Below are 56,347 nucleotides of genomic sequence, written 5' to 3'. Positions count from 1 at the left end.
CTGGCCTGTGTCGCTACGGATTTGCTGAGCCTGTTGTTGCTGACCCCGCCGGGTGAACTGGGCGCCGATGTGGTGTTCGGCTCGTCCCAGCGATTTGGCGTGCCCATGGGCTACGGCGGGCCCCATGCGGCATTTTTTGCCAGCCGGGATGAATACAAGCGAGCGATTCCCGGGCGGATCATCGGTGTTTCGAAAGATGCGCGGGGCAACACCGCCCTGCGTATGGCCCTGCAAACCCGCGAGCAACATATCCGCCGGGAGAAAGCCAACTCCAACATCTGTACGGCCCAGGTGCTGCTGGCCAATATCGCCAGTTTCTATGCGGTCTACCATGGCCCGGAAGGGCTCAAGCGGATTGCCCAGCGGGTTCATCGGCTGACCTGCATCCTTGCCGCCGGGCTCGAGCGCAACGGTATCACCCGGGTCAACCGGCACTTCTTCGACACCCTGACGCTGGAGGTGGGCGGAACCCAGACCGCCATCATCGAAAGTGCCCGGGCCGCGCAGATCAACCTGCGCATTCTCGGTCGCGGCCAACTGGGCTTGAGCCTCGACGAGACCTGCGATGAAGGCACCGTGGCGAAGCTGTTCGACGTGTTTCTGGGGGCCGATCACGGACTCAGCATCGAGGACCTGGATGCCGAAGTCTTGCCTGGCGGAATTCCCGACGGGTTGGCGCGAACTTCGCCTTATCTGCGCCACCCCGTGTTCAGCGCCCATCACAGCGAAACCGAGATGTTGCGTTACCTCAAGCAACTGGAAAACAAGGACCTGGCGCTCAATCAATCGATGATCCCGCTGGGCTCCTGCACCATGAAGCTCAACGCCACCAGCGAGATGATCCCGATCACCTGGCCCCAGTTCGCCAACCTGCATCCGTTCGTGCCGAAAGAGCAGGCCGCCGGGTATGGGCTGATGATCGAAGAACTGGAGCGCTGGTTGTGCGCAATCACCGGTTTCGATGCAATCTGCATGCAGCCCAACTCCGGTGCCCAGGGCGAATACGCCGGGCTGCTGGCGATCCGCAAGTACCATGAGAGCCGTCATCAGGGCGGCCGCGATATTTGCCTGATTCCTTCCTCGGCCCACGGCACCAATCCCGCGTCGGCGCAAATGGCCGGGATGCGCGTGGTGATCGTCGAGTGTGACGACGCAGGCAACGTCGACCTGGATGACCTCAAGGAAAAAGCCGAGCAGGCCGCCGACAAACTCGCCTGCCTGATGGCGACCTATCCTTCGACCCATGGCGTGTATGAGGAAGGTATCAGCGAAATCTGTGAAGTGATCCACCAGCATGGCGGTCAGGTGTACATGGATGGCGCCAACCTCAACGCGCAGGTCGGGCTGGCGCGGCCGGCCGACATTGGCGCCGACGTCTCGCACATGAACCTGCACAAGACCTTCTGTATTCCCCATGGTGGCGGTGGGCCGGGCATGGGGCCGATTGGCGTCCGGGCGCATCTGGCACCGTTCGTGGCCAATCATCCTGTGGTGCCGATCGACGGGCCGCACCCGCAAAATGGTGCCGTCAGCGCAGCGCCCTGGGGCAGCGCAAGCATTCTGCCGATCAGCTGGATGTACATCGCCATGATGGGGCCGCAACTGGCGGATGCCAGCGAAGTGGCGATCCTGGCCGCGAATTACCTGGCGCGGCATTTGTCGGGCGCGTTCCCGGTGCTGTACACCGGGCGCAACGAACGAGTGGCTCACGAATGCATCCTTGACCTGCGACCGCTCAAGGCATTGACCGGTATCACCGAAGAGGACGTCGCCAAGCGCCTGATGGATTACGGCTTCCATGCCCCGACCATGTCATTTCCGGTGCCAGGGACGCTGATGGTCGAACCGACCGAAAGTGAATCGAAGGCGGAGCTGGACCGGTTTATCGGAGCAATGCTGAGCATCCGGGCGGAAATCAACGAGGTGCAAAATGGCAACTGGCCGGCTGAAGAAAACCCGTTGAAAGGTGCGCCGCACACATTGGCCGATATCACCGGAGTGTGGGAGCGGCCATACAGCATCGAGCAAGCGGTCACGCCGGACGAGCACACCAAGGCTCACAAATACTGGCCGGTGGTGAACCGGGTGGACAACGTGTACGGGGACCGGAACCTGTTTTGTGCGTGTGTGCCGGTGGACGATTACCGCTGATCTCCCAGGCAACACATAACCCCCTGTAGGAGCGAGCTCGCTCGCGATGGTCGTTAACGATGCCGTGTGTTTACTGACTAAACGCAGCGTTCTTGAGTCCATCGCGAGCGAGCTCGCTCCTACAGGGGGTATCAGTGAACCTGGGACAGGTGTACGCAGGGCAAAAAAATGCCGCTCAATTGAGCGGCATTTTTCATCCGTAACGCTTATTCCGAAGCCACGGCATTCTTCGCCAGGATCGCGTTCGCCAGTTCCATGTCCGTGGCTTGCAGGCCCGGGTTGTCGGCGCGGACTTTCTGCATGGCCGCTTCCAAGTACGGACCGCGGATGCCGCCGTCGCTGGCGACGAAGCTGCTGGCGTCGTCCTGTGCCGCGACGATCAGCTTGTTATCCCTGGACGTCAGATAGCTCGAACCGGTGGTTGCGCCGGATGTAAGAACGTTACGCCAAAAAGTATCGGCCATCGCCGAACCGACAGGCAAAGACAACAGGGCGACGGTAGCGACAGCAAGTTTGAAACGCATGAAAGGGTGACTCCACTGGGTTAACTACGCCCTTGGATTGCCAACCCCCAATCGAGTTCCATAGCCACCTATTCCGCCGCTTCGACCAGCAGGACTGCGCCTTGCTGGCCGACCACCCGCACTCGGCTGCCAATGGCCGTGTCCGGCCCGCGGGCCATCCACACGCCGTCGGCCACCTTGATTTTTCCGCGGCCGTCGACGATCGCTTCATGCACTACGAAGGTTTTGCCGATCAGTTCCTGGCCGCGCAGATTCAGGTGCGGCTGATCGCTCGGGCGGCTTGCAGTGCGCTGACGCCGCCACCAGTACAACGCGGTGGCGATCGACAGCAGGCCGAACAACAGGAACTGCCATTCCCAGGACAGGCCCGGCAGGAGGAAGGTCAAGACGCCCACGGCTGGCGCCGCCATGCCGATCCACAACAGGTAGCCGCCAGCGCCGAACACTTCAAGAATCAACAGCACCGTGCCCAGCGCCAACCAGTCCCAGAACGAAAGGTGCTGCAAAAATGCCCACATGGTGCGCCTCAGGCTTTCTTGTTATCGAAAGTGGCCTTGACGATTTCGCCAATGCCGCCCACCGCACCGATCATCGAACTGGCCTCCAGCGGCATCAGGATCACTTTGCTGTTGTTGGCCGAAGACAACTTGCCCAGCGCATCGATGTACTTCTGCGCCACGAAGTAATTGACCGCTTGCACGTTGCCGCTGGCGATGGCCTCGGACACCACTTTGGTGGCCTGGGCTTCTGCCTGGGCTTGTCGCTCGCGGGCTTCGGCCTCCAGGAAGGCGGCTTGACGGCTGCCTTCGGCTTCGAGGATCTGTGCTTGCTTCTTGCCTTCGGCGGTCAGGATCGCTGCGGCACGCAGGCCTTCGGCTTCCAGAATCTGCGCACGCTTGATCCGTTCGGCTTTCATCTGCCCCGACATTGCCGCCATCAGGTCGGCGGGCGGGCTGATGTCCTTGATTTCGATCCGGGTGATCTTGATACCCCAAGGTGCGGTCGCTTCATCGACGGTGCGCAGCAGCTTTTCGTTAATGGCGTCACGCTGGCTGAGCATGGCGTCGAGTTCCATCGAGCCGAGCACCGTACGGATGTTGGTTTGCAGCAGGTTGCGGATGGCGTGCTCGAGGTTGTTGACCTCGTAGGCGGCCTGGGCCGAGTTGACCACCTGGAAGAAACACACGGCGTCGATCTGCACCGTGGCGTTGTCGGCGGTGATGACTTCCTGTGGCGGAATATCCAGCACGCTTTCCATCACGTTCATCTTGCGTCCGATGCGGTCCATGACCGGAATGATGATGTTCAGCCCCGGCTTGAGCGTGTTGGTGTAGCGCCCGAAACGCTCGACAGTCCATTCAAAGCCCTGGGGCACGACCTTGAAACCCATGAACAGAATGGCGACCACCAGGCCGACAAAAAGCAAAAGCACACTACCGGTCTGCATAACGATTCCTTGTTGATGTGTGGATCTGTGAAGTTGCACTCGCTGGAGTGTAGCGGGGCCCTGCCGGATAAGAACAGCCGGGCTCAGTTCTGCTCGCTTTGGGGTGTCACCCGCAGAACTTCCTCGATGGTCGTCAACCCGGCGGCGACTTTTTGCGCCCCTGACAGGCGCAGGCTGCGCATGCCTTCCTTGAATGCCTGCCGCCGCACGGCCAGTAGATCGGTATCGGGACTTATCAGCGCTTTGATGCCGTCACTCAGTTGCATGATTTCGTAGACCCCGGCGCGACCGTGATAACCGGTGTCGCGGCATTCCAGGCAACCGACGGCACGCTGGGCATTGCCCGGCAATGGTGCCTGCCAGGGACGGGTCAGGGTTTGCCAGTCGTCTTCGCCCAGTGTCAGTGGCGCCTTGCAGTGCGGGCACAGGGTTCGCACCAACCGCTGGGCCATGACGCCAAGCACCGTGGCCTTGATCAGGTAATGCGGCACGCCGAGTTCCAGCAGGCGGCTGATGGCACCGGGTGCATCGTTGGTGTGCAGGGTCGACAGCACCAGGTGCCCGGTGAGCGCAGCCTGGATCGCCATTTCCGCGGTTTCAAGGTCGCGGATCTCGCCGATCATGATGATGTCCGGGTCTTGCCGCATCAGCGCGCGCACGCCGGCGGCGAAGGTCAGGTCGATGTTGTGCTGGACCTGCATCTGGTTGAACGCCGGCTCGACCATTTCAATCGGGTCTTCGATGGTGCAGAGGTTGACCTCCGGCGTCGCCAGTTTTTTCAGGGTGGTGTAGAGGGTAGTGGTCTTGCCCGAACCCGTCGGCCCGGTGACGAGGATGATGCCGTGGGGCTGGCGGGTCATGTCCTGCCAGCGGCGCAGGTCGTCGACAGAAAACCCGAGCTGGTCGAAGTCCTTGAGCAGGACCTCCGGGTCGAAGATCCGCATGACCATTTTTTCGCCGAAGGCTGTAGGCAGGGTCGACAAGCGCAACTCGACTTCACCCCCGTCCGGGGTCTTGGTTTTCACCCGGCCGTCCTGGGGTTTGCGTTTCTCCGCGACGTTCATGCGCCCCAGGGTTTTCAGGCGACTGACGATGGCCATGGTGACCTGGGGCGGGAATTGATAGACGTTGTGCAGCACGCCGTCGATGCGAAAGCGCACCGTGCCTTGTTCGCGCCGGGGTTCGATGTGGATGTCGCTGGCGCGTTGCTGGAACGCGTACTGGAACAGCCAGTCGACGATATTGACGATGTGTGCGTCGTTGGCGTCCGGCTCCTGGTCGCTGGCGCCGAGGTTGAGCAGCTGTTCGAAATTGCCGAGGGTATTGACTTGCGGGTCGGCGCTGTTCGCCCCGGTGACCGATTTGGCCAGGCGGAAGAATTCGACGCTCAAGCGCTGGATCTCCACCGGGTTGGCCACCACGCGCTTGATCGGCAACTTGAGCACGTGGGTCAGGTCAGCCTCCCAGCCGCTGACATAAGGCTGGGCGCTGGCCACGGTCACCGCATCGCGGTCGATCGCTACCGCGAGGATCCTGTGGCGCTGGGCAAAGGCATAGGACATCAGCGGGGTCACGGCGGCGACGTTGATTTTCAACGGATCGATGCGCAGGTAAGGCTGGCCGGCCTGCCGGGACAACCACAGGGTCAGGCTTTCGAGGTCCAGCGGTTTGCCGGGACGGCTGAGGTCGTCCAGCTGTTGGCTGGCGATGAACTCCAGCGGATGCATCTGGCCATGGGTGGCGTTGCGGCGGCGGGCGTTGAGTGCGTGTTCGGCCGAATCCTGGCTGATAAAGCCCTGGGCGACCAGTTCGCGCAGCACATCATTGAGATCCAGCCAGCGGTCCTGAAAGGCGAGTTGTACGGACATGCGGGCTCCTTTTGAACGAAAGTCCGCAAAGGATAGCTGTGGCCCGACTGACCGCTGGGCCACTACCCGCCGAAGCCGTTTCGGCGTTTTTCAGCCCGCCGCTTGAACCGCTTCGGCCCATGGGCAATCAGCTTCTTGCAGCTCCACCGAACAGACGCTGATCAGGTTACGAAGTTTTTCCGCAATCACTTGCGCACGGTGCCAGCTCAAACCGTCGATGACGATCTCGATGTTCAGCCAGTCGTCCTGGCGCTGCACCTTGACCTGCTCCGGTGTGAGCAATTGCAAGGCGAACAGGTTGAGGGCGCGACACAGCAGGTCCGGCTCTGCCTCGGCCAGCATTTGATAGCGAGCACGGCAATGGGCGTTGCCAACGTTCCACACATCGGCGCGGGCAGGTGGGGTGTTCACGGCTTCGAGATACGGCATGGTCAGGCTCCAAAATCATTGGAGAAATGTTTACATCCTGTGCCGGGTATTTCTTCTCTATGATTGGCTGTATTGCACAAAAGAAGAATCAATCAATTCACTTGTTAGTCGGTTAAGGGTTTTTTTATGCAAAGCGAACTGGACAGCTACGACCGCAAGATCCTCGCCTTGCTGCAAGAGGATGCTTCGCTTTCCAGCGCGCAGATCGCCGAGCAGGTGGGGCTCTCGCAATCGCCGTGCTGGCGGCGGATTCAGCGGATGAAAGAGGAGGGCATCATTCGCGGCCAGGTGACCTTGCTCGACCGCAAGAAAATCGGCCTGAACACGCAGATCTTCGCGGAGGTGAAACTCAATGCCCACGGGCGTTCGAACTTCACCGAATTCACCGAGGCGATTCGCGGCTTTCCGGAAGTGCTGGAGTGTTACGTGTTGATGGGGGCGGTGGATTTCCTGCTGCGGATTGTCACGGCGGACATCGAGGCGTATGAGCGCTTCTTCTTTGAGAAGCTGTCGATGGTGCCGGGGATTCAGGAGGTCAACTCAATCGTGGCGTTGTCGGAGATCAAGTCGACCACCAGTTTGCCGGTCTGACGCTTTGCGGTGAATGTACTGGCCTCATCGCTGGCAAGCCAGCTCCTACAGGGCATCACCGAAACCCTGTAGGAGCTGGCTTGCCAGCGAAGGCGGTATTACAGACGCAACAGCATTTTCCACGCGCGGTTCTGATACACCGCAATCGCCTGCTGCTTGCGCGCATCCAGGACTTCGTCGGTGATCGATTCATTGGCCAGTTGTGCCAGCTTGTTCAGCTCACCGTACAGACGATCCATTTCCGGGATCTCCAGCACGCTACGCGCATGGTGCAGCCAGACCTGGATGCGTTCGATGCGCGGCAGTTGCTCGGCCAGGTCTTCCGGCTGTTGCTGGTAGCGCTGCAATTGCAGCGAGTTGGCTTCTTCGCCCAGCAGGCGCGGCAACCAGCTGCCCAGTTGCGCAGCGCCCTGGCGATTGCCACGGGTGTTGCGGTCGGCGGCCCAGGTGCGGGCCAGCAACCAGCGCGAGGTGGTCAGGGAGAACAGGCCCCAGCGCGGGTCTTCGAGTTCTTCGAGGAACTGCTCGGGGGCGGCCTTGCGCACGTCCTCATCGTCCAGCCCGGCCTGGACCAGCGGGCGCCAGTCCTCCAGCAAGGCATCGAGGGCGATACGCAGGTCGTGGGTCGACTGACGCGGAGCGGCCTGGCCCAGGCTGCTGATCAGCGCGCGCATTTCCGCGAGGTTTTCGACCCAGTCCTGCAGCAGGCGCCAGTGGCCGTTGAAGCGATACTGCTCGGCCAGACGCTGGCTGCTGCCGAGCAAATGCCAGCTCAGCGCGGCGAACGCGTCGTCCAGCGGCGTTTCAGCGGTGATCTGCGGCGCCGGCAGGCTCAACGAATAACTGTGGGCGTCGTACAAGCGATAACCGCGCTCGGCCTTGCTGATGTCGCACGGCATCAGGGCCAGTTTCTCGGCCAGTTCGGCGGCCAGTTCCAGCAGGGCTGCCGGCTCGCCTTCACGCAGTTCCAGTTCCAGCTCGCAGATTTCTTCTTTCTGCTTGCCGACCACGACGTGACCCAGGTCCAGTGCGGCTTCGATGACCACTTTGGTCTTGCCGCGGCCCCAGGCGATTTCCGCGCGTTCGCGGACGAAGTCGGTGGTGAAGATCGGCTTCAGGGTTTTCTTGTCCAATTCGGCCAGTTCCTCGGGCCAGCATTCGCCGTCGAGTTTCTTCAGGTCGAGCTTGGCTTTGGGCAGGCTCCAGTCGTACTCGTTACGCACCGACAGACCGGCGACGCTCTGGCCGCGGGTCTTGAGGGTCTGAATCACTTCATCGCCATCCTTGCGCAGGCGCAGGGCGACCTTGGCCTGGGCCAGGTCACGCTCGGGCGTGTCGAAGTACTGGTTCATCAACTCACGGCGTTCCCAGCCACTTTTGTTGCGTTTTTTCAGTAATGGGTGCTCGCGCAGGGCGGCGAGGGTTTCGCGGCTGACGCGGAGTTTGATTTCGGTTTCTTTCTGCATGGCCGGAAAATCCAGGATCGGGAGCGCAGCCGGGGGAATGTGTGGCTGCCAAGGTCGTGCAGTGTACAGGACTCAAGGTTAGTACGCGCCGCGACGGTTTATTCCTGTCATCGGTTGGCTCTATGATGGACTTCAATTCGGGAGCCGGGAGTCAGCGATGCCATTGCCGTCGATGAAAGAACAATTCGCTGCGCTGATCGCCACACCGTCCGTCAGTTGCACCCAACCCAGTCTCGATCAGACCAACCGCCCGGTCATCGATCTGCTGGCGACGTGGCTCGGTGAGCTGGGTTTCACCTGTGAGATCCAGCAGGTCAGCCCCGGCAAGTTCAACCTGCTGGCCAGTTTCGGTTCCGGTCCCGGCGGCCTGGTGCTGGCCGGGCACAGCGACACCGTGCCGTTCGACGCTGCGCTGTGGCAAACCGACCCGCTGAAGCTGACTGAAGTCGACGGTCGCTGGATCGGCCTGGGCAGTTGCGACATGAAGGGCTTTTTTGCTCTGGCGATCGAGGCAGTCATACCGCTGCTCGATCAGCCGTTCAAACAGCCGTTGCTGATTCTCGCCACCTGCGATGAAGAAAGCTCGATGTCCGGCGCTCGCGCGCTGGCCGAAGCGGGGCGACCGCTGGGGCGGGCGGCGGTGATCGGCGAGCCGACCGGGCTCAAGCCGATCCGCATGCACAAAGGCATCATGATGGAGCGCATCGACATCCTCGGTCAGAGCGGTCATTCCTCCGACCCGCGCCTGGGCCACAGCGCCCTGGAAGCCATGCACGATGCCATTGGTGAGCTGCGTGGCCTGCGCTTGTTATGGCAGCGCGAATTCCGCAACCCACAATTTGGCGTGCCGACGCCCACGATGAATTTCGGCTGCATCCATGGCGGCGACAACCCCAATCGCATCTGCGGCCAGTGTTCGCTGGAATTCGATCTGCGGCCGTTGCCCGGCATGGACCCCAAGGTCCTGCGCGCCGAGATCCTGCAGAAGCTCAAGCCGGTTGCCGAGCGGCATCAGGTCAAGATCGATTACGCGCCATTGTTCCCCGAAGTGCCGCCATTCGAGCAGGCCGAGGACGCAGAGCTGGTGCGCCTTGCCGAAAAACTTACCGGCCACAGCGCCGAAGCAGTGGCGTTCGGCACCGAAGCACCTTATCTTCAGCGCCTTGGCTGTGAAACGCTGGTGCTTGGCCCGGGTGATATCGCCTGCGCCCACCAGCCGGGGGAATACCTCGAAATGTCACGTTTGCAGCCTACGGTGCATCTACTACGACAGTTGATTGAGCATTACTGCCTGACACCCTTGTAGGAGCGAGCTTGCTCCGGGCGGCGTTCCGACGATGGACGTTAACGATGACGAGGGCGGCCTGAATGAACGCGGCGACCTCAAATTCATCGCGAGCAAGCTCGCTCCTACAAGGTTTCGCGGTTAAATTGCCGGTACCCAAACCCGTATTCATGAGGAGAGCGCGCGTGTCGCCAAGCCTGTTCCGACGATAACCATCAGCCCGCTGTGCGTTTTCAGTTTCGCCCTTTTTTCGGCTGCTATTTATTACAGGCCCAGGTTCATGCCCGAATACGTCAATTGGCTTCGTCACGCTTCGCCTTACATCAACGCCCACCGCGATTGCACCTTTGTCGTCATGCTGCCCGGCGACGGCGTTGAACACCCGAACTTCGGCAATATCGTCCACGACCTGGTGCTGTTGCACAGCCTGGGAGTGCGTCTGGTGCTGGTTCACGGTTCCCGGCCGCAAATCGAAGCGCGCCTCGCCGCCCGTGGCCTGACCCCGCATTACCACCACGGCATGCGCATCACCGATGCCGCGACCCTGGAGTGCGTGATCGACGCGGTTGGCCAGTTGCGCATTGCCATCGAGGCTCGCCTGTCGATGGACATGGCTTCGTCTCCGATGCAGGGCTCGCGCCTGCGGGTGGCCAGCGGCAACCTGGTGACGGCACGGCCGATCGGCGTGCTTGAAGGCGTCGACTATCACCACACCGGCGAAGTGCGCCGGGTCGACCGCAAGGGCATCAACCGTCTGCTGGACGAGCGCTCCATCGTGCTGCTGTCGCCGCTGGGCTATTCGCCGACCGGCGAGATTTTCAACCTGGCCTGCGAAGACGTCGCCACCCGCGCGGCCATCGACCTGGGCGCGGACAAGCTGCTGCTGTTCGGCGCCGACCTCGGCCTGATCGACGAACACGGGCGCCTGGTGCGCGAACTGCGTCCGCAGCAAGTGCCGGCGCATCTGCAACGGCTGGGCAGTAACTATCAGGCAGAATTGCTGGACGCCGCTGCCGAAGCTTGCCGTGGCGGCGTGGCCCGCAGCCATATCGTCAGTTATGCCGAAGACGGTGCACTGTTGACCGAACTGTTCACCCGCGACGGTGGCGGTACGCTGGTGGCCCAGGAACAGTTCGAAGTGGTGCGCGAAGCGGCCATTGAAGACGTCGGTGGTTTGCTGGACTTGATCAGTCCGCTGGAAGAGCAGGGCATCCTGGTGCGCCGTTCCCGCGAGGTGCTGGAACGCGAGATCGAGCAATTCAGTGTGGTTGAACGCGAAGGCATGATCATCGCCTGTGCGGCGCTGTACCAGATCGCCGACTCGGACGCGGGTGAGTTGGCCTGCCTGGCGGTGAATCCGGAGTACCGCCATGGCGGTCGCGGCGATGAACTGCTGGAACGTATCGAGACCCGCGCGCGGGCGCAGGGGTTGAAAACCTTGTTCGTGCTCACCACCCGCACTGCGCACTGGTTCCGCGAGCGTGGTTTCGAACCGAGCAGCGTCGACCGACTGCCGTCGGCGCGGGCGTCGCTGTACAACTATCAGCGTAATTCGAAGATCTTCGAAAAAGCCCTTTGACCGAATAGCCCCATCGCTGGCAAGCCAGCTCCTACATGATTTGCGCAGACTGTAGGAGCTGGCTTGTCAGCGATCGGTCGCGAAGCAACCGCAACAATCACTCGGTTACAAACTTCGCACTGACATACGGGGAATAATCCGCCAGCACCGTTTCAACCTTCCCTTGTTCCTTCAAGAATTTCGCCGTCTCGCCAATGGCCTTGGCCGTGCCGCCGTCCAGCAGCGCGGTGCTCTGTTGCGTCTTGGCATCCGGGAAGGCGGAACCGGCCAATAGCTCCGGAACATCGGCGGCGTTGGCACCGGTCAGTTTGGCAATTTTCTGGACGGGCACCGAATCAACGGTCCATTGGTCCTTATGGGCGGCATAGTCGGCGAACGAATCCAGGGTGACTCTGGCGAACGTTGCCACGACCTCCGGATGTTTTTCGGCGTAATCCTTGCGCGCCACCCAGACCTCAAAGGTGGGTGCGCCCCATTGGCCTACCTGCGCAGCATCGGTCAGGGTCTTGCCAGTCTTGCGGATTTCCCCCAGGGCGGGCGACCAGACAAACGCACCATCAATATCGCCACGCTTCCAGGCTGCCGCGATTTCCGCCGGCTGCAGGTTAACCACTTTGACTTTCGAGCTGTCCAGGCCCCAGTGCTTCAGCGCACCGAGCAGGCTGTAGTGGGAGGTTGAAACGAAAGGCGTGGCGATGGTCTTTCCGATCAGATCTTGTGGTTTTTCGATGCCGCTGCCGTTGCGTACCACCAGCGCTTCGGCAGCATTGATTTGGGCCGAGACGATGAACGCGACGATCGGCAGGTTGCGCGAGGCAGCAGCGGCCAGCGGACTGGAGCCGAGATTGCCGATTTGCACATCGCCCGAGGCAATCGCCGTGACCACTTCCGGACCGCTGTTGAAGCGCCGCCAGTCGATGGGCTGGCCGATGGTTTTTTCATAAAGGCCATCGGCCTGGGGGACTTTGCTCGGGTCGATGCCGGTTTGGTAGCCGACGGTGAGGTTCGCTGCCTGTGCCGTGAAAGAAAATGCCAGCGATACACAAACTGTAACAATTGATCCGGATAGTGCGCGTTTGGTCGTCATGGGATCGCCTTTCGGTAAAGGATTTGTTGCCGAATTGCGTCAGAAACTAATCGATCTAAAAAATAGAAAATAAATACCGTTTAGTAATTAGCTTATGAGCCGAACCGTCTAATCTGGGGTAATCGTGTAGTGGGGAGCTAAATTCCTAAACGGTATTAGAAAAGAATCGGTAGTTCTTTTCAGGTTTATGACGAAATCATGACCCTGCAGGGACCAAAAAATCGGGGGTTAGACTATGGTCGTAGACACATATGGTTACGATTGACTTATGGGTCACGGTCTGGCGCTAATCGCGCATCTTAGGATTTCGGGCGTCGACTCGAGACCAGGAATACAAGAATTAGAATCGAGAGGAGCTAAACAATGAACAAGTCCAACTTGGCACTGGCCGTGGCCGTGGGGGTTTTGGCGCAGCAGGCAGGCGCCGCGGGTTTCCTGGAAGACAGCAAGGCTTCCATCAGCTCTCGCACCATGTACTACGACGCCGATATGCGTGAAGGGGCGAGTACTCCTGCCAACCGTCAGCGCGAAACCGCTGAGGGTCTGAAGTTCGATTACCTGTCCGGTTTCACCCAGGGTACCGTAGGTTTTGGTATCGACGCCCAGGCTTTGGTGGGTATCCACCTGGATGGCGGCAAGGGGCATCACCCGACCGGTAACGCCAACTCATTCTTCCCTAGCGATGGCAAGGAGGCGGCCGACGAGTGGAGCCGTCTGGATGGCAACGTCAAGGCGCGCTTCTCGAAGACCGAAGCCCACCTGGGGGGCGCTCTGGCACCTAACCTGCCGATCCTGATCGCAAACGACAGCCGTTTGCTGCCACAAACCTTTGAAGGTGGCACCATCACCTCCAAGGAAATCGACAACGTGACCTTCAACTTTGGTCAGTTGGAGCACGCGTCGGGTCGCGCCTCCTCGAACTCCACTGGCCTGTCTGTGGCCGGCGCTACTCAGGACAGCAACAAATTCCTCTACGGCGGTGCTGACTGGAAGGTCACCAAAGACCTCATGCTGCAGTACTACTATGCGAACCTGGAAGACTTCTACAAGCAGAACTTCCTCGGCTTGGTGCACGTCTACCCGATCGCGGCCAATCAGTCGTTCAAGACCGATATCCGTTATTTCGACAGCAGCTCCGACGGCAAGAACGGCGACCCCGGCTTCCAGTTCAACAACAACAATGGCTTTGCCAAAGAAAAGGGCGTGGTTGATAACAAGACCTGGAGCGCCATGTTCACCTATACCCTGGGTGGCCACGCGTTCCTGCTCGGGCATCAACGTGTCAGCGATGACGGCGGCTTTGTATTCCTGAACCAGGGCAGCCTTATCGATGACAAAGGTCGCCAGGAAGGTGCCGGCGGCGCCAGCTTCTACTCGTTTACCGATGCCACGGTTGGCAGCTTTATCCGTGCCGGTGAAAACACCACGTTCGGTCAGTACTCCTATGACTTCGCCTCCCTGGGTGTACCAGGCCTGAAAGCCTCCATTGGTTACCTCAATGGCCAGGACATCAAGGCTACCAATGGTGTTGGTAAAGACCTGAGTGAGCACGAGACCGACGCGCGTGTGGACTACGTGATTCAAACGGGCATGCTGAAAGGGTTTGGTACGACGTTGCGTCACGGTACCTACCGTGGCAACACCAGCACCCTTGATCAAGACCAGACCCGTCTGATCTTCAACTACACCTACAGCTTCATGTAATAGCCATAAGAAAAAGCCCCGTCCATTGGCGGGGCTTTTTTTCGTACAGAGCTTTATATTCCATAAACAAAGATGCTACTTCTTTTTTATTCTTTTTAGTTTTTTTATCCGCGCACTAAAGTGCGCCTGTCCGATACTCATCCCTGAGCTCGGATTTGGCAATTTCGTCCCTCGACAATTGATCAGGTTCAGGAATCGGCCTTGGCGCCGATACCTCGGTTCTGCCGTGGGAAGTCATATTCCATAACAATATAAAAAATACTCGATAAATACTATTTAGCTTTAATGCCATGTATCCTGCGGCCCGCCAAACGACCGGCTCAGACGGTTTGCCGCGAAATTATGCATTCAGGATCCCGGGCAATCGATTCGGGACCAGGAACATCAGAATTAGAAACGAGAGGAGCGAAACATGAACAAGTCCACCCTGGCCATGGCTGTGGCCGTCGGGGTATTGGCCCAGCAGGCTAACGCCGCGGGTTTTATCGAAGACAGCAAGGCAACATTGGGGCTGCGTAATTTCTACATCAATACCGACAACCGTGACGGTGCCGGTGCCAACAAAAACGAAGAATGGGGCCAAGGCTTCGATCTGCGTTTCATCTCTGGCTACACCCAGGGCACCGTCGGCTTCGGTATCGATGCGATTGGCCTGTTGGGCGTCAAGCTGGATTCGGGCGGCGGCACCAACGGCGCCACGGCGACCTCTTACGGCGGCACGGTTTTTCCGAGCAAATCCAACGGCAAGGCGGTAGATAATTTCTCCAGCCTGGGCCTGACCGCCAAAGCCAAGGTTTCCCAGACCGAACTGAAGCTGGGCACCCTGCAGCCGAAAAACCCGGTGATCGTGACCAACGATGGCCGCCTGCTGCCGCAAACCTGGCAGGGTGGCCAGATCACGTCCGGCGACATCAAGGATCTGACGCTGGTCGGTGGCCAGATCGAAGCCGTTAAAGGCCGTAACTCCAGCAACAATGAGCAGATGTCGATTTCGGGCGCGAACACTCGCGGCACCAAATTCCGCGACAGCAACAAGTTCGTCTATGCCGGTGGCGACTACAAGATCACCAAGGACCTGACTGCCCAGTACTACTACGGGAACCTGGAAGAGTTCTACAAGCAACACTTCCTGGGTCTGGTCCACAACTGGGCTATCGGCCCTGGCGTGTTGAAGTCGGACTTCCGTTACTTCAACAGCTCCGACGACGGAGCCAACGGTCACGACCCTCTGTTCTTCACCACTGGCAACTACAGCGGTGCAGCCAACGGTAAAGGCAAGGTCGACAACAACCTGTACAGCGGCCTGTTCCTGTACAGCGTTGCCGGTCACACTTTCGGTGGCGGATACCAGGTCAGCAACGGCAACAGCGACTTCCCTTGGCTGAACCAGGGCGACGGTTCGTCGAACTACACCATCACTGACTCGCAAATCCAGAAGTTCGGCCGTGCCGGCGAGAAAACCTGGCAAGCACGCTACTCGTTCGACTTCGCCAAGGTCGGCGTACCGGGCCTGACTGCGGGTCTGGTGTACCTGCATGGCGACAACATCGATACCGTCAACGCCAAGGGTGGCGAGTTGGCCAATGGTGCTTCCGAGTGGGAGCGCGATTTGAGCGTGGCTTACGTCGTTCAGGAAGGTCCGCTGAAGAACCTGGGTCTGGCGTGGAAAAACGCTACCTGGCGCACCGACCTGCCGAACACCCGTTCGCAGGACGAAAACCGCCTGATCGTCAGCTACTCGATCCCGCTGTTGTAATAGCGCTCGCGTAAGCGAAACAAAAAAAGCCCCGCCCGGTATTGCACCGGGCGGGGCTTTTACATTTTCAAGACGGGTTCACCCCCGTAATCCCGCCTTGAAGTTCCCTCTTTGCAGCAACTCAAGGCCTTCTCGAACCTTGTGGCCGATGTTCGGCGGGTTGTGCGTGTACGTCTAGTGAACAGATCTTTAATATTTCTTTATGATCTAAATAAATCGATATTTATTCTTTTTAATAGATAAAAAACACAGGCACAGTTGAACCCGACAAGCACTCACAAGGAGCAGCACCATGGGTCTCAGACTTGGCGATATCGCCCCCGATTTCGAACAGAACTCCAGCGCCGGCATCATCCGACTCCATCAGTGGCTGGGTGATAGCTGGGGCGTGCTGTTTTCCCATCCGGCGGATTTCACGCCAGTGTGCACCACCGAACTGGGTTTCACCGCCAGGCTCAAGGATGAATTCGCGGCGCGCGGCGTCAAGGCTATCGCGCTGTCCGTGGACCCTGTCGAGTCGCACCACAAGTGGATCGAGGACATCAACGAAACCCAGGACACCGTGGTCAACTTTCCGATCCTCGATGATGCCGACCGCAAGGTCTCGGACCTCTACGACCTGATCCATCCCAATGCCAACGACACCCTGACCGTGCGTTCTCTGTTCGTGATCGACCCGAGCAAAAAGGTCCGGCTGACGATTACCTACCCGGCGAGCACCGGCCGCAACTTCAATGAAATCCTGCGGGTGATCGACTCGCTGCAACTCACCGACAACTTCAAGGTGGCCACACCGGCCAACTGGCAAGACGGTGACGAGGTGGTGATCGTGCCATCGCTCAAGGATGAGGATGAAATCAGACAGCGTTTTCCCAAGGGCTACCGAGCGGTTAAGCCTTACTTGCGCCTGACGCCGCAGCCGAACCGGTGAGTTATCAATATTTACGGTGTGGCTGATGCCGTCTTCGCGAGCAGGCTCGCTCCTACAGTTGATCGCGTACTCCCTGTAGGAGCGAGCTTGCTCGCGATAGCGGCGGATCAGGCGCAACAGAATTCAAACTTTGCACCCACAAAGCAGGGGATTTCAGGCCGTTTCGACGGCCTGTTTTTTTGCCTGGAAGAAGTGAAATTTAATATCTCTTAAATGCATAACCAAATGAATAAATATGATTTATGGATATATAAATCAGCTGTTAAGGTCACTCCATCGAAGCGAGATCGCAAACCGCGAATCGCCAGCACCGCACAAGGAATCGTCTGAATGTTGGTTGTTTCACTCGGTGGCAGTCCCAGTCAGCGCTCTCGTTCCGGAGTGCTGCTGGATCGCTCCCGGAAATGGTTACAGGAGCAGGGCGTGGAAGTGGTGAGTTACCAGGTGCGGGACTTCCCGGCCGAGGACTTGCTGCACGCACGCTTCGACAGCCCCAAGGTCATCGACTTGCTGCAACAGATTGAAAACGCCGATGGCCTGCTGATCGCCACACCGGTTTACAAGGCATCGTTTTCCGGAGCCCTGAAAGTCTTGCTGGACCTGTTGCCCGAACGCGCCCTGAGCCACAAGGTTGTTTTGCCAATGGCCACTGGCGGCAGCATCGCCCACATGCTGGTGGTGGACTACGCGCTCAAGCCGGTGCTGTCGGCTTTGAAGGCCCAGGAAATGCTGCAGGGGATTTTCGCCGTCGACAGCCAGATCGCTTATGGCGAAGGCAGCACCCTGGCGCAATTGGCGCCGGAGCTGGAGCAACGTTTACATGAAGCGCTGGAGCAGTTTTCCAGCGCCATGGCGCGACGGCCCAAGCCGCTCGATCCGAACCTGTTGAATGATCGTTTGTTGAGTGCTCGCTGGAGCATTTAAGCCTCACCGAAAATTGAAGTACTGGCCTTACTCGCCCGCCAACGGGCAAGCAGGTGCAGCCAAAACCCAACTGCAAAAAGGAGAGCGCCATGCGCCCTGTCATTTTGCGTCGTGGTCTGGTCGCTCTGTTTGCTGCGGCTGTCACCTTCGGCGCCATTACTCAAGCTCAAGCTCAAGCCGAGACGTTACGAATCGGCTATCAGAAATACGGCACCCTGGTGCTGCTCAAAGCCAAGGGCACCCTGGAAAAACGCCTCGCCGCCCAAGGCGTGGACGTGCAATGGACTGAATTCCCCGGTGGCCCGCAACTGCTTGAAGGCTTGAACGTCGGCTCCATCGACTTCGGCGTCACCGGTGAAACTCCGCCAGTGTTCGCCCAGGCGGCCGGTGCTGATTTGCTCTACGTCGCCTACGAACCGCCAGCGCCGCACAGTGAGGCGATCCTGGTGCCGAAGGACTCGGCAATCAAATCGGTGGCAGAGCTCAAGGGCAAGAAAGTCGTGCTCAACAAAGGCTCCAACGTGCACTACCTGCTGGTGCGTGCGCTGGAGGACGCCGGCCTCAAATACACCGACGTCCAGACCGTATTCCTGCCGCCGGCCGATGCCCGCGCAGCGTTCGAACGTGGCAGCGTCGACGCCTGGGTCATCTGGGACCCGTACCAGGCAGCCGCCGAGCAACAGCTGCAAGCACGCACCCTGCGTGATGGCCAGGGCATCGTCGACAACCATCAGTTCTACCTGGCGACCAAACCTTACGCGCAAAAAAATCCCGAGGTGATCAAGACCCTGGTGGAAGAAGTGCGGGCGGTGGGCGAGTGGTCCAGGGCCAATCCCCAGGACGTGACCCAGCAGGTGTCGCCACTGCTCGGGCTGCCGGCGGACATCACCCTGACTTCGGTGAAACGCCAGGGTTACGGCGCGCTGTTCCTCACCCCGGAAGTGGTCGCCGCACAGCAGAAAATCGCCGACAGCTTTTACCAGCTCAAGCTGATTCCAAAGCCGCTCAGTATCAAAGACGTGATCTGGACGCCGCCGGCTGCCGTTGCCAAAGCCCAATAATTCGATTCCCCAAGGAGACCACTCCATGAGCCTCAATATCTTCTGGTTCCTGCCTACCCACGGTGACGGCCATTACCTTGGCACCGCCGAAGGCGCCCGCGCCGTTGACCACGGTTACCTGCAACAAGTCGCGCAAGCGGCGGATCGCCTGGGTTTCGGTGGGGTGCTGATTCCCACCGGCCGCTCCTGCGAAGACTCGTGGTTGGTGGCGGCGTCGCTGATCCCGGTGACCCAGCGTCTGAAGTTCCTTGTCGCCCTGCGCCCCGGGATCATTTCCCCGACGGTGGCGGCGCGTCAGGCCGCGACCCTGGATCGTCTGTCTGGCGGGCGGGCGCTGTTCAACCTGGTGACGGGCGGTGATCCGGAAGAGTTGGCGGGCGATGGTCTGTTCCTTAGTCACGAAGAGCGCTACCAGGCCTCTGTGGAGTTCACCCGCATCTGGCGCCGCGTGCTGGAAGGTGAAACTGTCGATTACGACGGCCAGCACATCAGCGTGAAGGGGGCGAAGTTGCTCTATCCGCCAATCCAGCAGCCGCGTCCAGCGCTGTACTTCGGCGGCTCGTCGGAAGCCGCGCAAGACCTGGCCGCCGAACAGGTGGAAATGGTCCTGACCTGGGGCGAGCCACCGGCTGCCGTGGCCGAGAAGATCGAGCAGGTCCGCGCCAAAGCCGCCAAGCTTGGCCGCACCGTGCGCTTCGGCATCCGTTTGCATGTGATCGTACGCGAAACCAATGCCGAAGCCTGGCAAGCGGCGGATCGACTGATCTCGCATCTGGACGACGACACTATCGCTCGTGCCCAGGCTTCGCTGGCGCGTTTTGATTCGGTCGGTCAGCAACGCATGGCCGCATTGCATGGTGGCAACCGCGAAAACCTGGAGGTCAGCCCCAACCTGTGGGCCGGTGTTGGTCTGGTGCGCGGCGGTGCCGGCACGGCGCTGGTGGGCGATGGCCCGACCGTGGCTGCCCGCGTGAAGGAGTACGCGGACCTGGGTATCGACACCTTTATTTTTTCCGGATACCCACACCTGGAGGAGTCGTATCGAGTGGCGGAGTTGTTGTTCCCGCACCTAGATGTCGAGCGCCCTGAACTGCCGAAAAGTGCCGGCTACGTCAGCCCGTTCGGCGAGATGGTCGCCAACGACATTCTGCCCAAAGCCGCGTCCCAGAGCTGAGGCGCAGTCATGAAGAAAATCATCCACAGCCTGGCGCCCTGGGCGTTACCGGTGTTGCTGCTGGCGGTGTGGCAGTTGAGTGTGTCGGCGGGCTGGTTGTCGACACGGATCCTGCCGGCACCGATCGCCGTGATCGAAGCCGGCGTGAGCCTAGTGCGCAGCGGCGAAATCTGGACGCACCTGGCCATCAGTGGCTGGCGTGCCGCGCTGGGTTTCACCATCGGTGGCGGTATCGGTCTGACCTTGGGCTTTATCACCGGCCTGTCGAAGTGGGGCGAGCGCCTGCTCGACAGTTCGGTGCAGATGATCCGCAACGTGCCGCACTTGGCGCTGATTCCGCTGGTGATTCTATGGTTCGGCATCGACGAGTCGGCGAAGATTTTCCTGGTGGCGCTGGGCACGTTGTTCCCGATTTACCTCAACACCTATCACGGCATCCGTAATGTCGACCCGGCGCTGGTGGAGATGTCGCGTAGCTATGGCCTGACCGGTTTCAGTCTGTTCTGGCAGGTGATTCTGCCAGGGGCGCTGCCTTCGATTCTGGTCGGCGTGCGTTTCGCCCTGGGCTTCATGTGGTTGACGTTGATCGTCGCGGAAACCATTTCCGCGAATTCCGGCATCGGCTACCTGGCCATGAATGCCCGGGAGTTTTTGCAGACTGACGTGGTGGTGCTGGCGATTCTGTTGTACGCGGTGCTCGGCAAGCTGGCCGACCTGGCGGCCCGTGGACTTGAGCGTGTTTGGCTGCGCTGGCACCCGGCGTATCAGGTTGCCAAGGGAGGTGCGGCATGATCGAAGAGCAACCTCCACGCCTGCTGCGCGGGATTCCGCTGGCGGTGCGCAAGCTGCAAAAAACCTTTGGTGCGCGGCAGGTGCTGCGTGAGATCGACCTGCACATTCCGGCCGGCCAGTTTGTCGCCGTGGTGGGCCGCAGTGGTTGCGGCAAAAGTACCTTGTTGCGCTTGCTCGCCGGTCTCGACCAGCCAACGGGCGGTGAATTGCTGGCCGGTGCCGCGCCACTGAGTGAGGCGCGGGAGGACACGCGGCTGATGTTCCAGGAAGCGCGTCTGCTGCCGTGGAAAAAGATCATCGACAACGTCGGTCTTGGCCTCAAGGGCAACTGGAAGCCGCAAGCGTTGCAAGCTCTGGAAGCAGTGGGTCTGGCCGATCGCGCCCACGAGTGGCCGGCAGCACTGTCCGGTGGACAGAAGCAACGCGTGGCGTTGGCCCGTGCATTGATTCACCAGCCGCGCCTGCTGTTGCTCGACGAACCCTTGGGCGCGCTGGATGCCCTGACCCGAATTGAAATGCAGCAACTGATCGAACGGCTCTGGCAACAGCATGGCTTCACCGTGTTGCTGGTCACCCACGACGTCAGCGAAGCGGTGGCGATTGCCGATCGGGTGATCCTGATCGAAGAGGGCGAAGTCGGTCTCGACCTGCACGTCGAACTGCCGCGCCCCCGGGTCCGTGGCTCCCATCGGCTGGCGGCGCTGGAAACCGAAGTGCTCAATCGCGTGCTGGCGCTGCCCGGCCAGCCGCCGGAACCGGAACCTGTTTCACCCTTGCCTACGCAATTGCGCTGGGCTCAATAACTCAAGTCTTATCCCACGACAGGAATCAACATCATGACTATCAAAGCCATCAACGTTCGTAACCAGTTCAAAGGCTCCATCAAGGAAATCGTCCTCGGTGACGTGCTGTCGGAAATCGACGTGCAGACCGCATCCGGCATCGTCACTTCGGTGATCACCACACGTTCGGTGAAAGAGCTGGAACTGGCGGTCGGCAGTGAAGTGATCGCGTTCGTGAAATCCACCGAGGTGTCGATCGCCAAGTTGTAAGCCGTGCGCGCAAACAACAACCCCGAAGGGTTTGAGCCCTTCGGGGTTTTTCCATGTGTGCCTGTCTTGGGATAAGTGGCGCGGCCATCGCGGGCAAGCCCGCTCCCACAAGGATCTCCAGTGAACACAGAGTTTGTTTTCGACCAATAAACCTGTGGGAGCGGGCTTGCCCGCGATGAGGCCAAAGAACGTGCTAGAGAGTCCGCTTGGGCAAATAGGGCGGCAAATACAACCCGATGTAAGCATCAAACACCCGCATCCCTTCCTCGGCCATGCGCGGTGTAATCTGCCCGTGCTGCTGCACCGAGCGCGCATACACCCGGTCGCCCAGTTCCATGGCCAGGGCGAACACATCGACATCACTCGGCAATGTCGGCAGTTCGAAGTGTTGGTCGAACAGTTTGTGCATCAGGTCGCCCAGTTCGATGTCGTGCTGGCGGTCGGCCTGGGTGACTTCGGTCAGGCCGTGCTGGGCCAGGATGAGTTGGCGGGCGGCAGCGTCCTCTGCGTAGATGTCCAGCATGCGTTGTTCTACCAGTCGCGACAGATCGCGCCAGCCGTTCAAGGCATGGTGATCGATGGGGGCTTGCAGGCAGGCGCGGAACGCGGCGTGGATGTCGGCGGTCAAGGCTTCAAGCAAGGCCGGCACGCTGGCGAAGAAATGGTAGACCGAGGAGGGCGGAATCTCCGCGCGCTCGGCGACGCTGTAGATCGACAGACTGGCCACGCCCTCGGCGGCCAACAGCGTGCGGGCCGCATCGAGTATCGAGTCGATCCGCGCCTGGCTGCGGGCGCGGGGTTTGCGGGGGCTGGCAACGCGTGTCATGGATGTCTCCTGCGGGGCAGCGGGCATTGTACGAGGCGGGTGGCACCTTGTCTGTATGGGCACCGCTGCCCGAATCAACTGTCAGGGCTGTTTAGCCACCGACGTGCACACTTCGACCGTTCAAGGGTTGAACCGGGCGTGCATTCATCGGATAGAGCGCCTGGAAAGCCTCCAATTGCGCTCGCGACAGTTGCACCGCAGTGGTCAGCACATTCCAGCGAACGCCTTCGGTACAAGGAGGGGTTGTCAGGGAGCCCATGTAGGAATAGGCGTTGTGGTTTGCAGGTAATAGCTGCGCAACGTTCATCGCTTCCAGGTTCGCAGTGCCGCCCGCATTTTTTGGCATGGCTGCCAGGATTGGCTCCAGGGTCGGGTTGTGTGCACCCTCTTCAAACAGCAAGGCCACCACGGCCAGTTCTCCTGCAGCGTTGCGGTGAACCAGATGCGCGTCCAGAGGATAGGTGCGCCCCTGGATCATTTCTTCACTTGGCGTATGAAAATGCATTTGCACGAATGAGTAGTGACCGGATTCCAGGGTGATGCCTCCGGCATCGACCGGCGTTACCTGAATGGTGTGGCCGTTGTTCGACACAGTGGCTTTGCTTGGCTGATAAGCAACGTTCAGCATCTTGGCGTCAGTCTTGACCGCGTCACGAATATCGATGGGCGACTGTGTTTGGCCAGACGAGCAGAGGCTGTACTCGCTCTTCAGTTCCCCCCAGTTGTGTGGACCGGTGGGGGCGGAATAGCTCCATGGGGCCGTGTCGCCGGCGGTTGCCCAGGCGGTCGAGCACAAACCGGCGAAGGTCAGAGTCATGGCTGTACCCAATAGCTGTTTTTTCATGTTTGTTCTCATGCGTAGTCAGGAAAACGGGAAGAGTCCCGGTGTCCGGAGTGTGAGGTGGTGGTCAGGGTGCAGATGTCGTCAGTGTCTGACGAATCCGTAGGGATTTTCCTTGGTTTTCGGTCGTAAGCATTCCATAACAATTCGCGAGCAAAAAAAACGCCGCAGGCTGTGAGGCCGGCGGCGTTTTTTTACTGCAGCCGTTTACACGGTATGCAGGTACCAGTTGTACTCGAGGTCAGAGATGGAGTGTTCGAACTCCTCCAGCTCGCTCTCTTTACAGGCCACGAAAATATCGATGTATTTCGGATCGATGTACTTGGCCATGACTTCGCTGTCGTCCAGCTCGCGCAGGGCATCGCGCAGGTTGTTCGGCAGGCTCTGCTCGTTCTGCTCATAGCTGTTGCCTTCCACCGGAGCGCCAGGTTCGATCTTGTTGACCAGACCGTGGTGCACGCCTGCCAGGACCGAAGCCATCAGCAGGTACGGGTTGGCATCGGCGCCGGCCACGCGGTGTTCCAGACGCACGGCGTCGGCGGAGCCGGTTGGAACGCGCAGGGCCACGGTGCGGTTGTCCAGGCCCCAGCTTGGCGAGTTCGGCACATAGAACTGCGCGCCGAAACGACGGTAGGAGTTGACGTTCGGGCAGAGGAAAGCCATCTGCGCCGGCAGGGTCTCGAGCACACCGCCGATCGCGTGACGCAGTGCGGCGTTCTGCTCGGGATCCTCGCTGGCAAAAATGTTCTTGCCATCTTTATCAAGAATCGAGATATGGACGTGCAGACCATTGCCCGCCTGACCTGGATACGGCTTGGCCATGAAGGTGGTGTCCATTTCATGGTCGTAGGCGATGTTCTTGATCAGACGCTTGAGCAGGACCGCGTAGTCGCAGGCCTTGATCGGGTCAGCCACATGGTGCAGGTTCACTTCGAACTGCGCCGGGGCACTTTCCTTGACGATGGCGTCGGCCGGGATGCCTTGCTCCTTGGCACCTTCCAGAATGTCCTGGAGGCAGTCGACGTATTCGTCGAGGTCATCGATCAGGTAGACCTGTGTCGAGTGCGGACGTTTGCCGGAAACCGGCGAGCGAGGCGGTTGCGGACGACCGTTCACGTTCTCCTGGTCGATCAGGTAGAACTCCAGTTCGAACGCGGCGCAGATGGTCAGGCCCATTTCGTCGAACTTGCGCACCACATTGGCCAGCACTTCTCGCGGGTCGGCGAAGAATGGCTCACCTTCGAGTTCGTGCATGGTCATCAACAGTTGCGCGGTAGGGCGCTTCTGCCATGGTTCATTGCACAGGGTATCGGGGATTGGATAGCAGATTCGATCGGCGTCGCCGATGTCCAGGCCCAGGCCGGTGCTTTCCACCGTCGAACCATTGATATCCAGAGCAAATAGAGAGGCCGGCAGGTTGATGCCTTTCTCGTAAACCTTGTGGAGGCTGGTGCGTTCGATGCGCTTGCCGCGCACCACACCATTCATATCCGCAATCAGAAGGTCAACGTACAGAACCTCAGGATGTTCCTTAAGGAACGCGTTCGCTTCGTTAAGCTGAACGGCACGCGGGGGTACCGACATGATGCAACACCTTTGTTGTTAAAAATATCAATCATTGATCTTTTCAGATTCCAGTCAACCCGAACGGCCTGCCGAAGTCAAGCGAGGCCTTTTTTGCCCTAAAAAAGCGCTCGTGTGGCTTTTTTGAGGCACTTTAGGGCGTTTTTAATCCGCTGGACGCGGCGGCGGCCGCGAGCTTGAGCGGGCCGTGTTGTATTTTTTACGGGGGTGTTGTGTAAAAAAATGAACAAGGCTAAGCTCGAATCAAACCCATAACAGCAATAATACCGGGGTGCTTCATGTCTCGCCTGCCGATAATCGGCGTCACCGACTGCTCAAGACAGCTCGGTCGGCATGCTTGCCACAAAAGTGGCGACACGTACGTCCGCGCCATGGCCTCGATCGTTGCAGGCCTGCCGGTGATACTCCCATCCCTGACAGAGCACCTGTCCCCGTCCGTTATTCTGGACGGTCGCGGTGGCACCCCCATTACGGTTACTCCATTCAATATAGAACCGATTCACAATAGCGGCTTGACCATCGTTCAGGGCACCGCTCGCGATTCTGCACGCCCGGCCTCTGCAGCAGTGTTGGCAAACACGATAATCTGCCGCAGGAACGCTCTACAACGCGACGCCGATGCGTCAATCAGCGCCTGACCTTAAAAGGGTCAGACAACTCAAGCCTAGAGGCATTTATGAGTAACAACCTCGACCAGCTCACCGATTGGTTGAAAAACCACAAGATCACAGAAGTCGAATGCATGATCGCCGACTTGACCGGGATTACCCGGGGCAAGATTTCGCCGACCAACAAATTCATCGCCGAAAAGGGCATGCGCCTGCCAGAAAGCGTACTGCTGCAGACCGTGACCGGCGATTACGTCGAAGACGACATCTATTACGAACTGCTCGACCCGGCCGACATCGACATGGTCTGCAAGCCGGACGCCGACGCCGTTTACGTGGTGCCGTGGGCCATCGAGCCGACCGCCATCGTCATCCACGATACCTACGACAAGCAAGGCAACCCGATCGAGCTGTCACCGCGCAACGTGCTCAAGAAAGTCCTGAGACTCTATGCCGACAAAGGCTGGCAACCGATCGTGGCGCCGGAAATGGAGTTCTACCTGACCAAGCGCAGTGACGACCCGGACTATCCGTTGCAGCCGCCGGTCGGCCGCTCCGGTCGCCCGGAAACCGGTCGTCAGTCGTTCTCCATTGAAGCGGCGAACGAGTTCGATCCGTTGTTCGAAGACGTCTACGACTGGTGCGAACTGCAGGATCTGGACCTCGACACGCTGATCCACGAGGACGGCACGGCGCAGATGGAAATCAACTTCCGTCACGGCGATGCCCTGTCCCTGGCCGACCAGATCCTGGTGTTCAAGCGCACCATGCGCGAGGCCGCGCTCAAGCACAACGTCGCCGCGACCTTCATGGCCAAGCCGATGACCGGCGAGCCGGGAAGTGCCATGCACTTGCACCAGAGCATCATCGACATCGAGACGGGCAAGAACATCTTCTCCAACGACGACGGGACCATGAGCCAGTTGTTCCTGCACCACATCGGTGGCCTGCAGAAACTCATTCCCGAGCTGTTGCCGCTGTTCGCCCCGAACGTGAACTCGTTCCGCCGCTTCCTGCCGGACACTTCGGCACCGGTGAACGTGGAGTGGGGCGAAGAAAACCGCACGGTGGGCCTGCGGGTACCGGATGCGGGGCCGCAAAACCGTCGGGTGGAAAACCGCCTGCCGGGCGCCGATGCCAACCCGTACCTGGCGATTGCCGCGAGCCTGCTCTGCGGTTACATCGGCATGGTCGAAGGCCTGAACCCGAGCGCGCCGGTGGTGGGTCGCGGCTATGAACGTCGCAACCTGCGCCTGCCGCTGACCATCGAAGATGCGCTGGAACGCATGGAACACAGTTCAACCATCGAGAAGTACCTGGGCAAAAATTTCATCACTGGCTACGTCGCGGTCAAGCGGGCCGAGCATGAAAACTTCAAGCGCGTCATCAGTTCGTGGGAAAGGGAATTCCTGCTCTTTGCCGTCTGATACGCCGGGCGCCGCCGTTGCTTGGCGGTGCTTTCACCTGATTTTTTTAGGAGATTCGTATGACCAGCAACAATCCGCAAACCCGTGAATGGCAAACCTTGAGCAGTGATCACCACCTGGCTCCGTTCAGCGACTTCAAGCAGCTGAAAGAGAAAGGCCCGCGGATCATCACCAACGCCAAGGGCGTTTACCTCTGGGACAGCGAAGGCAACAAGATCCTCGACGGTATGGCCGGCCTGTGGTGTGTCGCGATTGGTTATGGTCGCGATGAACTGGCCGATGCCGCCAGCAAACAGATGCGCGAGCTGCCTTACTACAACCTGTTCTTCCAGACGGCACACCCGCCGGTACTGGAGCTGGCCAAGGCCATCGCCGACATCGCGCCGCAAGGCATGAACCATGTGTTCTTCACCGGTTCCGGCTCTGAAGGCAACGACACCATGCTGCGTATGGTCCGTCACTACTGGGCGATCAAGGGCCAGCCGAACAAGAAAGTCATCATCAGCCGCAAGAACGGCTATCACGGTTCCACCGTGGCCGGCGCGAGCCTGGGTGGCATGACATATATGCACGAACAGGGCGACTTGCCGATCCCGGGCATCGTCCACATTGCCCAGCCGTACTGGTTCGGCGAAGGCGGCGACATGACCCCGGAAGAATTCGGTGTGTGGGCGGCCAACCAGCTGGAAGAAAAGATTCTGGAAGTCGGCGTCGACAACGTCGGTGCCTTTATTGCCGAGCCGATCCAGGGCGCCGGCGGCGTGATCATTCCGCCAGAGACTTACTGGCCGCGCATCAAGGAAATCCTCGCCAAGTACGACATCCTGTTCGTGGCTGACGAAGTGATTTGCGGTTTCGGCCGTACCGGCGAGTGGTTCGGTACCGATTTCTACGGCCTCAAGCCCGACATGATGACCATCGCCAAGGGCCTGACTTCGGGCTACATCCCGATGGGTGGCCTGATTGTGCGTGACGAAGTGGTGGACGTGCTCAATGAGGGCGGCGACTTCAACCACGGTTTCACCTACTCCGGGCACCCGGTGGCGGCGGCTGTGGGTCTGGAAAACATCCGTATCCTGCGCGACGAAAAAATTGTCGAGCGTGTGAAGTCCGAAACGGCACCGTATTTGCAAAAGCGTCTGCGGGAACTGAACGATCACCCGCTGGTGGGTGAAGTTCGTGGGGTAGGGCTGTTGGGGGCCATCGAACTGGTCCAGGACAAGGCCACTCGCAAGCGTTACGAGGGCAAGGGCGTCGGCATGATCTGCCGTCAGTTCTGCTTCGACAATGGCCTGATCATGCGCGCAGTCGGCGATACCATGATCATCGCTCCGCCACTGGTGATCACGCCGGCGGAAATCGATGAGCTGGTGACCAAGGCTCGCAAGTGCCTTGACCTGACCCTGAGTGCATTGCAGGGCTAAGTGCTAGGCTCAGAGCGAGAGAGCTGCGGCGCTCTCGCTCAAAGCTGTCACAAAGACCGGTCTTTTCTTGAAAGATCGTCTCGGATCTTGCCAGACTAGCCGCAGTTCCAGTTGCCCGGGTTCGGCCGCTGAACAAAGTGGTTCAAAAAAGAAAAATTTGGAGCATGACGCATGAAGGCATTAGGTAAAAAGCTTGCTGGCAAGACTCTTCTCGCCCTGTCCGTCGCGGGCATGATGGCGGGTGCGGTTCAGGCGGACGACAAGGTATTGCACGTCTACAACTGGTCCGACTACATCGCTCCGGACACCATCGCGAACTTCGAGAAAGAATCGGGGATCAAGGTCGTTTACGACGTATTCGACAGCAACGAGACCCTGGAAGCCAAGCTGCTGGCGGGCAAGTCCGGCTACGACGTGGTCGTGCCGTCGAACAACTTCCTGGCCAAGCAGATCAAGGCTGGCGTATATCAGGAGCTGGACCAGTCCAAGCTGCCTAACTGGAAAAACCTGAACCAGGATCTGCTCAAGGCCGTTTCGGTCAGTGACCCTGGTAACAAGCACGCCTTCCCGTACATGTGGGGCTCGATCGGCATCGGTTACAACCCTGAGAAGGTCAAGGCTGCGTTGGGCGTCGACACCATCGACTCCTGGGACGTACTGCTCAAGCCGGAAAACATCGCCAAGCTCAAGGGTTGCGGTGTGAGTTTCCTCGATTCGCCGACCGAAATGCTCCCGGTCGCGTTGCACTACCTGGGCCTGCCAACCGACAGCCAGAAGAAAGAAGACATCAAGAAAGCCGAGGACCTGTTCCTCAAGATTCGTCCTTCGATCACCTACTTCCACTCCTCCAAGTACATCTCGGACCTGGCCAACGGCAACATCTGCGTAGCGGTTGGCTACTCGGGTGACGTTCAGCAGGCCAAGTCCCGTGCCTCAGAGGCGGGTGACAAGGTCAAAGTCAGCTATGCCATTCCGAAAGAAGGCGCTGGCAGCTTCTTCGACATGGTCGCGATTCCCAAGGATGCCGAGAACGTTCAGGGCGCCTACAAGTTCATGACCTTCCTGCAGAAGCCTGAAGTCATGGCCGGTATCACCAACGCCGTACGCTTCCCGAACGGTAACGCCGCTGCAACCGCTCTGGTAGAAAAAGACATCACCAGCGATCCAGGCATCTACCCGCCAGCCGATGTGCAGGCCAAGTTGTATGCCATCGCCGACCTGCCAGCGGCGACCCAGCGTGAAATGACCCGCAGCTGGACCAAGATCAAGTCCGGTAAATAAGAAATACGCCCTGTAGGAGCGAGCCTGCTCGCGAAAAAAATCGGAACGCTGCGGGGTGTCAGGCACCACGCGTTATCGTTGACGACCATCGCGAGCAGGCTCGCTCCTACAAGGATCTGCATAAAGTTTGCTGGAACGGTTTTTCGAGGGTAAGTTGCGCGCCGGTTTTGTTGCCGGGCAACCACGGTTGTCATGTAACGCGGGGCAACTTGGGCCCAACTAATTTTAGAGGACCTCCACTTGCCTGTTTTTTCTTTGTTGCGCAATGCCGTGCTGGTGGGCGCAGGGCTGACAATTGCTGTCAGTGTCCAGGCCGCCAGCACTGTGCATATTTATAACTGGTCGGATTACATCGGCGAGACCACCCTGGCCGACTTCCAGAAAGAGACCGGAATCAAGCCGGTCTATGACGTCTTCGACTCTAACGAAACCCTGGAAGGCAAGTTGCTGGCCGGGCATACCGGCTATGACGTGGTCGTACCGTCGAATCACTTCCTCGGGAAGCAGATCAAGGCCGGTGCTTTCCAGAAGCTCGACAAGTCGCAGTTGCCGAATTACTCGAACCTCGACCCGGTGCTGCTCAAGCGTCTGGAGCAGAACGATCCGGGCAACCTGTACGCCGTGCCGTACCTGTGGGGCACCAACGGCATCGGTTACAACGTCGACAAGATCAAGGCTGTGCTGGGCGTCGACAAGATTGATTCCTGGAGCATGCTGTTCGAGCCTGAGAACATCAAGAAGCTGCACAAATGCGGCGTGGCGTTCCTCGATTCCGCTGATGAGATGATGCCGACGGTCCTTAACTACATGGGCCTGAATGCCAACAGCACCAACGAGGAAGACTACAAGAAGGCGACCGCCAAGTTGCTGGCCGTGCGGCCCTACGTCACCTACTTCAACTCGTCCAAGTACATCACCGACCTGGCTAACGGCGATATCTGTGTGGCGGTCGGGTTCTCTGGCGACATCTTCCAGGCCCGCAACCGTGCCAAGGAAGCCAAGAAAGGTATCAACATCGCCTACGCCATTCCGAAAGAAGGCGGCGCACTCTGGTTCGACATGCTGGCGATTCCGAAGGACTCGGCAAACGCGAAACAGGCCCACGCCTTCATCAACTATTTGCTGAAGCCTGAGGTTATCGCCCAGGTCAGTGATTACGTCGGCTATGCCAACCCTAACCCGGGGTCGGACAAACTGATGGAACAGTCCATTCGCACCGACGAAGCGGTTTACCCACCGCAAGAGGTACTCGACAAGACCTACGTGTCCGTCGAGTTACCACCGAAGATTCAACGCTTGATGACCCGCAGCTGGACCACGGTCAAGTCGGGTAAGTAGTTTCAAGGCTCAGACTATCCAAGGTTGGCTCACCTTGAGCGAACTGCACTCTTTTTTTTCGGGAGTTTCGTAAATGGCAGTTGCCTCCGGCGCCTATAAGAAAGCCCTCGAGGGCGACCAGCAACCTAAACAGGTGCTGGTCAAAATCGACCGGGTCACGAAGAAGTTCGACGAGACGATTGCCGTGGACGATGTGTCCCTGGAAATCAAGAAAGGCGAAATCTTCGCCCTGCTCGGCGGTTCGGGATCGGGCAAATCCACTTTGCTGCGCATGCTCGCAGGTTTCGAACGGCCTACGGAGGGGCGGATTTTCCTCGATGGCGTAGACATCACTGACATGCCGCCCTACGAGCGGCCGATCAACATGATGTTCCAGTCCTATGCCTTGTTCCCGCATATGACCGTAGCGCAGAACATCGCCTTCGGCCTCAAGCAGGACAAGATCCCGAACGCTGAAATCGACGCCCGCGTGGCCGAAATGCTCAAGCTGGTACAGATGAGCCAGTACGCCAAGCGCAAGCCGCATCAGTTGTCCGGCGGCCAGCGTCAGCGTGTGGCCCTGGCCCGTTCCCTGGCCAAGCGACCGAAGCTGCTGCTGCTCGACGAACCGATGGGCGCGCTGGACAAGAAACTGCGTTCGCAGATGCAGCTGGAGCTGGTGGAGATCATCGAGCGCGTCGGCGTAACCTGCGTCATGGTGACCCACGACCAGGAAGAGGCCATGACCATGGCCGAGCGCATCGCGATCATGCACCTGGGCTGGATCGCCCAGATCGGCAGCCCGATCGACATCTACGAAACCCCGACCAGCCGCCTGGTCTGCGAATTCATCGGTAACGTGAACATCTTCGAAGGCGAAGTGATCGAAGACGCCGAAGGCCACGCAACCATCACCTGCAAGGACCTGGACCGGCAGATCTACGTCGGCCACGGCATCAGCACCTCGGTGCAGGACAAGTCGGTCACCTACGCGATCCGTCCGGAAAAACTGCTGGTCACCGCTGACATGCCGACTTGCGAGTACAACTGGTCGAGCGGCAAGGTGCATGACATCGCCTACCTCGGCGGCCACTCGGTGTTCTACGTCGAACTGCCAAGCGGCAAGCTGGTGCAGTCGTTCGTGGCCAACGCCGAACGCCGTGGCACGCGTCCGACCTGGGGTGATCAGGTCTACGTGTGGTGGGAAGACGACAGCGGCGTGGTACTTCGCTCATGAACATGCGCAAATTAAAACGCCGTCTCAATCGAATAATTCCCGGTGGCCGTCAGATGGTCATCGGCATTCCATTCATCTGGCTGTTCCTGTTCTTCATGCTGCCGTTCTTCATCGTCCTGAAGATCAGCTTCGCCGAAGCAGACGTGGCCATTCCGCCGTACACCGAAATCTACAGCTACGCCGAGCAGAAGCTGCAGTTGCTGCTGAACCTGGGCAACTACGCGATGCTGGGCGGTGACGAACTGTACATCGCCGCTTACCTCGGCTCGTTGAAGATGGCGCTTTTCAGCACCATCCTCTGCCTGTTGATCGGTTACCCGATGGCCTACGGCATTTCCGTTGCCCGCAAGGAAGTGCAGACGGTGCTGGTGCTGCTGATCATGATGCCGACCTGGACCGCGATCCTGATCCGCGTCTATGCGTGGATGGGTATCCTCAGCAACAACGGCCTGCTCAATGGTTTCCTGATGAGCATGGGCTGGATCGACGAACCGCTGCAGATCCTCAACACCAACCTGGCGGTCTACATCGGCGTGGTTTATTCCTACCTGCCGTTCATGATCCTGCCGCTGTACGCCAACCTGGTGAAGCATGACCAGAGCCTGCTGGAAGCCGCATCGGACCTGGGTTCGAGCACGTTCAACAGCTTCTGGAAAATCACCGTGCCGCTGTCGAAAAACGGCATCATCGCCGGCTGCATGCTGGTGTTCATCCCGGTGGTGGGCGAGTTCGTGATTCCGGAACTGCTCGGCGGCCCGGAAACCCTGATGATCGGTAAAGTGCTCTGGCAAGAGTTCTTCAACAACCGTGACTGGCCGGTGGCGTCTGCCCTGGCGGTGGTGATGCTGGCGATCCTGATTGTGCCGATCATCCTGTTCAACCGCAGTCAGGCCAAGGAAATGGAGGGTAAAGAATGAAGCGCTTCCGTTTCTCCAGCCTGATGCTGGTACTGGGTCTGTTGTTCATCTACCTGCCGATGCTGATCCTGGTGATCTACTCGTTCAACGCCTCGAAGCTGGTGACGGTGTGGGGTGGCTGGTCGATCAAGTGGTACGTCGGCCTGCTCGATAACACCCAACTGATGGGGTCGGTGGTACGTTCGCTGGAAATCGCCTGCTACACGGCGGTGGCGGCGGTGGCACTGGGTACATTAGCGGCGTTCGTCCTGACGCGTATTACACGCTTCAAGGGCCGCACCCTGTTCGGTGGCCTGGTCACCGCGCCGCTGGTGATGCCGGAGGTGATCACCGGCCTGTCGCTGCTACTGCTGTTCGTGGCCATGGCGCAGATGATCGGCTGGCCGCAGGAACGCGGCATCGTCACCATCTGGATCGCCCACACCACGTTCTGCGCGGCCTATGTGGCGGTGGTGGTCTCGGCGCGCTTGCGTGAGCTGGACCTGTCCATCGAAGAGGCGGCCATGGACCTGGGCGCGAAACCGTGGAAGGTGTTCTTCCTGATCACCATCCCGATGATCGCCCCATCGCTGGCGGCCGGCGGCATGATGTCGTTCGCCCTGTCGCTGGATGACCTGGTGCTGGCGAGCTTCGTGTCGGGCCCGGGTTCCACGACCCTGCCGATGGAAGTGTTCTCGGCGGTGCGTCTGGGGGTCAAACCCGAGATCAATGCCGTGGCCAGCCTGATTCTGCTGGCAGTGTCGATCGTGACTTTCATGGTCTGGTTCTTCAGCCGTCGTGCCGAAGAAAGCCGCAAGCGTGCGATCCAGCAAGCGATCGAAGAAGCGGCAGCCGATTCGTGGAAGCAACCGGACGTGCGTCGCGCGCAGGCACCGGAAGCGGCTTGAGTCTGAAGTCGGGTTGGCCACAATTCCGTGACCAACCCAGATCCCAGTGGGAGCGGGCTTGCCCGCGATAGCGGACTGACAGTCAACATCTATGTTGAATGTGATGCCCTAATCGCGGGCAAGCCCGCTCCCACAGGTTTTTTTGGTGTTTAGGCGGTCCAGGGTGATTTGCGGATGACCTCGACGAAGTTCATCGGTTTGAACCCCGGCTCCTGATCCACCAGCACGTCGGTCTTCACATTACCGAAGGTGGTGTGCGGACGGTGGCGCAAGCCGTCGGCAAACGCGCAGATGATGCATTCCTTGAATCCCTCGCCCCGTGGATGCGCATGCACCACAGCTTCGCGCTGCACGGCGGAGAACGCCGCGTAGTCCATGCCCAGCACGTCCATCTCGACACCCGCCGTTACCAGCGCCACGGTGGGCCGCAAGTGCCGAGGCACACCCGGTGTGGTGTGCAGGGCAATCGATAGCCAGACCTGTTCGATATCGTCATCACTCAGTCCGTATGGTTTGAGGAATGCCGCTGCGGCGTTGGCCCCATCGACTTCGAAGCGCTCGTTGTCACTGCGATGACCCTCCACCAGGCCCAGGTCATGGAACATTGCCCCGACGTACAGCAACTCCGGGTTGTAGGCCAGTTGCTTGCGCTCACCGCTCAGTGCGCCGAACAGGAAGACCCGGCGCGAGTGGTGGTAGAGCAGGTCCGATTCGATGTCGCGGATGTATTCGGTGGTGGCCCTGGCCAATGCGCTGTCGGGGATCCTGATGCCGGCGATGGTGGTGCTCATGGGGTTTTCCTCGTCGTGAACGCCCTGTTGGCGCTGAGGGTTTCAGTCTGTTCCGGCCCCCGAAGCCGGACAATCGATCCATGGCTGCGATCCCGGCCAATGAGCGTGCATATCGCGCCAGCCTCGCTTGTTGGGCGGGTATTGGATAGGGTGCATGCAGACCCTGTAGGAGCGAGCTTGCTCGCGATGGACGTCAACGATGACGTGGGCTGCCTGGATGTACGCGGCGCTCTTGCGTACATCGCGAGCGAGCTCGCTCCTACAGGGAACGGTGCAATCAGATCCACAGGAGGCGATTCACGTCATGAGTAAAACCGTCGCCATCGTGGTGTTCGCCGGCGTCCAGTCGCTGGACGTCACCGGTCCCATGGATGTGTTTGCCGAGGCCAATCGTTTCCTCGCGCCCGAGGATCACTATCGGCTGGAGGTGATCGGCGTGGAGCGTGGGGTGATGGCGTGTTCCAACGGTCTGGCGCTGAACGCCCATCGGCATTTCAACGATGCGTTACAGGCCTATGACCTGCTGTTGGTTGCCGGTGGTCCGCAGTTGCCGTTCATGGATTTTGGCGCCGCGTTCGATGGCTGGTTGCGCGATGCCTGTGCGCGGGCCAGGCGTTTTGGTTCGATCTGCAATGGGGCGTTCATGCTCGCCCGGGCGGGGTTGCTGGAGGGGCGCACAGTCACCACGCATTGGCAGGACGCAGCGGATCTGGCGGCGCTGTGCCCTTCGTCCCGGGTTGAAGCGGATCGCCTTTACGTAGAAGACGGGGAGTTGTTCACCTCGGCCGGGGTCACGGCAGGGATTGATCTGTCTTTGTACCTGCTGGGGCGGGATCACGGGCCGGAAGTGGCGCTGAATGTCGCCAAGCGGCTGGTAGTGTTCACCCAGCGTTCGGGCGGGCAATCGCAGTTCAGCCCGTTCCTCACGCCCCACGCCGAACCGACCTCGGCAGTGGCGATGGTCCAGCATTACGTGTTGGCCAATCTGACCGGTGACTTGACCATTGCTGATCTGGCCAACGCCGCCAACATGAGCGCGCGCAATTTTTCCCGGGTGTTTGCCAGGGAAGCGAAAATCACCCCGGCCGAGTTCGTCGAACGCGCGCGGGTCGATGCGGCGCGAGTGATGCTCGAAAGCACTCGTGCGCCGCTCAAGACTGTGGCCTATCAATGCGGTTTTCGCGATGCCCAGCACATGCGCAGTGTGTTCAATCGCAGGCTGGGGGTGACACCTCACCAGTTCCGGCTGAACTTTGCGGCGATGGTTTGAAGCCTTGTGTTGTTCATTCGGGCCTCATCGCGGGCAAGCCCGCTCCCACAGGTTTCTCTGGTGTTCACAAAATTTGTGTTCGACACAGAACCCTGTAGGAGCGGGCTTGCCCGCGAAGAGGCCGGCCCGACCGGCGAAGATCTACTGCGCAGCCCGCGCCGGCAGCAGCTTCAAAGTGCTGCGGGTATTGGCCGTGACTTCTTCATCATTGACATGCGCCTGGTAGTAAACCCCTTCGATATAGGCTTCGGCCTGATCGTCGAAATGACGGTCGAACAGCACGCCGCTCTGGCCAACCGGGTTGACGGTCAGACTGTGGGCCGGGTCAGCGAAGTCGACCAGGCGTCGGGTCGAAGGGCCGTAGGTGACAGGCCACGGAGCCGGGCCGATTTTCGCCGAGAGGTTGTTCGGCACTTCATGGCTGCCGGGTGCGGCGAAAGGGCCGACATTGAAGATCAGGTCCAGCGGCTTTTGCTGCCCCAGCGGATGGCCATGGGTCAGCGTGTGCGCGCTGCCCCACTGCCATTGCCAGGCGTCTGCGCCGAGGGTGCTCTTGAGGTGCGCGATGCTGGCTTGCCAGGCTGCCTTGACCGTGTCGGCACGGGTTTCCTTGCCGAGGGTGCTGCGGTTGTCCCACCACGGTGAATCGGCAGTAGCGGCCAGGCGGGGGAGCGCGGCGTCGATCACCCGGGTCGAGAGCAGCGTTTCGAAGAAGTCGTTACCCAGCTCATCGCGCATCGTCACGTCAGTCAGGTTGAACAGGAACTGGTTGAACAGCGTGGCGCTGGTCGAGTCGAGCGGGTAATCGCCTTTCCACTGGGCCAGTTGCTCCACCAGTTTGAGTTCGGCGGGATCCTTCACCACTTCGCGCAACACCGGCAACAGCGGTGCCAGCAAGCGCGGGCCGTAGGCGGTGGTGGTACCCAGTTGCAGCTTCTGGCTGTTTTCCAGGTCCCACTTGATGGCTTTGTCGCTGAGCTGGCGATTGAGCTGCTGGCCACGATCGGCAAGGTTGTAATAACCGGGAATCTCCATGCCGGTCGGTGATACCGGCTGGAAGTTGGCCGAGACGATGTAGCCCCGCGCGGGGTTTTCTTCCTGGGGGTTGGTGCTGAACGGGTAGAAGCCGTCCTTGTCCGCCTCGGCGGTGCTGCCGTCGAGGATGAACCACGGGCGTACACCCGCCGAGCGTTTAGGCAATTGCGCCGCTGCCCACCAGCCGATGTCACCCTTGGCATTGGCCCAGACAACATTCAGGCCCGGGGCCTGGATTTTTGCTGCGGCACCGCGGGCCTTGGTCAGTGTGTCGGCGCGATTGAGCTGGTAGAAGCCCTCCAGGATCGGGTTCTGGCTTTCGAGAAAAGCCCACCACATGGCAATCGGCGTTTTGCCGACACTGTTGCCCAAGGCATCGTTGACGATCGGGCCGTGAGGCGACTGGCGCAGCACCAGGGTGACCGGGGCCTGGCCTTTGACCGCGATCTGCTGCTCGCTGGTCGTCATGTCCACCCAATTGCCGCGATACCAGACCTGGTTGGGGTTGTCCGGGTTGACCTTCTCGGCGATCAGGTCGAGGTCGTCGTTCTGGAACATGGTGATGCTCCAGCCGAAGTCGTGGTTCATGCCCAGGGAGGCGAACGGCATCAGGGCCTGATAGTGGCCGTAGAGTTCGAAGCCCGGCGCCGAGAGCTGCGCTTCGTACCACACCGATGGCGCGGAAAAACGGATATGCGGATCACCCGCCAGCAGCGGCTTGCCGCTTTGGGTCCGGCTGCCCGCGACGACCCAGGCGTTGCTGCCCTCGAACTGTGGCAGGCCGTTGTCAGCCAAGGCTTGTTCGCTCAGGCGGGCGAGGGCGTTGAGGTCTTTCCAGTCGGCACTGGCCAAGGCGGGCGCGGGCCCGTTGAGCACGCCTTTTGGTTGCCAGTCGAGATCGAAGACGTTCAGGTAGTCGGGCCCCAGCTGATCGCGCACGAATGTCAGCAAGGGTTCGGTACGAAAGGCCGCGGCAAAGCTGTAGGCCATGTACCCGGCAATACTGATGGTGTCCTGGGCGGTGAATGGGCGCTTGGGAATTCCCAGCACATCGAACTCCACGGGTTTGGCGTGGCTGTCCTGATACTGGTTGATGCCGTCCAGATAGGCTTGCATGGCGATGAAGGAAGGCGACTGCTTGTCGAGATTCGCCAGGTAAGTTTCGGCGCGTTCGCGAATGCGCAGGCTGCGCATCAGTTTGTCGGTGTCGAGCAGTTTCGGCCCGAGCACTTCAGCCAGTTCGCCACGGGCCAAACGACGCAGGACTTCCATCTGGAACAGGCGGTCTTGGGCATGCACGTAGCCGAGGGCGCGGTACAGGTCGGTTTCGTTGTCGGCGCGGATGTGCGGGACGCCACGCTCGTCGTAGCGCACGGTGACGGAGCCTTGCAGGTGTTGCAGTTCCACCATGCCCTGGCGTGACGGCTGCTTGCTGTAGAGGTACCCGCCGGCTCCGGCGGCCAGCACGACGATCAACAGAGCGAGAGCGGTCAGGCTGCGTTTCATGGCGACTCCTTGTTTTTATTGTGATTCCAGGGGCCACTGTGTAACACGGCGCGCCGATTTGGCGCATCGCCCGTAGGAGGGATTCGTATTACCGCGTCTTTCCCTGCTTCGCTGGATCGACAGGCCACGGGCAGTAACAACCCACGGCCAGTGTGTGGGTGGCACTCACTGTGCGGCCTTCATCCAGCGCCTGCAGGATGGGTTCGATAAAGCTGTTGCTGGAGTTGCAGGTCAGGCCTTCGCTGTACGGGCCGAAGTACGCCAGTTTGCCGCTGCGATCCCAGATCGCCACGGCCGGGCTGGCGGGGATCTGCTCGGAGCCGGGCAGGATGTCGATGGTTTTGAGGCTGCTCAAGGTGCTCGGCAACTGGCCATGGCTACCGGGTTTTTGCACGGCATAGAATTCCACGCCATGGGGTACGTAGCGCTCGACCAGTTCGGCCAGGTGTTGTTGATTGCCGACATTGCACGGGCAGGCCGGGTCCCAGAAATGCACCAGACGGATGGCGCCTGGGCCGGCGAGGGATTCGGGAAGGCGCAGCGGATCACCGGAAAACATCGCCGTGTGCTCGCTGAACGCCCGCAGGTAACGCCCCTGGAACCAGTCGTAGGCCGCCCACAACACGCCGGCACACACCACGGCGAGCAGGCTGGCAAACAGGGTGGTGCGAAAGGGCGGGCGCATCGGTTCAGTCCTCGAAGGCCGGCTAGCTTGCCATGCTTGCCGCGACAGAAGAATATCGCAGGCCTATAAAGTCCGTTTCACGCTCTGGAATCGTCCATGCCGGCTACTTTCGACCCCGATCTTCTACGTGCAGGCTTGCTGCCGCTGGCGGCCGGGCAGCCGTTGTCGGCGCAAGCGCAGGCTTACCAGCAGTTCTACGGGCTGGATTTTGCGTCGCGTCAGGTGCGCAGCGGTCTTGGGCGATTCGATGTCGATGGTTATGAACTGGTCAGCCAGTTCTGGTGGCCAGAGCAGGCGAAGGCGACGCTGTTTGTGATCCACGGTTTCTACGATCACACCGGGCTCTACCGGCATGTGATCGAGTGGGCGCTGGATCAGGGCTTTGCGGTGATTGCCTGCGACTTGCCGGGCCATGGCTTGTCCAGTGGCGAGCGGGCGAGCATCAAGGATTTCGCCGAGTATCAGGACGCGTTGCAAGGGTTGTTCCGCGAGGCGCAATCCCTCGACTTGCCGCAACCTTGGCACCTGTGCGGTCAGAGTACCGGCGGGGCGATCGTGATCGATCATGTGTTGAATGCAGGAGCGAACAGTCCGGCGCAGGGCCAGGTGATTCTGCTGTCGCCGCTGGTGCGGCCGCGGGCGTGGGGTTGGTCGCAGTTGAGTTACTACTTGCTCAAGCCTTTCGTCAAAGCCATTGCCCGGCGCTTCAGCGAGAACTCCAACGACCCGGCCTTTTTGCCGTTCCTGCAGGCCGATCCGTTGCAGCCGCTGCGCCTGCCGACAGCCTGGGTGGGCGCGCTGGCGCGCTGGATCAAACGCATCGAGGCCGCCCCCATGAGTCCCCGCCGGCCGCTGATCGTGCAGGGGCAGGCTGACATGACGGTGGATTGGGAGCACAACCTGGAAGTGTTGCGGGGCAAGTTTGATCGGCCGCAGGTGCTGATGCTGCCCGAGGCACGGCATCATCTGGCGAATGAAACGTTGGTGATGCGGCAGGAGTATTTCGGGTTTTTGACCAGGCGGATCAAGGGCCGAAATTCTTAGTGACTGTTCCGGCCCCATCGTCGGAACGCCGCCCGGGGCAAGCCCGCTCCCACAGTGTTTTGAGTCAACCCACAATTTTGTGATCACCGCAAAACCTGTGGGAGCGGGCTTGCCCGCGAAAGCGATCTACTTGGAAACGAATATCACTGGGTCAGGTTCGAATTGCTCTGCCCCACCGCCAAACCCGCCCGAATCGCCGCCAGCGCCGCTTGATAATAAGCCTGGCCTTCTGCCGATTCGGCAAAGGTCGCGAACTCTTCCAGCTCGTCGTCCGACAGGTCGCGATAGACATACAGCAGTGTGTTGTTGAGATCGCTGCCGATCTGGTCCATCAGGCGCTGGCGCTGGCCGTTGAGCATGCCCTGGGCCTGACCGGCACCGAGCAACCCCGGGATCATCGAGCTCAAGCTGTCGGCGGCAACCCCGGCAATCGCCAGGCTGACTTCGGCGCCGGCCTCGCGAGCGGGCAGGGCTTGTGCCAAATGGCCGATGATCAGCATGCGGCTGTCGCTGGCCTGCATCTTCGGCAGGCCCTTGGCGTTTTTCGCCAGTTGGTCGCGACGGGTCGCCAGCAACTCGGCGGCGACGATTTTCTTGCCCAGGGGCGATTGGAAAAACGTCAATGCGGGTTTGGGGTTGGCGAGGTTCTTGCGCAATTGCGTTTCGGCGCGCTGGTCCACGGCCTGGGGGGAAAAGCGCTGATTGCTGTTACTGACCAGTGCCTGAAACACCGCCGGAGGCAGGCTGCCCTGGTAGCGTTGCTGAGCAGCCGAGAGGGCGTCGTTGAAATGCGCGCGTTGTTCCGGCCAGCCGGCGACCTTGTACAACTGGTCGTGGCCGTCTGCCCAGGCGGGCAAAACGCAGAACATCAGCAGTGATAAAAGCAAACGGCGCATAGGGACTCCAGTCAGCAGGCGACTATTCTCCGTGCGGCATCCGTACTTGTCGAGAATTCGTATCAACCCGCTGCGCGGCTCTGTCGGATTTTCGGGCGCAGGAATACTATGCGCGACATGCAAATATCCTCTGATCACCCGCTGCTGTTACGAATCGTCGACGACCTGGCCGAGCACGGCTGGTCGCAGCAGAATATTTTCCTGTCTCAGGACCTGACCCGAGCGCTGGCGGCCGAGTGTCGTAAACGTGCTGCCGAGGGTGAGCTGGCTCCGGCCGCGGTGGGCCGCGGGCCCTCATCGGAGATCCGCGAAGGGATTCGTGGCGACCATATCCAGTGGATCGACCCCGGCCAGGCCGAGGCTTGCGACAGCTATCTGAGTTTGATGGACAGCTTGCGCGAAGCGATCAATCGCGGTCTGTTTCTCGGCCTGGAGGATTTCGAAAGCCATTTTGCGATGTACCCGCCCGGTGCGTTCTACCTGCAGCACGTCGACCGCTTTCGCGATGACGACCGGCGCATGGTTTCGGCGGTGGTTTACCTTAATGACGGCTGGCTTCCCGAACACGGCGGCCAGTTGCGCATGTACCTCGACAATGATCGCGTCTACGACGTGGAACCTGTCGGTGGCTGCCTGGTGGTGTTTCTCTCCGGAGAGGTTCCCCACGAAGTCCTGCCCGCGACCCGGGATCGACTGTCGCTGACCGGCTGGTTCCGGCGGCGCGGCAACGAGCCGTTCTGATCATGCGAAAAATTCTCGTCAGCCGCTGCCTGTTGGGCCACAGGGTTCGTTACGACGGCGGGGCCAGCGGGCCGTTCGATCAGCTTCAGCAGTGGCTTGATGAAGGGCGGGTCGTGCCGTTGTGCCCGGAGGTCGCTGGCGGCTTGCCAACGCCACGACCCGCAGCGGAAATTCCAGGCGGGCAGGGCGCGCAAGTCCTCGATGGCCAGGCGTTGGTGATCACTGTCGAAGGCGAGGACGTCAGCGCGGCGTTTTTGTCGGGGGCGTATCAGGCGCTGGAGCTGGTGCAAAAGCATGGCATCCGCATCGCCGTCCTCAAGGCCAACAGCCCGTCCTGCGGCAATCTGTTGACCTATGACGGGACGTTCAGCGGCGTGAAGGTCAGCGGTGAGGGCGTGACGGCGGCGCTGCTCAAGCGCCATGGGGTGCAGGTGTTCAGTGAGTTGGAGTTGCCGCAAGCGGCGGCGGCCCTGGCAACACTGAGTTAACACCGAACACCCATCCTTGTAGGAGCTGGCTTGCCAGCGAAGAGGGCGTCACAGTCAATAAAAATGTTGGCTGGAAGACCGTCTTCGCTGGCAAGCCAGCTCCTACAGGTTATTGTTTCGGCACCACATCCGCATCCGCCCCCAACCACTTCTGCTCCAGCGCTTGCAGTCGCCCATCATCCTTGATTCGCTGCAATGCGTTTTCCAGGCTGGCATGGAACGCCGGATTACCTTTCTGAAACGGAATCGCCAGGCTCACGGCCGGGTTGGTTTTGGGCTTCTCTTCTGTCAGCGACTGCACCAGCAGAATGGAGCGCGGCTCTTCTTTCTGCGCGATCAACTGCGCATGGGTCTGAATGTAAGGCTCGCTGAAATCGAAACGATCCTTTAGATCGGGGGTCTCTGCGATGTGATTGATGGCGATGTCGTATTTGCCGCTTTCAACGCCGGTCAACAGATCGTTGGAATCGGTGACGACAAAGTCGGCGCGCACATCCAGTTCGTTGGCCAGCATTTGACCCAGTTCGACTTCGAAGCCCGCAAGATTGCCGTCTTCCTTGAAGTTGAAGGGGGGTGTATTGGCTTCAAGGGCAATGCGCAATTCGCCGCGGTCATTCACGTCGTCAATCAGTTCGGCATGAGCCAAAGGGCTCAAAAGGGGTAGCAGGCAGATCAGGCCAGGCAGAAAGCGCATGGTCACTCCTTTGAATTTTTTATCGCGACCCTCTGATTCAGGCTCGCTTTGCTATGGTTGTCGAGTGCCTTCGACAACAAATGGCTCTGAAGTTGTCATGACCACGCGGATTTTACGGAAAAACTGGAGAAGAGAATGAAAACCTTTATGTCACGTGCTGCTTTGGCTGGCCTGTTGATGGGTGTTTCGGTGCTGGCCAGTGCTGCAACGCCGGCTCCGAAAGGCGCCGAAGTGTCCATCGTATCTCCCAAGGATGGAGCGACGATTCCACAGACAGTCGTCGTCAAGTTCGCGGTCGAGAACATTGCCCTGGCACCGGCGGGTGATACCACCAAGAACACCGGTCATCACCACGTACTGATCGACGTCGATGAGCTGCCAGCCGCCGGTGCGCCGATCCCCAAGGATGCCAACCACCTGCATTTCGGCGGTGCGCAGACCCAGGCTGAAATAACGCTCACACCGGGCAAGCACACCTTGCAGCTTGAACTGGGCGATAGCAACCACATGCCGTTCGATCCGCCGATCGTTTCCGAGAAGATCACCGTCAACGTTAAGTAACTTTGTTGCCGTGAATGAAAAAGGGAGCCCGAAGGCTCCCTTTTTTGTCGCTCAAGTCGCGATCAGAACAACACCCGGCTACGGATGGTGCCCTTGACGTGTTGCAGCTTCTCTTGCGCCAGGTCCGAGTACTCGGCGTCGACGTCGATCACCACGTAGCCGACCTTCTCGTTGGTCTGCAGGAACTGGCCGGAGATGTTGATGCCGTTTTCGGCGAAGACCTTGTTGATCTCGCTCATCACACCCGGGATGTTTTCGTGGATGTGCAGCAGGCGGTGCTTGCCAGGGTGAGCCGGCAGGGCCACTTCCGGGAAGTTAACGGACGATACCGAAGTACCGTTGTCGCTGTACTTGACCAGTTTTTCCGCCACTTCCAGACCGATGTTGGCCTGGGCTTCAGCGGTAGAGCCGCCGATGTGCGGGGTCAGGATCACGTTGTCCAGGCCACGCAGCGGGCTCTCGAACTCTTCGTCGTTGGAGCGAGGTTCCACCGGGAATACGTCGATGGCCGCACCGATCAGGTGTTTGTCCTTGATCGCGTCCGCCAGGGCGTCCAGTTCGACCACGGTGCCGCGGGCGGCGTTGATCAGGATGCCGCCTTTCTTGATAGCGCGGATTTCCTTCTCGCCCATCATCCACTGGGTGGCGGCGGTTTCCGGTACGTGCAGCGAAACGATGTCGGACATCGCCAGCAGCTCGTGCAGGTTGCCTACCTGAGTGGCGTTACCCAATGGCAGCTTGGTGATGGTGTCGTAGAAGTACACCTGCATGCCCAGGCCTTCCGCCAGGACCGACAGTTGAGTACCGATCGAGCCGTAACCGACGATACCCAGCTTCTTGCCACGGATTTCGAAGGAGTTGGCCGCGCTCTTGATCCAGCCGCCACGGTGGCAGGAAGCGTTCTTCTCAGGGATGCCGCGCAACAGCAGGATCGCTTCGGCCAGCACCAGTTCCGCTACGGAGCGGGTGTTGGAGTACGGCGCGTTGAACACCGCGATGCCGCGTTCGCGGGCAGCGTCCAGGTCGACCTGGTTGGTGCCGATGCAGAAACACCCTACAGCCACCAGCTTCTTCGCGTGATCGAAGATCTCTTCGGTCAGTTGAGTGCGCGAGCGAATGCCGATGAAGTGAGCATCAGCGATCTTTTCCTTGAGCTGGGCTTCCGGCAGAGAACCAGTGAGGTACTCGATGCTGGTGTAGCCCGCCGCCTTGAGGACGTCGACAGCCGATTGGTGGACGCCTTCGAGAAGAAGGAACTTGATCTTGCTCTTATCGAGAGAAGTCTTGCTCATCTGCGTAAACCTGTATCCCGGAGAAAAATGGCAGGAAATGGTCAACAGATGCTGACCCGGACGGCAACAAAACCGTCGCCGCAGAACAGCCGTTGGGCACTATGCTGCGGGGTCGGTATGCTAGCATATGCGCCCCGCTAAACACTCATTCCTGCGACGTGAAGCGTTCTCAGGATGACCATGAATTGTTCGAGAGTTCTGTCGATGACCAATCCTGCCCTGATTGATGAGCTGAAGACCCTGGTTGAGCCTGGCAAGGTGCTGACCGATGCCGACTCCCTGAATGCTTACGGAAAGGATTGGACCAAGCATTTCGCCCCGGCCCCGACCGCCATCGTGTTCCCCAAGACCACCGAGCAGGTCCAGGCCATTGTCCTGTGGGCCAATAAGCACAAGGTGGCGCTGGTGCCATCCGGCGGTCGTACCGGGTTGTCCGCCGCTGCCGTGGCAGCCAATGGCGAAGTGGTCGTGTCGTTCGACTACATGAACCAGATCCTCGACGTAAACCTCACTGACCGCACCGCCGTGTGTCAGCCGGGCGTGGTCACCGAGCAGCTGCAGAACGTGGCCGAAGAAAAAGGCCTGTACTACCCGGTGGACTTCGCTTCGGCCGGTTCCAGCCAGATTGGCGGCAATATCGGCACCAATGCCGGCGGGATCAAGGTGATTCGCTACGGCATGACCCGTAACTGGGTGGCCGGCATGAAAGTCGTCACCGGCAAGGGCGATGTGCTGGAACTGAACCGCGACCTGATCAAGAACGCCACCGGCTACGACATGCGTCAGCTGTTCATTGGTGCCGAAGGCACCCTCGGGTTCGTGGTCGAGGCGACCATGCGCCTGGATCGCGCGCCGAAAAACCTCACCGCGATGGTTCTCGGCACCGCCGATTTCGACTCGATCATGCCGGTGCTGCACGCGTTCCAGAGCAAGCTCGACTTGACCGCCTTCGAATTTTTCTCCGACAAAGCCCTGGCCAAAGTCATGGCTCGTGGCGATGTGCCGGCGCCGTTCGAGTCCGACTGCCCGTTCTACGCACTGCTGGAATTCGAAGCGACCACCGAAGAAGTGGCCAACCATGCCCTGGAAACCTTCGAGCACTGCGTCGAGCAGGGCTGGGTACTGGACGGCGTGATGAGCCAGAGCGAAACCCAGTTGCAGAACCTGTGGAAGCTGCGCGAATACATCTCCGAAACCATTTCCCACTGGACGCCGTACAAGAACGACATTTCGGTTACCGTGTCGAAAGTCCCGGCGTTCCTGAAGGAAATCGACGCGATCGTCGGCGAACACTACCCGGACTTCGAAATCGTCTGGTTCGGCCACATCGGCGACGGCAACCTGCACCTGAACATCCTCAAGCCGGATAACCTGAGCAAGGACGAGTTCTTCGCCAAGTGCGCCACCGTCAACAAGTGGGTGTTCGAAACCGTCGAGAAATACAACGGTTCGATCTCCGCCGAGCACGGCGTGGGCATGACCAAGCGTGACTACTTGACCTACAGCCGTTCACCGGTTGAGATCGAGTATATGAAGGCCGTCAAAGCGGTGTTCGACCCGAATGGCATCATGAACCCGGGCAAGATCTTCGCTGTTTGATTTTCGAATTCAAGAGCTACGAACCAGGAGTCGGTCCATGAGCTATCAGCACCAGTATGTCGACGGTACGCGCATTCATTTCCCGTTGGGGAAAGTGGTGTGCATCGGCCGTAACTACGCCGAACACGCCAAGGAACTGGATAACCCGGTGCCGACCGAGCCACTGCTGTTCATCAAACCGGGCAGTTGCGTGGTGCCGCTGGAAGGCGGTTTCAGCATTCCGACCGAGCGCGGTTCGGTGCATTACGAAGCGGAAATCGCAGTCTTGATCGGCAAGCCGTTGTCGACCAAGCCGAGTCGTGAAGAAGTGCTCGACGCCATCTCCGGTTTCGCTCCAGCCCTGGACCTGACCCTGCGCGACAAGCAGGCCGAGCTGAAATCCAAGGGTTTGCCTTGGGAAATCGCCAAGTCCTTCGACGGTGCGGCAGTGATTGCTCCGTTCGTGTCCGGCAGCACCTTTGTCGACCTGACCGACATCGGCATCCGCTTGACCATCAACGGTGAAGTGCGCCAGGACGGCAACAGCAGCGCAATGCTCAACCCGATCGTGCCGATGATCCAGCACATGGCCGGCTGCTTCTCGTTGCAGGCCGGGGACGTGATCCTCACCGGCACGCCAGTGGGCGTTGGTCCGCTGAATGTCGGTGATGAGATCGTTCTGGAACTGCCGGGCGCCAGCCGGTTTACCAGCAGCGTTCGCTGATCCACCCCTGCCCCCTGTAGGAGCTGGCTTGCCAGCGAAGAGGCCTTGGCAGTCAACATCCATGTTGACTGTGACACCAGCCTTCGCTGGCAAGCCAGCTCCTGCAGCTATTACCCCTAGCCTGAATTTCTGGAACGCATTCTCCGATGGCCACTCCTCCGCTTTCCACGCTTAAACCTGCCCGCCGCTCACGCTTCGCCCTGCGTTGGCAAATCTGGCTACTGCTGGTGGCCGTTGTCGCCTACGGCGTTGCATTTGCCATGCACTGGGATGCGCGGGGCGTGCTTTGGGTGAAAGAGCAATTCAAAAGTCCGGCCGAGCGTCAGGCCAGTGTCTGGCTTCCGGACTATCGGGCTGTGATCGATGCCAAGCCGTTGCCGGGGATGGAGAAGGACGAAGCATCGGACCTGGCCTATGACCCCCAGACCAAAACCCTGTTTTCGGTCATGGGCAAGAACCCGTTCCTGGTCGAGCTGACGTTGCAGGGCGATGTGCTGCGCAAAATGCCGCTGGTGGGTTGGAGCAATCCTGAAGGCGTTGCCGTACTGGGTAACGGCCTGTTGGCGATTGTCGATGAGCGCGAGCACCTGATCACTATCGTCAAAGTCGATGCCGACACCCGCGAACTGAACATCGCCGATTTCCCGAAATACGACCTGGGGCCTTCCAAAGACCAGAACAAGGCCTTCGAAGGTGTCACCTGGGACTCGAGTAATCAGCAGTTGGTGCTGGGCGAGGAGCGTCCGCCGGCATTGTTTGTCTGGAAAGGCGACGGCAAGGTCCTTACCGGTGACAAACTGAAACTGGCCAGCCATGCGCTGGATATGCGCAACCTGTCGGCACTGGCCATCGACCCGCGGACCGGCCATATGCTGGTACTGTCCGCCGAGTCTCACCTGTTGCTGGAGCTGGACAAGAAGGGTGAACAGGTCAGTTTCATTACCCTGTTGCGTGGCTTCAACGGCCTGAAACATACCATTCCGCGTGCCGAAGGCGTCGCCATGGACGAGGCGGGCACGCTGTACATGGTGAGTGAGCCGAACCTGTTTTATCGCTTCGAAAAACAGCACTGACGTTTACGATTTGCAGGATTGCCTGTGCTCGGTTGTAGGATCGGGTCCGTGGCCATTAAGCTTCAGTTCAGACAGGCGTGATATTTCATCCGCCTGTCTTGAACCCGAGCCCGCCCGAATGCATCGATTTGCCCGCCCCAAATCCCTGATTCTGATCCTGTCGGTGGTCTCGCTGATCGCATTGATTGCGCTCGGTCAGTACCAGCGCCTGTTCGAGCGCGCCTGGTTCAATCTGCATGCGCTATGGCAGCCGGTGAGTTCCCGGTCCATGGGCCTTGACCAATATCAGGTCGTGACCGAAGCGCAGGTGATCGATAGCCAGGTTGAAAACATTTCAGCGTTGACCTACGACCCGGTGCGCAAAAGCCTGTTCACCGTTACCAATAAGCGAAGCGAGTTGATCGAGTTGTCCCTCGACGGCAGGATTTTGCGCCGTGTGGCACTGGTTGGCTTCGGCGATCCCGAGGCGGTGGAGTTCATCAGCGCCGACACCTATGTGGTCGCTGACGAAAGCCAGCAGCGTCTGATCAAGATTCATCTGGAGCAGGGCACGACCTTCGTCGACGCGGCAGACGCCGAGCAAGTGACCATCGGCGTACACATGAGCAACAACAAGGGCTTCGAGGGGTTGGCTTACGACTCGGTGGGCAAGCGCCTGTTCGTGGCCAAGGAGCGCGATCCGATGCTGATCTACGAGGTACACGGCTTTCCGCGCTTCAATCCTGAAGAATCCTACTCGGTGCATGTGATCAACGACCCCAAGCGTGATGCCGGGATGTTTGTGCGGGATCTGTCGAGCCTGCAGTACGACGAGCGCAGCGGGCATTTGCTGGCGCTGTCGGATGAGTCGCGGTTGATTCTGGAGCTGGATGTGGATGGGCGTCCGCTGAGCACAATGTCATTGAGCAAGGGGAGCCAGGGTCTGCAGAAAAACGTGCCGCAAGCGGAGGGGATCGCCATGGGAGATGACGGTACGCTGTACCTGGTGAGTGAGCCGAATTTGTTTTACGTGTTCAAGAAGCCAACACAACCCTAGGCTTTTGTAGGCGCTGGCTTGCCAGCGATGAGGCCATGACATTCAACATGTTCGTTGGCTGTTACACCGCTATCGCTGGCAAGCCAGCTCCTACAGGGTTCTCTGGTTGCTTTATTCAGCGCGCAGGGTCTTCACGCCTTCGCTTGTACCCAGCAGCAACAGATCCGCCGGACGCGCCGCGAACAGACCATTGGTGACCACGCCGACGATCGCGTTGATCTGCGTCTCCAGCTCCACCGGATTGGTGATCTGCATGTTGAACACGTCGAGGATGATGTTGCCGTTGTCGGTGACTACGCCTTCACGGTAGACCGGGTCGCCACCGAGCTTTACCAGCTCACGGGCCACATGGCTGCGGGCCATCGGGATCACTTCCACCGGCAGTGGGAAGGTGCCGAGGACCGGCACCAGTTTGCTGGCGTCGGCGATGCAGATGAAAGTCTTGGCAACGGCTGCGACAATTTTCTCGCGGGTCAGGGCTGCGCCGCCGCCCTTGATCAGGTTCAGGTGCTCGTCGCTTTCATCGGCACCGTCGACATAGAACTCCAGGTCGCTGACGGTGTTCAGTTCGTATACCGGAATCCCGTGGCCCTTGAGGCGCGCGGCAGTGGCTTCGGAACTGGCGACGGCGCCATCGAATGCGCCCTTGTGTCGGGCCAGGGCATCGATGAAGCAGTTGGCGGTGGAGCCGGTGCCGACCCCGACGATGCTCTTGTCGTCGAGTTTCGGAAGGATGAAGTCGACGGCGGCCTGAGCCACTGCCTGTTTGAGTTGATCCTGGTTCATGCGGGCTCCGAGGTGCCGAAGAGAGAACGAAAGGCCGGCATTATAGGCTTCGGGGCGGGGAAGGTCATTGCCCGATTGGCGGGTCAAATGCGCACACCTGTGACCCCGACAACTGTAGGAGCGAGCTTGCTCGCGATGGTCGTGAACGATAACGCTTGAAACCAGATACCCAGCGGTGTTCTTGGGTTTTTCGCGAGCAGGCTCGCTCCTACAGGTGATGATCTCTTTAGGGGGCCTTAAAACCACCGGTTTAATGTGGTCGTGCGGACAAAAGCCGGGTTAGACTCCGTGGTCCTGCCCAACCCGCTCAGTGATGCTTTCCGATGCTTGAACAGTACGTCAAAAAGATCCTCACCTCGCGCGTTTATGACGTTGCCGTAGAAACCCCGTTGCAGACTGCCCGCCAGCTCTCCGAGCGGCTGGGCAACAGCATTTGGCTCAAGCGCGAAGACTTGCAGCCGGTGTTCTCGTTCAAGATTCGCGGCGCCTACAACAAGTTGACCCAGTTGAGCGACGAAGAGCGCGCTCGCGGCGTGGTCACCGCGTCGGCGGGCAACCATGCGCAAGGCCTGGCCCTGGCGGCGAAGGTGCTGGGTGTGAAAGCGACCATCGTCATGCCCAAGACCACCCCGGAGATCAAGGTCGAAGGCGTGCGTTCACGCGGCGGTAAAGTGGTGCTGCACGGCGATTCGTTCCCGGAAGCCCTGGCGTACTCGCTGAAACTGGTCGATGAAAAAGGCTACGTCTACATTCACCCCTACGACGATCCCCACACCATTGCCGGGCAGGGCACCGTGGCCATGGAGATTCTGCGCCAGCATCCGCAACCATTGGATGCGATTTTCGTCCCGGTCGGCGGCGGCGGCCTGATCGCCGGCATCGCCGCATACGTGAAGTACCTGCGCCCGGACATCAAGATCATCGGCGTCGAACCGGATGACTCCAATTGCCTGCAAGCCGCCATGGCGGCGGGCGAGCGTGTGGTGTTGCCGACTGTGGGTCTCTTCGCCGACGGTGTCGCGGTGGCCCAGATCGGTCAGCACACCTTTGACATCTGTAAGGATCATGTCGATGAAGTGATAACCGTCAGCACCGACGAAATCTGTGCTGCCATCAAGGACATCTACGACGATACCCGCTCGATCACCGAACCTGCCGGCGCCTTGGGCGTGGCCGGGATCAAGAAATATGTCGAGCAGCGCGGCGTCAGCGGCCAGACTTTCGTGGCCATCGACTCCGGGGCCAACGTCAACTTCGATCGCCTGCGCCACGTCGCCGAGCGTGCGGAGCTGGGCGAGGGTCGCGAAGCCATCATCGCCGTGACCATTCCCGAAAAGCCGGGCAGCTTCAAGGCGTTCTGCGAGGCTATTGGCAAGCGCCAGATCACCGAGTTCAACTACCGCTACAACACCGGCAGCGAAGCGCACATCTTTGTCGGCGTGCAGACTCACCCGGAAAACGACCCGCGCAGCGCACTGATCGCCAGCCTGAGCGAGCAAGGTTTCCCGGTGCTGGACCTGACCGACAACGAACTGGCCAAGCTGCACATCCGCCACATGGTGGGCGGGCGTGCGGCGCACGTGGTCGATGAAGTGATTCTGCGTTTCGAATTCCCGGAGCGCCCGGGCGCGCTGTTCAACTTCCTCAACAAACTCGGCGGGCGCTGGAACATCTCGATGTTCCACTACCGCAATCATGGCGCAGCGGATGGCCGGGTCGTCGCGGGCCTGCAAGTGCCCCACGACGAGCGCCACCTGGTGCCGGCGGCGCTGGAAGAAATCGGCTACCCGTACTGGGACGAAAGCGACAACCCGGCCTATCAGCTGTTTCTTGGCTGAGGGGCTACGCTGATGGGCAGGTCATAAGGAAATCGAACAATGGAAACGTTAACTGCCCTGAAAGCGGCGCACATGGTGGCAACGGTTGTACTGCTGGCTTGTGCGCTGGGTCTGGGAGTCTGGGTCTTGCTTGCGCGGCGCAACGGTGATGCGACAGCGGCAAGCCGCACCCTGCAACGGCCACGCGTATTTGTCTGGCTGTTGATGGGGCTGGCGCTGCTGAGCATGCCGTTTACCGGCTGGTGGATGGTGCATCTGGTGGGCTGGCCGCTGGGGCAGACCTGGTTGCTGGCCTCCAGCGTGCTTTACACCGTGGCGGCGCTGGCGTGGTTCTGGTTGCTGGTGCGGCTGAACAAGCTGCGCAAGACGCCGGGGGGCGCGGGTAAATTCACCTTTGCCTTGGCGTTGTTCAGCTTTGTTTGCTTTGTTGCCATTGCCGGGTTGATGGGCGCCAAGCCGGTCTAACACTTCAAGCCGGGTTGCCCCAATCGCGGGCAAGCCAGATCCCTGTGGGAGCTGGCTTGCCAGCGATAGCTATATCAGTCGCGCAACGAAATCACCGGCCAGCCACGCTTCTCGGCCTCGGCCCGCAGGTTCGGATCCGGATCAACCGCCACCGGGTTCGTCACCTGCTCCAGCAACGACAAGTCGTTCATCGAGTCGCTATAGAAGTAGCTGTCTTCCAGCGTATACCCGGTTTCCTCCAGCCAGCGATTCAACCGCGTCACCTTGCCTTCACGGAAGCACGGCACATCGGTGCTGCGTCCGGTGTAGCGGCCATCGACCATTTCGCACTCGGTGGCGATCAGGGTGTCGACGCCCAGGCGCTCGGCAATGGGGCCTGTGACGAAGCGGTTGGTCGCCGTGATGATCACCAGTTTGTCGCCGGCATCGCGGTGCTTCTTCAGCAGCTCAAGTCCCTTGGGCAGCACGATCGGTTCGATGCAGTCGCGCATGTAGTCGCTGTGCCACTGATCCAGCGTGGCCATTTCGGTGCGGCCGAGGACTTCAAGGCAGAAGTTCAGGTACGCGTCGTTATCCAGCTTGCCGGCCAGGTAATCCTGATAGAACTCGTCGTTGCGAGTCTTGTAGGCAACGGCGTCGAGAAAGCCGCGCTCGCACAGGTAATCGCCCCAGGCGTGATCACTGTCACCGCCCAGAAGAGTGTTGTCCAAATCGAATAAAGCCAGGCGCATTGCAGTTACCCGCTGAAAAGTCAGTAAAAAGGCGACAAGAATACGGTCTTTTCACAAGAGTGCACATAAGGTAGGAACCTTCGTTGCCGCCTTCACGACCTTTGTGGAACAATGCGGCGACATGCGTTTGCGAGGTTGTTGCCGTGATCGACCCCGATGGTTTTCGCCCCAATGTCGGGATCATTCTGACGAATGACGCCGGCCAGGTGCTATGGGCTCGCCGAATCAATCAGGATGCCTGGCAGTTTCCGCAGGGGGGAATCAACCCCGAAGAGACGCCGGAAGACGCCTTGTACCGCGAGCTGAACGAAGAAGTAGGCCTGGAGCGCGAAGATGTTGAAATTCTCGCCTGCACCCGGGGCTGGTTGCGCTATCGTTTGCCGCAACGTCTGGTACGTACCCACAGCCAACCGCTGTGCATCGGCCAGAAACAGAAATGGTTTCTCCTGCGCCTGATCTCCAACGAGCAGCGGGTGCGGATGGATTTGACCGGTAAACCGGAATTCGATGGCTGGCGCTGGGTCAGCTATTGGTATCCGTTGGGCCAGGTGGTGACATTCAAGCGCGAGGTGTATCGCCGCGCCCTCAAAGAGCTTGCCCCGCGCCTTTTAGCGCGCGACTGACGACGGAGTTCGACCCCGAGCCATGCTCAATACGCTGCGCAAGATCGTCCAGGAAGTTAACTCCGCCAAGGATCTCAAGGCGGCGTTGGGGATTATTGTGTTGCGCGTCAAAGAGGCCATGGGCAGCCAGGTCTGCTCGGTCTACCTGCTTGACCCCGAGACCAACCGTTTCGTGCTGATGGCCACCGAGGGCTTGAACAAGCGCTCGATCGGCAAGGTCAGCATGGCCCCCAATGAAGGTCTGGTCGGCCTGGTCGGCACGCGTGAAGAACCCCTGAACCTCGAAAACGCCGCGGATCACCCGCGCTACCGCTACTTTGCCGAGACCGGCGAGGAGCGCTACGCCTCGTTCCTCGGGGCGCCGATCATTCACCACCGCCGCGTCGTCGGCGTGTTGGTCATCCAGCAAAAAGAACGTCGCCAGTTCGATGAGGGTGAAGAAGCCTTCCTCGTGACCATGAGCGCGCAGCTCGCCGGCGTTATCGCCCACGCCGAAGCCACCGGTTCGATCCGTGGCCTGGGCCGTCAGGGCAAAGGTATCCAGGAGGCCAAGTTCATCGGCGTGCCGGGTTCGCCGGGTGCGGCAGTCGGGACGGCGGTGGTCATGCTGCCACCGGCGGACCTGGACGTGGTGCCCGACAAGAACATCACCGACATCGAAGCCGAGCTGGGGCTGTTCAAGACCGCAATCGAAGGCGTACGCGCCGACATGCGCGCGTTGTCCGCCAAGCTTGCCACGCAGTTGCGCCCGGAAGAGCGGGCCTTGTTCGACGTCTACCTGATGATGCTCGACGATGCCGCGCTGGGCAACGAAGTCACCACGGTGATCAAGACCGGTCAGTGGGCCCAGGGCGCGTTGCGCCAGGTGGTCACCGATCACGTCAACCGTTTCGAATTGATGGACGACGCTTACCTGCGCGAGCGTGCCTCGGACGTCAAGGACCTCGGTCGGCGCTTGCTGGCTTATTTGCAGGAAGAGCGCCAGCAAACTCTGGTCTACCCCGACAACACCATTCTGGTCAGCGAGGAACTGACGCCGGCAATGCTCGGCGAGGTTCCGGAAAGCAAGCTGGTGGGCCTGGTTTCGGTACTCGGTTCCGGTAACTCCCACGTCGCGATCCTGGCACGCGCCATGGGTATTCCGACGGTAATGGGCCTGGTCGATCTGCCGTATTCCAAAGTCGATGGCATCGACATGATCGTCGATGGGCACCGGGGCGAGGTCTATACAAACCCCAGCGACGTGCTGCGCAAGCAGTTCGCCGAAGTGGTCGAGGAAGAGAAACAACTGGCCCTGGGGCTGGACGCGTTGCGCGACCTGCCGTGTATCACGGTCGATGGCTACCGCATGCCGCTATGGGTCAACACCGGCTTGCTGGCCGACGTGGCGCGGGCGCAGAAGCGTGGCGCCGAGGGCGTCGGGCTGTACCGTACCGAAGTGCCGTTCATGATCAACCAGCGCTTCCCGAGCGAAAAGGAGCAACTGGCGATCTACCGCGAGCAACTCGCCGCGTTCCACCCGCAACCGGTGACCATGCGCACCCTGGACATCGGCGGCGACAAGTCGCTGTCGTACTTCCCGATCAAGGAAGACAACCCGTTCCTCGGCTGGCGTGGCATTCGCGTCACCCTCGACCACCCGGAAATTTTCCTGGTGCAGACCCGGGCCATGCTCAAGGCCAGTGAAGGCCTGAACAACCTGCGGATTCTGCTGCCGATGATCTCCGGCACCCATGAGCTGGAAGAAGCCCTGCACCTGATCCACCGGGCCTGGGGCGAAGTGCGCGACGAAGGCTGCGACGTACCGATGCCGCCGGTTGGCGTGATGATCGAGATTCCGGCGGCGGTGTATCAGACCAAGGAACTGGCGCGGCAAGTGGACTTCCTTTCGGTCGGTTCCAACGACCTGACCCAGTACCTGCTGGCCGTGGACCGCAACAACCCGCGGGTGGCCGATCTTTACGACTACCTGCACCCGGCGGTGCTGCAAGCCTTGCAAACCGTCGTGCGCGACGCCCATGCCGAAGGCAAGCCGGTGAGCATCTGCGGTGAAATGGCCGGTGACCCGGCGGCGGCCGTGCTGTTGATGGCGATGGGTTTCGACAGCCTGTCGATGAACGCCACCAACTTGCCGAAGGTGAAGTGGATGCTGCGTCAGATCAACCTCAGCAAGGCCAAGGAGTTGCTGGCGGAACTGATGACCATCGACAACCCGCAAGTGATTCACAGCTCGCTGCAGCTGGCGCTGAAGAACCTCGGGCTGGCACGGATGATCAACCCGGCTGCGGTCAAGCCCCTTTAAACATTCAATGGCCCCATC

52 protein-coding genes (1 of these 52 cut by a window edge) are annotated in these 56,347 nt (G+C 60.0%); 34 read left to right on the top strand and 18 right to left on the bottom strand.

The genetic code is table 11. The annotated features are described in order from the left end of the window. On the top strand, positions 1 to 2,151 hold the 3' portion of the coding sequence (gcvP, locus tag PMI31_RS00255; protein WP_008015421.1) for an aminomethyl-transferring glycine dehydrogenase. Its footprint begins 723 nt before the window's first position; 2,151 of the gene's 2,874 nt are visible here — the last part of the coding sequence; the start codon falls outside the window, past its left edge; it ends in the stop codon at positions 2,149 to 2,151. A gap of 206 nt (positions 2,152 to 2,357) precedes the next feature. Here gcvP and PMI31_RS00250 read toward each other — a convergent pair whose 3' ends face one another. The 5 genes from PMI31_RS00250 to PMI31_RS00230 form a co-directional block, all read right to left on the bottom strand. After that, complete coding sequence (locus PMI31_RS00250) at positions 2,358 to 2,675, bottom strand: DUF2388 domain-containing protein (RefSeq protein WP_008015420.1); 318 nt, start codon at positions 2,673 to 2,675, stop codon at positions 2,358 to 2,360. 68 nt (positions 2,676 to 2,743) lie between these two features. Further along, positions 2,744 to 3,193 carry an NfeD family protein gene (locus PMI31_RS00245; RefSeq protein ID WP_008015419.1) on the bottom strand — a complete coding sequence of 150 codons (450 nt, stop codon included), beginning with the start codon at positions 3,191 to 3,193 and terminating at the stop codon, positions 2,744 to 2,746. A gap of 8 nt (positions 3,194 to 3,201) precedes the next feature. Next, entirely contained in the window at positions 3,202 to 4,122 is a 921-nt protein-coding gene (locus PMI31_RS00240) for an SPFH domain-containing protein (protein ID WP_008015418.1), read from the bottom strand. 83 nt (positions 4,123 to 4,205) lie between these two features. Then, positions 4,206 to 5,990, bottom strand: a complete 1,785-nt coding sequence (locus tag PMI31_RS00235) for a GspE/PulE family protein (protein ID WP_008015417.1) — start codon at positions 5,988 to 5,990, stop codon at positions 4,206 to 4,208. 90 nt (positions 5,991 to 6,080) lie between these two features. Further along, positions 6,081 to 6,419 carry a hypothetical protein gene (locus tag PMI31_RS00230; protein WP_008015416.1) on the bottom strand — a complete coding sequence of 113 codons (339 nt, stop codon included), beginning with the start codon at positions 6,417 to 6,419 and terminating at the stop codon, positions 6,081 to 6,083. A 126-nt stretch (positions 6,420 to 6,545) separates the two neighbouring features. Here PMI31_RS00230 and PMI31_RS00225 point away from each other — a divergent pair, with 126 nt between their 5' ends. Further along, the gene (locus PMI31_RS00225) at positions 6,546 to 7,010 is read left to right on the top strand and encodes an Lrp/AsnC family transcriptional regulator (protein ID WP_008015415.1); all 465 of its coding nucleotides are present in this window, start codon (positions 6,546 to 6,548) and stop codon (positions 7,008 to 7,010) included. 98 nt (positions 7,011 to 7,108) lie between these two features. On the opposite strand, the gene PMI31_RS00220 is transcribed toward PMI31_RS00225, so the two are convergent. Beyond that, positions 7,109 to 8,476, bottom strand: coding sequence for a CYTH domain-containing protein (locus PMI31_RS00220; protein WP_008015414.1), 1,368 nt, complete (start codon positions 8,474 to 8,476; stop codon positions 7,109 to 7,111). A gap of 157 nt (positions 8,477 to 8,633) precedes the next feature. Between PMI31_RS00220 and argE the strand changes: the two genes are divergently transcribed. Together argE and argA are read left to right on the top strand one after the other, a co-directional pair. Next, complete coding sequence (gene argE, locus PMI31_RS00215) at positions 8,634 to 9,782, top strand: acetylornithine deacetylase (protein ID WP_008015412.1); 1,149 nt, start codon at positions 8,634 to 8,636, stop codon at positions 9,780 to 9,782. Positions 9,783 to 10,041: 259 nt separating this feature from the next. Then, positions 10,042 to 11,340 (top strand): amino-acid N-acetyltransferase, encoded by a 1,299-nt coding sequence (gene argA / locus PMI31_RS00210; RefSeq protein ID WP_007978929.1) that lies wholly within the window; start codon positions 10,042 to 10,044, stop codon positions 11,338 to 11,340. Positions 11,341 to 11,437: 97 nt separating this feature from the next. Here argA and tauA read toward each other — a convergent pair whose 3' ends face one another. Then, positions 11,438 to 12,427: a taurine ABC transporter substrate-binding protein gene (gene tauA / locus PMI31_RS00205; protein WP_008015410.1), complete on the bottom strand. Its 990-nt coding sequence runs from the start codon at positions 12,425 to 12,427 to the stop codon at positions 11,438 to 11,440. 363 nt (positions 12,428 to 12,790) lie between these two features. Here tauA and PMI31_RS00200 point away from each other — a divergent pair, with 363 nt between their 5' ends. From PMI31_RS00200 to PMI31_RS00160, 9 genes are all read left to right on the top strand, one after another. Further along, the gene (locus PMI31_RS00200; RefSeq protein ID WP_008015408.1) at positions 12,791 to 14,131 is read left to right on the top strand and encodes an OprD family outer membrane porin; all 1,341 of its coding nucleotides are present in this window, start codon (positions 12,791 to 12,793) and stop codon (positions 14,129 to 14,131) included. 412 nt (positions 14,132 to 14,543) lie between these two features. Then, positions 14,544 to 15,887 carry an OprD family porin gene (locus PMI31_RS00195; RefSeq protein ID WP_008015406.1) on the top strand — a complete coding sequence of 448 codons (1,344 nt, stop codon included), beginning with the start codon at positions 14,544 to 14,546 and terminating at the stop codon, positions 15,885 to 15,887. Between the two features lie 292 nt (positions 15,888 to 16,179). Then, positions 16,180 to 16,818, top strand: a complete 639-nt coding sequence (locus tag PMI31_RS00190) for a peroxiredoxin (RefSeq protein WP_008015405.1) — start codon at positions 16,180 to 16,182, stop codon at positions 16,816 to 16,818. 330 nt (positions 16,819 to 17,148) lie between these two features. Beyond that, positions 17,149 to 17,742: an NADPH-dependent FMN reductase gene (gene ssuE / locus PMI31_RS00185; RefSeq protein ID WP_008015401.1), complete on the top strand. Its 594-nt coding sequence runs from the start codon at positions 17,149 to 17,151 to the stop codon at positions 17,740 to 17,742. Positions 17,743 to 17,831: 89 nt separating this feature from the next. Further along, the gene (locus PMI31_RS00180; RefSeq protein WP_008015399.1) at positions 17,832 to 18,803 is read left to right on the top strand and encodes a sulfonate ABC transporter substrate-binding protein; all 972 of its coding nucleotides are present in this window, start codon (positions 17,832 to 17,834) and stop codon (positions 18,801 to 18,803) included. Between the two features lie 25 nt (positions 18,804 to 18,828). Beyond that, positions 18,829 to 19,977 (top strand): FMNH2-dependent alkanesulfonate monooxygenase, encoded by a 1,149-nt coding sequence (gene ssuD / locus PMI31_RS00175; RefSeq protein ID WP_008015398.1) that lies wholly within the window; start codon positions 18,829 to 18,831, stop codon positions 19,975 to 19,977. A 9-nt stretch (positions 19,978 to 19,986) separates the two neighbouring features. Next, positions 19,987 to 20,769, top strand: a complete 783-nt coding sequence (ssuC, locus tag PMI31_RS00170; RefSeq protein ID WP_008015397.1) for an aliphatic sulfonate ABC transporter permease SsuC — start codon at positions 19,987 to 19,989, stop codon at positions 20,767 to 20,769. After that, positions 20,766 to 21,572 carry an aliphatic sulfonates ABC transporter ATP-binding protein gene (ssuB, locus tag PMI31_RS00165; RefSeq protein ID WP_008015396.1) on the top strand — a complete coding sequence of 269 codons (807 nt, stop codon included), beginning with the start codon at positions 20,766 to 20,768 and terminating at the stop codon, positions 21,570 to 21,572. Before ssuC ends, ssuB begins: the two co-directional genes overlap by 4 nt. A gap of 33 nt (positions 21,573 to 21,605) precedes the next feature. Beyond that, the gene (locus PMI31_RS00160; protein WP_007967989.1) at positions 21,606 to 21,821 is read left to right on the top strand and encodes a TOBE domain-containing protein; all 216 of its coding nucleotides are present in this window, start codon (positions 21,606 to 21,608) and stop codon (positions 21,819 to 21,821) included. Positions 21,822 to 22,014: 193 nt separating this feature from the next. On the opposite strand, the gene PMI31_RS00155 is transcribed toward PMI31_RS00160, so the two are convergent. The 3 genes from PMI31_RS00155 to PMI31_RS00145 form a co-directional block, all read right to left on the bottom strand. Next, positions 22,015 to 22,647 carry a TetR/AcrR family transcriptional regulator gene (locus PMI31_RS00155; protein ID WP_008015395.1) on the bottom strand — a complete coding sequence of 211 codons (633 nt, stop codon included), beginning with the start codon at positions 22,645 to 22,647 and terminating at the stop codon, positions 22,015 to 22,017. A gap of 91 nt (positions 22,648 to 22,738) precedes the next feature. Continuing rightward, complete coding sequence (locus PMI31_RS00150) at positions 22,739 to 23,491, bottom strand: carbonic anhydrase (protein WP_008015394.1); 753 nt, start codon at positions 23,489 to 23,491, stop codon at positions 22,739 to 22,741. Positions 23,492 to 23,695: 204 nt separating this feature from the next. Then, positions 23,696 to 25,072: a glutamine synthetase family protein gene (locus PMI31_RS00145; protein ID WP_008015393.1), complete on the bottom strand. Its 1,377-nt coding sequence runs from the start codon at positions 25,070 to 25,072 to the stop codon at positions 23,696 to 23,698. Positions 25,073 to 25,350: 278 nt separating this feature from the next. Between PMI31_RS00145 and PMI31_RS29515 the strand changes: the two genes are divergently transcribed. The 8 genes from PMI31_RS29515 to PMI31_RS00110 all read left to right on the top strand — a co-directional run bounded on the left by PMI31_RS29515 (position 25,351) and on the right by PMI31_RS00110 (position 34,170). Further along, positions 25,351 to 25,710: a gamma-glutamyl-gamma-aminobutyrate hydrolase family protein gene (locus tag PMI31_RS29515; protein WP_081500252.1), complete on the top strand. Its 360-nt coding sequence runs from the start codon at positions 25,351 to 25,353 to the stop codon at positions 25,708 to 25,710. Positions 25,711 to 25,748: 38 nt separating this feature from the next. Further along, positions 25,749 to 27,107 carry a glutamine synthetase family protein gene (locus PMI31_RS00140; protein WP_008015392.1) on the top strand — a complete coding sequence of 453 codons (1,359 nt, stop codon included), beginning with the start codon at positions 25,749 to 25,751 and terminating at the stop codon, positions 27,105 to 27,107. Positions 27,108 to 27,166: 59 nt separating this feature from the next. Continuing rightward, positions 27,167 to 28,531, top strand: coding sequence for an aspartate aminotransferase family protein (locus PMI31_RS00135; RefSeq protein WP_008015391.1), 1,365 nt, complete (start codon positions 27,167 to 27,169; stop codon positions 28,529 to 28,531). 171 nt (positions 28,532 to 28,702) lie between these two features. Beyond that, positions 28,703 to 29,812: a polyamine ABC transporter substrate-binding protein gene (locus tag PMI31_RS00130; RefSeq protein ID WP_008015390.1), complete on the top strand. Its 1,110-nt coding sequence runs from the start codon at positions 28,703 to 28,705 to the stop codon at positions 29,810 to 29,812. Positions 29,813 to 30,052: 240 nt separating this feature from the next. Continuing rightward, positions 30,053 to 31,150 carry a polyamine ABC transporter substrate-binding protein gene (locus PMI31_RS00125; RefSeq protein ID WP_008015389.1) on the top strand — a complete coding sequence of 366 codons (1,098 nt, stop codon included), beginning with the start codon at positions 30,053 to 30,055 and terminating at the stop codon, positions 31,148 to 31,150. A 73-nt stretch (positions 31,151 to 31,223) separates the two neighbouring features. Beyond that, positions 31,224 to 32,366, top strand: coding sequence for an ABC transporter ATP-binding protein (locus tag PMI31_RS00120; RefSeq protein WP_008015388.1), 1,143 nt, complete (start codon positions 31,224 to 31,226; stop codon positions 32,364 to 32,366). Positions 32,367 to 32,401: 35 nt separating this feature from the next. Further along, complete coding sequence (locus tag PMI31_RS00115) at positions 32,402 to 33,283, top strand: ABC transporter permease subunit (RefSeq protein WP_238539257.1); 882 nt, start codon at positions 32,402 to 32,404, stop codon at positions 33,281 to 33,283. Next, positions 33,280 to 34,170, top strand: coding sequence for an ABC transporter permease subunit (locus tag PMI31_RS00110; RefSeq protein WP_008015386.1), 891 nt, complete (start codon positions 33,280 to 33,282; stop codon positions 34,168 to 34,170). Before PMI31_RS00115 ends, PMI31_RS00110 begins: the two co-directional genes overlap by 4 nt. 149 nt (positions 34,171 to 34,319) lie before the next feature. On the opposite strand, the gene PMI31_RS00105 is transcribed toward PMI31_RS00110, so the two are convergent. Next, positions 34,320 to 34,961: an HD domain-containing protein gene (locus PMI31_RS00105; protein ID WP_008015384.1), complete on the bottom strand. Its 642-nt coding sequence runs from the start codon at positions 34,959 to 34,961 to the stop codon at positions 34,320 to 34,322. A 304-nt stretch (positions 34,962 to 35,265) separates the two neighbouring features. On the opposite strand from PMI31_RS00105, the gene PMI31_RS00100 reads away from it, so the two are divergent. Continuing rightward, a complete protein-coding gene (locus PMI31_RS00100) occupies positions 35,266 to 36,231 on the top strand; it encodes a GlxA family transcriptional regulator (RefSeq protein ID WP_008015382.1) in 966 nt (321 codons plus the stop codon). Between the two features lie 141 nt (positions 36,232 to 36,372). Here PMI31_RS00100 and PMI31_RS00095 read toward each other — a convergent pair whose 3' ends face one another. Continuing rightward, complete coding sequence (locus tag PMI31_RS00095; RefSeq protein WP_008015380.1) at positions 36,373 to 38,772, bottom strand: penicillin acylase family protein; 2,400 nt, start codon at positions 38,770 to 38,772, stop codon at positions 36,373 to 36,375. A gap of 88 nt (positions 38,773 to 38,860) precedes the next feature. Continuing rightward, the gene (locus tag PMI31_RS00090) at positions 38,861 to 39,457 is read right to left on the bottom strand and encodes a DUF6436 domain-containing protein (RefSeq protein ID WP_008015377.1); all 597 of its coding nucleotides are present in this window, start codon (positions 39,455 to 39,457) and stop codon (positions 38,861 to 38,863) included. Positions 39,458 to 39,553: 96 nt separating this feature from the next. Here PMI31_RS00090 and PMI31_RS00085 point away from each other — a divergent pair, with 96 nt between their 5' ends. Further along, entirely contained in the window at positions 39,554 to 40,501 is a 948-nt protein-coding gene (locus PMI31_RS00085; protein WP_008015375.1) for an alpha/beta hydrolase, read from the top strand. 143 nt (positions 40,502 to 40,644) lie between these two features. Here PMI31_RS00085 and PMI31_RS00080 read toward each other — a convergent pair whose 3' ends face one another. Continuing rightward, the gene (locus PMI31_RS00080) at positions 40,645 to 41,397 is read right to left on the bottom strand and encodes a DUF2059 domain-containing protein (RefSeq protein WP_008015373.1); all 753 of its coding nucleotides are present in this window, start codon (positions 41,395 to 41,397) and stop codon (positions 40,645 to 40,647) included. 108 nt (positions 41,398 to 41,505) lie between these two features. Between PMI31_RS00080 and PMI31_RS00075 the strand changes: the two genes are divergently transcribed. After that, complete coding sequence (locus PMI31_RS00075) at positions 41,506 to 42,138, top strand: 2OG-Fe(II) oxygenase (RefSeq protein ID WP_008015371.1); 633 nt, start codon at positions 41,506 to 41,508, stop codon at positions 42,136 to 42,138. A gap of 2 nt (positions 42,139 to 42,140) precedes the next feature. Then, positions 42,141 to 42,626, top strand: a complete 486-nt coding sequence (locus tag PMI31_RS00070) for a DUF523 domain-containing protein (protein WP_008015369.1) — start codon at positions 42,141 to 42,143, stop codon at positions 42,624 to 42,626. A gap of 109 nt (positions 42,627 to 42,735) precedes the next feature. On the opposite strand, the gene PMI31_RS00065 is transcribed toward PMI31_RS00070, so the two are convergent. Continuing rightward, positions 42,736 to 43,320 carry a transporter substrate-binding domain-containing protein gene (locus PMI31_RS00065; protein WP_008015367.1) on the bottom strand — a complete coding sequence of 195 codons (585 nt, stop codon included), beginning with the start codon at positions 43,318 to 43,320 and terminating at the stop codon, positions 42,736 to 42,738. Positions 43,321 to 43,455: 135 nt separating this feature from the next. Here PMI31_RS00065 and PMI31_RS00060 point away from each other — a divergent pair, with 135 nt between their 5' ends. After that, entirely contained in the window at positions 43,456 to 43,881 is a 426-nt protein-coding gene (locus PMI31_RS00060) for a DUF4399 domain-containing protein (RefSeq protein WP_008015365.1), read from the top strand. Between the two features lie 62 nt (positions 43,882 to 43,943). Here the strand turns inward: PMI31_RS00060 and serA are convergent, their stop codons facing one another. Further along, positions 43,944 to 45,173: a phosphoglycerate dehydrogenase gene (gene serA, locus PMI31_RS00055; RefSeq protein WP_008015363.1), complete on the bottom strand. Its 1,230-nt coding sequence runs from the start codon at positions 45,171 to 45,173 to the stop codon at positions 43,944 to 43,946. A 204-nt stretch (positions 45,174 to 45,377) separates the two neighbouring features. Between serA and PMI31_RS00050 the strand changes: the two genes are divergently transcribed. From PMI31_RS00050 to PMI31_RS00035, 4 genes are all read left to right on the top strand, one after another. Continuing rightward, positions 45,378 to 46,772 carry an FAD-binding oxidoreductase gene (locus PMI31_RS00050; RefSeq protein WP_043302073.1) on the top strand — a complete coding sequence of 465 codons (1,395 nt, stop codon included), beginning with the start codon at positions 45,378 to 45,380 and terminating at the stop codon, positions 46,770 to 46,772. Between the two features lie 37 nt (positions 46,773 to 46,809). Then, entirely contained in the window at positions 46,810 to 47,475 is a 666-nt protein-coding gene (locus PMI31_RS00045; RefSeq protein WP_008015360.1) for a fumarylacetoacetate hydrolase family protein, read from the top strand. Between the two features lie 146 nt (positions 47,476 to 47,621). Beyond that, a complete protein-coding gene (locus PMI31_RS00040) occupies positions 47,622 to 48,548 on the top strand; it encodes an SdiA-regulated domain-containing protein (RefSeq protein ID WP_008015358.1) in 927 nt (308 codons plus the stop codon). A 118-nt stretch (positions 48,549 to 48,666) separates the two neighbouring features. Then, on the top strand, positions 48,667 to 49,584 hold the full coding sequence (locus PMI31_RS00035) for an SdiA-regulated domain-containing protein (protein ID WP_008015357.1): 918 nt from the start codon (positions 48,667 to 48,669) through the stop codon (positions 49,582 to 49,584). Positions 49,585 to 49,695: 111 nt separating this feature from the next. Here PMI31_RS00035 and rpiA read toward each other — a convergent pair whose 3' ends face one another. Continuing rightward, positions 49,696 to 50,370 carry a ribose-5-phosphate isomerase RpiA gene (gene rpiA, locus PMI31_RS00030; RefSeq protein WP_008015355.1) on the bottom strand — a complete coding sequence of 225 codons (675 nt, stop codon included), beginning with the start codon at positions 50,368 to 50,370 and terminating at the stop codon, positions 49,696 to 49,698. A 323-nt stretch (positions 50,371 to 50,693) separates the two neighbouring features. Between rpiA and ilvA the strand changes: the two genes are divergently transcribed. Together ilvA and PMI31_RS00020 are read left to right on the top strand one after the other, a co-directional pair. Next, positions 50,694 to 52,208, top strand: coding sequence for a threonine ammonia-lyase, biosynthetic (gene ilvA / locus PMI31_RS00025; RefSeq protein ID WP_008015353.1), 1,515 nt, complete (start codon positions 50,694 to 50,696; stop codon positions 52,206 to 52,208). Between the two features lie 39 nt (positions 52,209 to 52,247). Next, complete coding sequence (locus PMI31_RS00020) at positions 52,248 to 52,673, top strand: DUF2269 domain-containing protein (protein ID WP_008015352.1); 426 nt, start codon at positions 52,248 to 52,250, stop codon at positions 52,671 to 52,673. Between the two features lie 74 nt (positions 52,674 to 52,747). Here PMI31_RS00020 and PMI31_RS00015 read toward each other — a convergent pair whose 3' ends face one another. Further along, a complete protein-coding gene (locus PMI31_RS00015; RefSeq protein WP_008015351.1) occupies positions 52,748 to 53,404 on the bottom strand; it encodes an HAD family hydrolase in 657 nt (218 codons plus the stop codon). A 143-nt stretch (positions 53,405 to 53,547) separates the two neighbouring features. Here PMI31_RS00015 and PMI31_RS00010 point away from each other — a divergent pair, with 143 nt between their 5' ends. Then, the gene (locus PMI31_RS00010; RefSeq protein ID WP_003229203.1) at positions 53,548 to 54,027 is read left to right on the top strand and encodes an RNA pyrophosphohydrolase; all 480 of its coding nucleotides are present in this window, start codon (positions 53,548 to 53,550) and stop codon (positions 54,025 to 54,027) included. Between the two features lie 22 nt (positions 54,028 to 54,049). After that, the gene (gene ptsP, locus PMI31_RS00005; RefSeq protein WP_008015350.1) at positions 54,050 to 56,329 is read left to right on the top strand and encodes a phosphoenolpyruvate--protein phosphotransferase; all 2,280 of its coding nucleotides are present in this window, start codon (positions 54,050 to 54,052) and stop codon (positions 56,327 to 56,329) included. Positions 56,330 to 56,347: the final 18 nt, after the last annotated feature.

Origin of the sequence: Pseudomonas sp. GM55 (genome assembly GCF_000282395.1) — a bacterium.
Classification (GTDB): Bacteria; Pseudomonadota; Gammaproteobacteria; order Pseudomonadales; family Pseudomonadaceae; genus Aquipseudomonas; species Aquipseudomonas fluorescens_CC.
The sequence above is the reverse complement of the archived record's forward strand: the minus strand, read 5'-3'. Positions and strand labels throughout refer to the sequence as shown.

Bases quoted from the DNA above. Each gene is read 5' to 3' on its own strand.
- PMI31_RS00250 (WP_008015420.1), bottom strand. From the start codon at position 2,675: ATGCGTTTCAAACTTGCTGTCGCTACCGTCGCCCTGTTGTCTTTGCCT.
- PMI31_RS00245 (WP_008015419.1), bottom strand. From the start codon at position 3,193: ATGTGGGCATTTTTGCAGCACCTTTCGTTCTGGGACTGGTTGGCGCTG.
- PMI31_RS00240 (WP_008015418.1), bottom strand. From the start codon at position 4,122: ATGCAGACCGGTAGTGTGCTTTTGCTTTTTGTCGGCCTGGTGGTCGCC.
- PMI31_RS00235 (WP_008015417.1), bottom strand. From the start codon at position 5,990: ATGTCCGTACAACTCGCCTTTCAGGACCGCTGGCTGGATCTCAATGAT.
- PMI31_RS00230 (WP_008015416.1), bottom strand. From the start codon at position 6,419: ATGCCGTATCTCGAAGCCGTGAACACCCCACCTGCCCGCGCCGATGTG.
- PMI31_RS00225 (WP_008015415.1), top strand. From the start codon at position 6,546: ATGCAAAGCGAACTGGACAGCTACGACCGCAAGATCCTCGCCTTGCTG.
- PMI31_RS00220 (WP_008015414.1), bottom strand. From the start codon at position 8,476: ATGCAGAAAGAAACCGAAATCAAACTCCGCGTCAGCCGCGAAACCCTC.
- argE (WP_008015412.1), top strand. From the start codon at position 8,634: ATGCCATTGCCGTCGATGAAAGAACAATTCGCTGCGCTGATCGCCACA.
- argA (WP_007978929.1), top strand. From the start codon at position 10,042: ATGCCCGAATACGTCAATTGGCTTCGTCACGCTTCGCCTTACATCAAC.
- tauA (WP_008015410.1), bottom strand. From the start codon at position 12,427: ATGACGACCAAACGCGCACTATCCGGATCAATTGTTACAGTTTGTGTA.
- PMI31_RS00200 (WP_008015408.1), top strand. From the start codon at position 12,791: ATGAACAAGTCCAACTTGGCACTGGCCGTGGCCGTGGGGGTTTTGGCG.
- PMI31_RS00195 (WP_008015406.1), top strand. From the start codon at position 14,544: ATGAACAAGTCCACCCTGGCCATGGCTGTGGCCGTCGGGGTATTGGCC.
- PMI31_RS00190 (WP_008015405.1), top strand. From the start codon at position 16,180: ATGGGTCTCAGACTTGGCGATATCGCCCCCGATTTCGAACAGAACTCC.
- ssuE (WP_008015401.1), top strand. From the start codon at position 17,149: ATGTTGGTTGTTTCACTCGGTGGCAGTCCCAGTCAGCGCTCTCGTTCC.
- PMI31_RS00180 (WP_008015399.1), top strand. From the start codon at position 17,832: ATGCGCCCTGTCATTTTGCGTCGTGGTCTGGTCGCTCTGTTTGCTGCG.
- ssuD (WP_008015398.1), top strand. From the start codon at position 18,829: ATGAGCCTCAATATCTTCTGGTTCCTGCCTACCCACGGTGACGGCCAT.
- ssuC (WP_008015397.1), top strand. From the start codon at position 19,987: ATGAAGAAAATCATCCACAGCCTGGCGCCCTGGGCGTTACCGGTGTTG.
- ssuB (WP_008015396.1), top strand. From the start codon at position 20,766: ATGATCGAAGAGCAACCTCCACGCCTGCTGCGCGGGATTCCGCTGGCG.
- PMI31_RS00160 (WP_007967989.1), top strand. From the start codon at position 21,606: ATGACTATCAAAGCCATCAACGTTCGTAACCAGTTCAAAGGCTCCATC.
- PMI31_RS00155 (WP_008015395.1), bottom strand. From the start codon at position 22,647: ATGACACGCGTTGCCAGCCCCCGCAAACCCCGCGCCCGCAGCCAGGCG.
- PMI31_RS00150 (WP_008015394.1), bottom strand. From the start codon at position 23,491: ATGAAAAAACAGCTATTGGGTACAGCCATGACTCTGACCTTCGCCGGT.
- PMI31_RS00145 (WP_008015393.1), bottom strand. From the start codon at position 25,072: ATGTCGGTACCCCCGCGTGCCGTTCAGCTTAACGAAGCGAACGCGTTC.
- PMI31_RS29515 (WP_081500252.1), top strand. From the start codon at position 25,351: ATGTCTCGCCTGCCGATAATCGGCGTCACCGACTGCTCAAGACAGCTC.
- PMI31_RS00140 (WP_008015392.1), top strand. From the start codon at position 25,749: ATGAGTAACAACCTCGACCAGCTCACCGATTGGTTGAAAAACCACAAG.
- PMI31_RS00135 (WP_008015391.1), top strand. From the start codon at position 27,167: ATGACCAGCAACAATCCGCAAACCCGTGAATGGCAAACCTTGAGCAGT.
- PMI31_RS00130 (WP_008015390.1), top strand. From the start codon at position 28,703: ATGAAGGCATTAGGTAAAAAGCTTGCTGGCAAGACTCTTCTCGCCCTG.
- PMI31_RS00120 (WP_008015388.1), top strand. From the start codon at position 31,224: ATGGCAGTTGCCTCCGGCGCCTATAAGAAAGCCCTCGAGGGCGACCAG.
- PMI31_RS00110 (WP_008015386.1), top strand. From the start codon at position 33,280: ATGAAGCGCTTCCGTTTCTCCAGCCTGATGCTGGTACTGGGTCTGTTG.
- PMI31_RS00105 (WP_008015384.1), bottom strand. From the start codon at position 34,961: ATGAGCACCACCATCGCCGGCATCAGGATCCCCGACAGCGCATTGGCC.
- PMI31_RS00100 (WP_008015382.1), top strand. From the start codon at position 35,266: ATGAGTAAAACCGTCGCCATCGTGGTGTTCGCCGGCGTCCAGTCGCTG.
- PMI31_RS00095 (WP_008015380.1), bottom strand. From the start codon at position 38,772: ATGAAACGCAGCCTGACCGCTCTCGCTCTGTTGATCGTCGTGCTGGCC.
- PMI31_RS00090 (WP_008015377.1), bottom strand. From the start codon at position 39,457: ATGCGCCCGCCCTTTCGCACCACCCTGTTTGCCAGCCTGCTCGCCGTG.
- PMI31_RS00085 (WP_008015375.1), top strand. From the start codon at position 39,554: ATGCCGGCTACTTTCGACCCCGATCTTCTACGTGCAGGCTTGCTGCCG.
- PMI31_RS00080 (WP_008015373.1), bottom strand. From the start codon at position 41,397: ATGCGCCGTTTGCTTTTATCACTGCTGATGTTCTGCGTTTTGCCCGCC.
- PMI31_RS00075 (WP_008015371.1), top strand. From the start codon at position 41,506: ATGCGCGACATGCAAATATCCTCTGATCACCCGCTGCTGTTACGAATC.
- PMI31_RS00070 (WP_008015369.1), top strand. From the start codon at position 42,141: ATGCGAAAAATTCTCGTCAGCCGCTGCCTGTTGGGCCACAGGGTTCGT.
- PMI31_RS00065 (WP_008015367.1), bottom strand. From the start codon at position 43,320: ATGCGCTTTCTGCCTGGCCTGATCTGCCTGCTACCCCTTTTGAGCCCT.
- PMI31_RS00060 (WP_008015365.1), top strand. From the start codon at position 43,456: ATGAAAACCTTTATGTCACGTGCTGCTTTGGCTGGCCTGTTGATGGGT.
- serA (WP_008015363.1), bottom strand. From the start codon at position 45,173: ATGAGCAAGACTTCTCTCGATAAGAGCAAGATCAAGTTCCTTCTTCTC.
- PMI31_RS00050 (WP_043302073.1), top strand. From the start codon at position 45,378: ATGACCAATCCTGCCCTGATTGATGAGCTGAAGACCCTGGTTGAGCCT.
- PMI31_RS00045 (WP_008015360.1), top strand. From the start codon at position 46,810: ATGAGCTATCAGCACCAGTATGTCGACGGTACGCGCATTCATTTCCCG.
- PMI31_RS00040 (WP_008015358.1), top strand. From the start codon at position 47,622: ATGGCCACTCCTCCGCTTTCCACGCTTAAACCTGCCCGCCGCTCACGC.
- PMI31_RS00035 (WP_008015357.1), top strand. From the start codon at position 48,667: ATGCATCGATTTGCCCGCCCCAAATCCCTGATTCTGATCCTGTCGGTG.
- rpiA (WP_008015355.1), bottom strand. From the start codon at position 50,370: ATGAACCAGGATCAACTCAAACAGGCAGTGGCTCAGGCCGCCGTCGAC.
- ilvA (WP_008015353.1), top strand. From the start codon at position 50,694: ATGCTTGAACAGTACGTCAAAAAGATCCTCACCTCGCGCGTTTATGAC.
- PMI31_RS00020 (WP_008015352.1), top strand. From the start codon at position 52,248: ATGGAAACGTTAACTGCCCTGAAAGCGGCGCACATGGTGGCAACGGTT.
- PMI31_RS00015 (WP_008015351.1), bottom strand. From the start codon at position 53,404: ATGCGCCTGGCTTTATTCGATTTGGACAACACTCTTCTGGGCGGTGAC.
- ptsP (WP_008015350.1), top strand. From the start codon at position 54,050: ATGCTCAATACGCTGCGCAAGATCGTCCAGGAAGTTAACTCCGCCAAG.